The organism is Roseomonas sp. TS2 (assembly GCF_058833935.1).
Genome location: NZ_JCACVY010000019.1, coordinates 1 through 40,594, shown reverse-complemented (window position 1 = coordinate 40,594; position 40,594 = coordinate 1). Strand labels below are relative to the sequence as shown.

The window sequence follows — 40,594 nt, the reverse complement described above, 5'->3', positions numbered from 1 at the left end:
CGCCACGCGTCCCCCAGCGAGCGAGCCCGAAGCCCTGGCGGAGTACGAGCAGACCAACGACCCGCTCGAGCCCTTCAACCGCACCATGTACACGGTGCATAACGGGATCGACACGGTGCTGCTGCGCCCGGCGGCGGAGGTCTACCGCTTCGTGCTGCCGCAGCCGGTCCGCACCGGCGTGGGCAACGTGCTGGCCAATCTGCGCAGCCCCGTCATCCTGCTGAACGATGGCCTGCAGGGCGAGACGCAGCGCTTCGGCACCACCCTCGGCCGGTTCCTGCTGAACACCACCCTGGGCGTCGGCGGCATCTTCGACGTGGCGAAGAATTTCGGCCTGCCCGGACACACCGAGGATTTCGGCCAGACCCTGGCGGTCTGGGGCCTGGGCGAAGGCCCGTTCCTGTTCATTCCGGTGCTGGGCCCGAGCAACCCGCGTGACCTGACGGGGTTTGGATTGGATATCGTCTCCAACCCGGTGACCTGGGTGGTCGCCAATGGCGACAACACGATAGAGAACATCGGCTATGGCATCACCGGCCTGACCGTGCTCGACACCCGCGAAAGGCTGATCGAGACGATTGATTCGGTGAAGGAAACCAGCCTCGACCCGTATGCCACGTTCCGCAGCGCCTATCGCCAGCGCCGCCAGTCGGAGATCCGCAACAGCGGTGCCAATCCGTCTTCCGGCAATGCCTGGGGCACGGGGCTCGGGACTGCGGGCAACCCGCCCGGCCGCAACTGAGCGGGCTTGAACACAAGATGAGACAGAACAGGATGCACCGCCGTTCCCTGCTGGCCGCCGCATGGGCTGCCCCCTTCTCCATGGTCGCGCTCGGAAGCTCCCCGGCGCGGGCGGAGATGGACATCAACCGCGCCGCCAACTTCATCGAGGCCACCGGCCAGGAGCTGGTGGGCGCCCTCAACTCCCGCGCGCCCGTGGCCGAGCGCCGGCAACGTGTGGCCGCGATCCTGCGCCGCGCCGTGGATGTGGAGGGGGTGGGCCGCTTCATCCTCGGCCGCTGGTGGCGCACCGCCTCCCCGGCGGAGCAGCAGGAGTACATGAAGCTGTTCGAGGAGACGCTGATCCGCAATCTCTCCGCCCGCTTCGGCGAGTATGAGGGCGTGCGCTTCAGCCTGGGCCGTAGCCAGCAGCGCACCGAGGACGACGCGCTGGTGAACACCGTCATCGAGCGCCCCAACACCGCCCCGTTCAGCCTCGACTGGCGGGTGGGCGAGGTGGGCGGCCAGCCGCGCGTGGTGGACGTGATCGCGGAAGGCACCTCCCTGCGGCTCACCCAGCGCAGCGAGTACTCCGCCGTGATCAGCCGCAATGGCGGCCAGGTTTCCGCCCTGCTGGATGCCATGCGGCGCCAGGTGGCGGCGCTGGCGGCGCGCGAGAACCCCTGAGGACCTTCCGGCGGCCATCCGCCAGGGCGGCGCTGCCCCCTGGCGGATGGCCGCCGCTTCCGGGCGTTGTTCCGCCCGTTCAGCGCCGCTCGACCATGGCGTAGAGCCGCCGCCCCTCGACGCCTCCGCCGATGCCCTGGAATACCCGAGGCCGCCGCGCCTCCGCCGGCGGCACAGCGGCCAGCAGGGCCTCCATCTCCTCCAGGCTGCGCCAGCAGGGCCGCAGACCCAGGAACACCTCCATCCAGGCTGCCTCCGGCGGGGCGGGGCCGGCGCTGCCCAGAAGCAGCAGGCCGCCCGGCTTGAGCGCCGCAAAGGCGGAATCCACCAGCTCCTTCGGCCAGCTGCCGGTGCCGCAGCCCGGCAGGTCCGGCAGCAGGATCAGGTCGAAGCAGCCGCGCAGATAAGGCTTCCGGACGAAGGAGGAGAGGTTGCAGCGCAGGCTGCGCAGCGGCAGCCCGGGCGGCAGCCCCCTGCGCAGCGTGGCGATGACGCCGCGGTCCGTCTCCTGCGCCACCCAGCGCCCGAGCTTGCCGGGCTGGGCCAGCATGGCGGCCTCCCGCAGGTGCCCTGCCCCCAGGCTCAGCACCTCGGCTCCCGGGCGGCGCTCCAGCACCGCCTCGATCACCCGCGCGAGGAAGGCGGGCTGCCCCTGCAAGGCGCTGAAATAGCCGAGTGCGGCGGTTGCCTCGAACAGGTCGCGCCCGGCGCGCGAGGCCTGGCTGAGCCGGTCCCGCACCGTCTCATGCCGCAGCAGCAGGTCCTGCAGCAGCGGCAGCAGGCCGGGGCGGCCCGCCAGATCCTGTGCCGCGCGGATGAGAGGGTCCTCCAGCATCAACCGGTGCAGCGGGTGGACCAGCATCTCGGCGCAGGCCATCTGCCAGACCGCCGGCTCCAGGCTGCGCTTCAGATCATCGCACAGCCGCACCAGCCGGCTCAGCGCCGCGGGGCTCCAGCCCGGCTCCCAGGCCATGTCAACCAGATCGTCGAGAACCGGCTTCAGTCCTACGACGTCTGACAAGCCTATGTTCAGGTTAAAGCCCGGGGGCCTCGCGTCCGCCATCGCTTGCTCTCCTGCCGCCATTCGACATGGTCTCCCGACAGCGCGCATCATCAAGATGGTGGATGAATGTAAGGTCTGTTCGGCCTTGTGAACAACTTGAGCAGGCTGCGGGCAGGGCGGCCCCATCTGCCCAAAATCAAGGCATAAAACCTCTCGTTTTCGTGTGCTTCCGGCCCTTACGGTCTCAATTTCCGCGGGGGCGACGCCTGCGCGCGCAGTGATCCGGCTCCTGGCGCATCCCTTGCATACCCTCCGCGCCGACACGAACCGGAATGGGATCGGGCGATTGCGACCGGATGTGGAACTGATCGGCGTCACCAAGCGGTACGGCCATGGCCCGGCGGCGGTGGACGGGATTTCGCTCTCGATCCCGGCCGCCAGCTATTGCTGCCTGCTCGGCCCGTCGGGCTGCGGCAAGACCAGCACGCTGCGCATGATCGCCGGGCATGAGACGGTGAGCGAAGGCGACATCCTGCTCTCCGGCCGCAATGTGACGCTGCTGCCGCCGGCGGCGCGCGGCACGGCCATGATGTTCCAGTCCTATGCCCTGTTCCCGCACCTGACGGCGCTGGAGAACATCGCCTTCGGGCTGCGCATGCGCGGCGTGGGCAAGGCGGAGCGGCTGGCCCAGGCGGCCGGGTTCCTGAAGCTGGTGCAGCTGGAGAAGATGGCGGACCGGCTGCCGGCGCAGCTCTCGGGCGGCCAGCAGCAGCGCGTGGCGCTGGCCCGCGCGCTGATCACCCGCCCCAAGGTGCTGCTGCTGGACGAGCCGCTCTCCGCCCTCGACCCCTTCCTGCGCACCCAGATGCGCGAGGAGCTGAAGCGGCTGCAGCGCGAGCTCGGCATCACCTTCATCCATGTCACCCATGGGCAGGAGGAGGCGATGGCCCTCTCCGACATCGCCGTGGTGATGGACCATGGGCGGATCGCCCAGGCGGCGCATCCGCGCGAGATCTTCGAGAAGCCGGCCAGCGCCTTCGTCGCCCGCTTCATCGGCGGCCACAACGTGCTGGACCTGCCGGGCGGGCGCTTCGCCGTGCGCACGGACCGCACCCGGCTGACGCCGGTGCCGGAAGGCGGCGCCAGTGACGGCGCCAGCCTGGCCGGCCAGGTGACCACCGTCGAGTACCAGGGCGCCGCGGTGCGCGTGGTGGTGCGGGCCGGCGACGGCCAGACCGCCGAGGCGCTGCTGCCGGACGGCCTGTTCCACGCCGCGCCCGTGGCCCCGGGCGAGGCCGCCACGCTGGGCTGGGCGGCGCAGGACGCCCACCCCCTCAGCCAGACCGCCTGACCAGGAGAGCGTACAAGATGACCGAGCAGAAGAAGACTCAGCCCTCCCTCACCCGCCGCGGCGCGCTGGCGCTGGCTGGCGCGGCCCTGGGCAGCGGCGCCGTCACCGGCTTCCCCACGCTGTGGGCGCAGAACATCCGCAACGTCACGCTGCGGCAGATCGGCACCGGCGTCTCGGGCCTCAACCCGATCGCCGAGCAGGTGAAGAAGGACCTCGGCTTCACCCTGCAGCTGACGGTGACCGACACCGACGCCGTGGCGCAGCGCGCCGCCACCCAGGCGCGCAGCTTCGACATCGCGGACATCGAATATTTCAGCATCAAGAAGGTGTACCCGACCGGCGCGCTGCAGCCGATCGACACCAAGCGGATCAGGCTGGCCGACAAGATCGTGCCGATCTTCACCACCGGCCGCCTGACGCCGGAGAGCGCGCCGGGCCAGGGCACCTCGCCCTTCTCGGTGGGCTTCGTCGAAAGCAAGGATGCGAAGACCTTCGCCGGCAAGCGCACCGAGTTGATGACGCTGATGCCGACCGTGTACAACGCCGACACGCTGGGCATCCGCCCCGACCTGGTGGGCCGCCCCATCACCCACTGGAAGGACCTGCTGGACCCCGCCTTCAAGGGTAAGGCGAGCATCCTGAACATCCCCGGCATCGGCATCATGGACGCGGCGATGGTGGCGGAGAGCGCCGGCATCGTGAAGTACGGCGACAAGGGCAACATGACCCGCGCCGAGATCGACAAGACCATCGCCTTCCTGATCGAGGCCAAGCGCGCCGGCCAGTTCCGCGCCTTCTGGAAGAGCTTCGACGAAAGCGTGAACCTGATGGCCTCAGGCGAGGTCGTCATCCAGTCCATGTGGTCGCCGGCCGTCACCGCCGTGCGCTCGCGCGGCATTCCCTGCGTGTACCAGCCGCTGGCCGAGGGCTACCGCGCCTGGGGCTCGGGCCTCGGCCTGATGCGCCACCTCTCCGGCCTCGAGCTGGACGCGGCCTATGAGTACATGAACTGGTATCTCTCCGGCTGGTGCGGCGCCTTCCTCAACCGCCAGGGCTACTACTCGGCGGTGCTGGAGACGGCGAAGGCCAACATGAGCGAGAATGAGTGGGGCTACTGGATGGAGGGCAAGCCCGCCACCGCCGACATCGTCGCCCCCGATGGCAAGGTGATGGAGAAGGCCGGCGCGGTGCGCGATGGCGGCTCCTTCACGGACCGCATGGGCAAGGTCGTCTGCTGGAACTCGGTGATGAACGAGGACCGCTACATGATCCAGAAGTGGAACGAGTTCATCGCGGCCTGATTTTGTTTGCGTGTGCGATTTACGCTTCCGGCGTTGCCGCCTGCAGCGATCGCACACGATGGCGGGGTCCGGGGTGACACGGTCACCCCGGCGGGGGTCCAGGGGGCGGCGCCCCCTGGAAGGCTCGGAGTTGGAGCGCGCGCATGTCCCGATGGTTCCCCTGGCTGCAGGCCGCCCCTCTGGCGCTGGTCCTGGCCACCTTCCTGCTGCTGCCGATCGCGCTGATCGTCGTCGTCAGCTTCTACGACTATGACAGCTTCAGCCTGATCCCCGATTTCGTGCTGACCAATTACCAGGAGGTCTTCGCCTCTCCGGTGACGTGGCAGACCTATCTCAAGACGCTGTGGTTCGCCGGCCTCACCTGGCTGGTGACCTTCGCGCTCGGTTTCTGGCTGGCCTACTATTTGGCCTTTGTGGTGCAGGACGCGACTTGGCGCACGGTGCTCTTCATCCTCTGCACCGTGCCCTTCTGGACCAGCAACCTGATCCGCATGATCGCCTGGGTGCCCTTCCTCGGCCGCAACGGCATCATGAACAATGCGCTGATGGGCGCGGGCCTGATCGAGCAGCCGCTGGAATTCCTGCTCTTCTCGGATTTCTCGGTGATCCTGGCCTTCGTCCACCTCTACACGCTGTTCATGGTGGTGCCGATCTTCAACACCATGATGCGCATCGACCGCCGGCTGCTGGAGGCGGCACGCGATGCCGGCGCCGGCTTCTGGCAGACGCTGTGGTGCGTCATCCTGCCGCTGTGCAAGCCGGGCATCGGCATCGGCAGCATCTTCGTCGTCGTGCTGGTGATGGGCGACTTCGCCACGGTGCGGCTGATGAGCGGCGGGCAGAGCGCCTCGGTCGGGCTGATGATCAGCAACCAGATCGGGCTGATGCAGTATCCCGCGGCGGCCGCCAACGCGGTGGTGCTGCTGGCCATGGTGCTGCTGCTGGTGGCGGCGATGTTGCGCGCCATCGACATCCGCAAGGAGCTCTGAGCCCATGCCCGGACGCGCGGCGCGCATCCTGCTCGGCACGCTGTTCGTGCTGTTCCTGCTGTTCCTTTACGGGCCGACGCTCACCATCACCATCCTCTCCTTCCAGGGGCCGGATGGCGGGCTGACCTTCCCGATGAACGGCGTCTCGCTGCACTGGTTCGGCCGGCTGTTCCAGCCGCAGGCGGTGGGCGACCTCGGCGCCTCGATGACGCGCACGCTGCTGCTGGCGGCGATGGTGACGGCGAGCACGGTGGTCATCTCGCTGGCCGCCGGCATGGCCTTCCGCCGCCGCTTCCCCGGCAGCGGCGTGCTGTTCACCCTGACGCTCACCAGCCTGATCGTCCCCTCCATCCTGGTCAGCCTCGGCGTCGGCCTGCTGTTCAACCGGATGGAGTGGGAGCCTGCCTGGTACTCCTCCGCCTTCGGCGCGCAGCTCACCTGGACGCTGCCCTTCGGCCTGCTGATCATGTTCGCCGTGTTCAACCGCTTCGACCGCAGCTGGGAGGAGGCGGCGCGCGACATGGGCGCCACCCCCTGGCAGAGCTTCTGGCACGTGGTGCTGCCGATCATCGCGCCGAGCGTGGTAGGCATCGCGCTGTTCGGCTTCACCCTCTCCTTCGACGAGTTCGCCCGCACCCTGCTCACCGCCGGCAGCGGCAACACCCTGCCGCTGGAAATCCTCGGCATGACGACGACGGTGACGACGCCGGTGCTCTACGCCCTCGGCACCGTCTCCACCGCCCTCTCCTTCCTGGTGATCGGCGGCGCCATGCTGGGGGTGAAGCTGCTGGCGCGGCGGCGCGGGGCCTAGGAGCCTCGGCCGCCCCGCCGCAGGATGTCCGTGGCGCGGTGGCCCTCCGCCACGCCGTCGATCAGGAACACCGCGCCCCGGGCATGGCGCAGCCGGTGCGGCAGCAGGGCCTGGTAGGCCGCCGATCCGTACCAGGCCCGGGCCGCCGCCCGGTCGGGGAAGGCGATGACGATCAGGTCGCGGTCGCAGGCGCCTTCCAGTATCTCCGGCACCCCGCCATGGATGCGGTAGCGCCCGCCGAAAGGCGCCAGCGTGGCATCGATCCCCTCCAGATAGGCCAGGATGCCCGGCCCCATCTCCACATCGTGCAGCAGGCCGATGGCGTAGCAGGTCATGGCGCGCCGCCTCAGGCCAGGGCCGGCCGGGCACGGGCGGCGACGCCCTCCAGCCAGGCCAGGGCGGCGACGAAGCCGGCCTGGCCGAGCAGGAAGGCCCATCCCAGCGCGTTCGGCGCCACCAGCCCGAGCAGCGGCAGCATCAGGCTGGCCACCACCCACAGCGCGTTGCCGCCCAGCACCACCGCCAGCCCCCAGCGCGGCACGGCGCCGCCGCGTGCCAGCAGCGCCATGAAGGCCGCCACCGGCAGCAGGGCCAGCCCCGCCCCGGAGAGCAGCGCCGGCGGCAGGCCGGTCCAGCCGCCCAGGGCCTGCGGCGCCGCCAGCAGGGCGGCCCCCATTAGCGCGCAGCTCGCCGCATCGGCTGCCAGCAGGCGCCGCAGGGAAAGGTGTTCGGTCCACGCCATCATGATCGGTTCCTCGCATCGCTCCGGCGCCGCGGGCTGCGGTGCCGCCGGGGCCGATCCTCTCCCCGCCGCCGGCGGCGGGTCGATGACCTCGGAGGTCATTGTCCGGCGGCGGATGCGGTGGCTAGGCTCGGCGCATGATGGGCACGGAACCACTCCTGGCCGGCACGCTGCTGCGCCAGTGGCGGCAGCGGCGGCGGATGAGCCAGATGGCGCTGGCGCTGGAGGCCGAGATCTCCCAGCGGCACCTGAGCTGCCTGGAATCCGGCCGCGCCATGCCAAGCCGCGCCATGGTGCTGCGGCTGGCGGAGCCGCTCGGCCTGCCGCTGCGCGAGCGCAACGCCCTGCTGGCGGCGGCGGGCTTCGCGCCGGTCTACCGGGAGCGGCCCTGGCAGGCGCCCGACCTGACCTCGGCGCGGCAGGCGATGGAGCGCATCCTGCACGGCCACATGCCCCACCCCGCCCTGGCGGTGGACCGGCACTGGACGCTGCTGGCGGCCAATGCCGCCATCGGCGTGCTGATCGGGGCGGTGGCGCCGCCGCTGCTGCGGCCGCCGGTGAATGTGCTGCGCCTCAGCCTGCACCCGGAAGGGCTGGCGGACCGCATCCTGAACTACGCCGAATGGCGCGCCCATCTGCTGGCGCGGCTGAGGCATGAGGCACGAAGCTCGGCCGACCCCGTGCTGATGCGGCTGCTGAAGGAGCTGAAGGCGTATCCGCCGCCACCCCAGGCGCGCGGGGCGCGGCCCGTGCCGGTGGAGGAGGCGGGCATCGCCGTACCGCTGCGGCTGGCGAGCGCGGCGGGGCCGCTCAGCTTCCTCAGCACCACCACCGTATTCGGCACGGCGGTGGATGTGACGCTGGCGGAGGTGACGATCGAGGCCTTCTTCCCGGCCGAGGAGGCCACCGCCTCGGCCATGGCGCGCCTCGCCGCCACGGGCTGAGGCGGCTCAGAACACCAGGCGCAGCCGGGCCAGCCCCAGCATGGCGCGCGCCTCGTCGGGCGCCGGGTTGGCGGCGGCGGCGAACTGCCCATCCAGTGAGAGCCGTGCCTGGCCAAGCCGCCCCAGCCCCACCCCGCCCCCCAGCACATAGAGCGGGCGGGATTCGAAGACCGGCCTGGCGAGGGCGGCCAGCGGCAGGCTGGTGGCGAGCGCCACCTTGCCGGCCTTGGGCCCGCCCAGCGTGGCGACCAGGAAGGAGTCCTTCTGCGCGTAAGGCACCCCGCCCCCGCCGATGGCGGCGCGCAGGGTGAAATCCTGCGCCTGCGCGGCCGGCGCGACGAGGTTGGCGCCCAGGAGGAGGCCCAACAGGGCGAGACGGCGAAGAGACATCATCCGGCAGAACCTTCAAGCCCGCGCTTCCTTCCCTGTCCGGCTGGATAGAGCAGGTTCGCCACATTTTAAACACAATCATGGCAGCTTTGCCTTGTTTGAGGGGCGAAGGCCGCAGGGGCTTCTTCCGGTTCATTAGTTAACAGGGGATTACTGCCAGGGCGCAGGGCGGGCCGCCGCCTCAAATGTGGCAGAACTGCCACAATAGGGCGGAGCACATGAAAAAGGCCGGGTCGGGGCATCGCCCCCACCCGGCCTGTCGATCAGCCTTCGCCCTGCTGCGCGGGCGGTGCCGGCGGCCGCAGGCTCTCATAGACCAGCATGCGGTGCCCATCGCGCGGAAACTCGCCCGCACAGCGCAGGCCGAGATCCTCCAGCACACCGCGCGAGGCGCGGTTGTCCTCCCGCGCCACGGCGATGATGCGGGGCAGGCCGGCCTGCCGGTGGCCGAATTCGACCGCCGCGCGGGCGGCCTCCCGCGCATAGCCCTTGCCGCGGGTGTGCGGCCAGAGCGCGAAGCGCAGCGCCACCCCTCGCCCATCCGGCCGCTCCGACAGCGCCACGATGCCGAGAAAGGCCTCGCTCTCCGCCAGATGCACGGCCCAGGTGCCGTAGCCGCGCACGGCCCAGAAGGCCATGTCGTCCTCCAGGTCCTGCCGCGCCTGGGCCGGGCTGCGGGTGCCATGGAGCATCAGGCCGAAGGCGGCCTCGTCGCCCTTCAGGGCGACGAGGTCGGCCAGATGCCCAGGCCCGACGGGGCGCAGCACCAGACGGGGCGTGCGCACCGCATGCGGGGATTCCACCCGCGCCAGGCCATCCACCGGCTTACCGGGTGAGCGGCCGGTACTTGATCCGGTGCGGCTGATCGGCCGCCGCGCCAAGGCGTCGACGTCGATCCGCCTCGTAGGCCTGATAGTTGCCCTCGAACCATTCGACGTGGCTGTCGCCCTCGAAGGACATGATGTGCGTCGCCAGCCGGTCGAGGAACCAGCGGTCATGGCTGATGATCACGGCGCAGCCGGCGAAGTCCACCAGCGCCTCTTCCAGGGCGCGGAGGGTGTCCACGTCGAGGTCGTTGGTCGGCTCGTCGAGCAGGATGACGTTGTGCGGCTTGCGCAGCATCTTGGCCAGGTGCACGCGGTTGCGCTCGCCGCCCGAGAGGACGCCCACGGGCTTCTGCTGGTCGCCGCCCTTGAAGTTGAAGGCGGCGGCATAGGCGCGGCTCGGCACGGCGCGCTTGCCCATCATGATCAGGTCCTCGCCGTCCGAGATCTCCTGCCAGACGGTGCGCTTGTCATCCAGCGTGTCACGGCTCTGGTCGACATAGCCGAGGGAGACGGTCTCGCCGATCTTGAGCGAGCCGCCATCCGGCGTCTCCTTGCCGGTGATCATCTTGAACAGCGTGGACTTGCCGGCGCCGTTCGGCCCGATGACGCCGACGATGCCGCCCGGCGGCAGCTTGAAGGAGAGGCCGTCGATCAGCAGGTTGTTGCCGAAGCCCTTGCGCAGATCCTCCGCCTCGATGACGAGGTTGCCGAGGCGCGGCGCCGGCGGGATCTGGATCTCGGTGGGGTCCGGCGCGCGGTCCAGGCTCTTGGCCAGCAGCTCCTCATAGGCCTGGATGCGCGCCTTGCTCTTGGCCTGGCGGGCGGCGGGGCTGCGGCCGATCCACTCCTGCTCCTCGGCCAGCTGCCGCTGGCGGGTGCTCTCCTCCTTCTCCTCCTGCTGCAGGCGCTTGCGCTTGGCGGTCAGGTAGGCGGAGTAGTTGCCCTCGTAGGGGATGCCGCGGCCGCGGTCGACCTCGAGGATCCAGTTGGTGACGTTGTCGAGGAAGTAGCGGTCGTGGGTGACGATCAGCACGGCGCCCTGGTAGTCGCGCAGCGTCTTCTCCAGCCAGGACACGCTCTCGGCGTCGAGGTGGTTGGTCGGCTCGTCGAGCAGCAGCAGGTCGGGCTTCTCGAGCAGCAGCTTGCACAGCGCCACGCGCCGGCGCTCGCCGCCCGAGAGGCTGGTCACGCCGCTCTCGGCCGGCGGGCAGCGCAGCGCGTCGAGCGCGATGTCGATGGTGCGGTCCAGATCCCATCCATTGGCGGCGTCGATCCGCTCCTGCAGCTCGGCCTGCTCGGCGAGGAGGGTGTTCATCTCGTCCTCGCTCATCTCCTCGGCGAACTTCATCGAGATCTCGTTGAAGCGCTCAAGGTCGGCCGCCAGCGTGCCGAAGGCGTCGCGGACGTTCTCGCCCACGGTCTTGCTGGCATCGAGCTGCGGCTCCTGCGAGAGGTAGCCGATCTTGACGCCGTCGGCCGCCCAGGCCTCGCCGCCGAACTCCTTGTCCATGCCCGCCATGATCCGCATCAGCGTCGACTTGCCGGCGCCGTTCGGACCCAGCACGCCGATCTTGGCGGTGGGCAGGAAGGAGAGGGTGATGCCTTTGAAGATCTCACGCCCGCCCGGGTAGGACTTGGTGAGATCCTTCATGACGAAAACGTACTGAGCGGCCATGGTCACACTATTCCGGGCAGAGGTTCAGCCCCGGTTCTAGCCAGACCGGGCCTGCGCGCCAAGCGTGAGGGTTCGGCCCCTGCCCTTCAAACCGCCTCCTGTGCCTGGTCGCGGCCGCCGCGCTTGGCCGCGTAGAGGGCGGCATCGGCCCGCCGCAGCAGGTCCTCCAGGTTCTGGTCCTGCGGCCCGGCCGAGGCGATGCCGAGGCTGGCCGAGAGGCGCGCCCGCCCCACCGCCGGCGGCAGCGGCACGGTGGAAAGCACCGCGCGCAGCCGCTCCGCCACGCGCGCTCCCTCCGCCAGATCGGTGCCCGGCAGGGCCACGGCGAACTCCTCGCCGCCGATCCGCCCCGGCAGGTCCTGCGCGCGGAGCTGGGCCACCAGGCGCTCGGCGGCGGCGCGCAGCACGGCATCGCCCGCGGCGTGGCCGGCGCTGTCGTTGATCGCCTTGAAATAGTCGAGGTCGAGGGCGAGCAGGCAGAAGGGCTGCCCCAGCGCGCGGTCCCGCCGCAGCATCGCCTCGGCCCGGTGGAAGAAGCTGCGGCGGTTGGCCAGGCCAGTGAGCGAATCGGTTTCCGCCTCTCGTCGCAATTCCTCCGTGCGGGCGGCGACGCGCCATTCCAGCGTGCGGTTGGCTTCGGCCAGCGCCGCCTCCGCCTCCCGCCGCTCGCTGACCAGGGCGATCAGCGTCAGGATGTTCATGGCGCACAATACGATCAGCAGGCCGACAGACTGCATCGGGTTGGCCACGGCTCCCGACTGGAAGGGGCCGTAGCCCATCACCGTGCCGGCCGAGGCGATGACGCAGATCAGGGTCAGCAGCGTGTAGGCGGCGCGCAGCGAGATGCGCAGGGCGATCCAGGACAGCGGCACCGCCAGCAGGAAGACCATCTGCGCCGTGGGCAGCCCCTCCGGCAGGCGGAAGGAGAAGACCAGCGCCGCCAGGCCCGCCGTGGCCAGCCACACGGCGCCATCCAGCACCAGCCAGCTTCGGCCGCGCTGGGGGGGCGTGCGCTCCAGCCCCAGCCACATGGCCAGGGAGGGGGTGAAGTAGAAGGTGCCGCCGGCATCGCAGAGCAGCCAGCCGCTCCACAGCCCGGGCAGTTCCTCAGGCCGCGCCGCGCCCAGCCACCACAGCGCCAGCGTGCCGGTGCTGGCGGTGATGAGGGCGTGCAGCAGCACGAGGCCGGCGAGGAAGGCCACCACCCCCCCGAAGCGGGTGAACAGGCCGGGCGCCGGGCGGAAGCGGCGCGACAGCGCCGCGCCGGCCAACGGCCCCAGCGCATTGCCGAGCGACACCACCGCCGCCAGCCCCCAGTCGCTGCCGAGGACCGACCCGTTCACCACCAGGGAGCCAAGGAAGATACCGGGTGCGAGTCGCCATCCTCCCAGCATGGCCGCCGCCGCGGCCAGGCCGGCGGGCAGCCAGATGGGCGAGGGAAACAGCCCATAGGCCGCGAAGAAGCGGCCCACCGCCCAGCCCAGCACCAGATAGCCGAGCAGCACCGCGCCATTGGCGCCCAGCCAGAAGAGCGGGCTCCTGCCCTGGCACCAGGCCGGCGACCAGGGATGCGGCCTTCGCCCCCGGGAGCCGGGGGCCAGGGAGGCGGGAGCCCAGCCGGCGGGAAGCACCGCAGCGGGGTTGAAGGGCGGGGCGGTCGCGGACACGCGTTCCTCCGGCGGGGGAATGGCGCACTGTCCATGGCGCCGGGCGCGATATCTCGCGCAATTTTGTTCCGCTCCGCAAGGGCAGCTTGGTGCGGCGCGCGCCGTTTCTCGCAATCACGCCGTCCCTCTGCGCCCGGCAGGACTTGAACCCGCAACCAAGCCGTTATGAGCGGCCCGCTCTGACCATTGAGCTACGGGCGCATGAGAGGATGGGGCGATTCGCCGCTGTCACCTCTGCTAGACCGACTGGGCCTCAGCGGGCAAGGAACTCCCGGATCTGCGCCTCGGCCTGGGCGATGCCGACCACCCCTTCCAGATGACCCTGGGTGCCGGTCAGCAGCGCCTGGCTGACGGGCCGGCCGGCGCGGCGCAGCGCCGCCACCAGCTCCTCGCTGTATTCGATGGGGAAGACGCGGTCTCCCCGGCTAGGCACCACCAGCCAGCGGCCGCCGGCCTTGGCCAGGGCGGCCTCCAGCCCTGCATACTCGTTCAGGAAGAGCTGGTTGGCCCGGACGAGGTAGAGGAAGGAGTTGGCGTCCGAGACCTTGGCGCGGGCCGCGGCGGCGGCATCCAGCGCGGCCTCGATGGCGAAGCGGTCCTGCACCCGGCGGGCGGGGTCCTGCCCCTCGGCCGGGCGGCGGCCGAACTGGCCGGCCCAGCCGCGGTCGCGCGAATGCAGCGTGACGAGCTTCAGCGCCTCGGCCAGGCCGCGCAGCGGCGCCTCGCGGCCCTGGCCGTAATAGTCGCCATTGCGCCAGGCCGGGTCCATGCGGATGGGCGCCGCCCAGAGATCCAGCCAGCCCAGCATCCAGGCATCCATCTCGCCGGTGCCGATCACCGGCATGACGCGCTCGACCATCTCCGGATAGGCCGCCGCCCATTCAATGGCCTGCAGCGAGCCCATGCTGGGCCCGGCGACCAGCGCCAGCTTCTTCACGCCCAGATGGTCCAGCAGCCGCTTCTGCACCTCGACGAAATCGCGGATGGAGACGGCGGGGAAGCTCATCCCCCAGGGCCGGCCGGTCGAGGGGTTCACCGAGGCGGGGCCGGTGGTGATGGTATGCCGGTCCGGCGCGTTGAGGTTCACCAGGGTGTCCGACGCGACGACGAAGTAGCGCTCGGTGTCGATCGGCCGGCCGGGGCCGATGATGGAATCCCACCACCCCGCCGGGCCTTCCGCCTGGAGCCGGCCGAAGGCATGCCCGTTGCCGCTGAAGAAATGCGTCACCAGCACCGCGTTGTCGCCGGCGGCGTTCAGCGTGCCGGCGGTCTGGTAGCCGGTGCGGATGGCGGGAATGCTGGCGCCGCCGCGCGTGGTGTAGCCCTGGAAGCTGAATTCCCGCCGTTCCACCAGGGCCGGCGCGGCCGGTGCCTGCGCAATCGGTGCCTGCGCGGCCGGTGCCTGCGCCAGGGCGGCGCGGGCCAGGATGCCCGGCGCGGCGGCGGCCAACGGCACCGCCCAGGCGGCCGCCAACAGGGAACGACGGGTGGTCATGGCGCTGCTCTCTCCCTAGCCCCGGGCCGGCGGGCCTTCTTCCGCGGCGCATGGGGCCGCCCATGGTGCGCGAGCGGCCACGGCGCCCGCAAGCCCCGCCGCGCGGCCGAATTGCCGCCGCCGCCCCCTCCTGCTAACCAACCTCCGCATTGCCACGAAACGGATGCCCCCCATGGATGTGACCAAGCTTTCCACCGGCAAGAACCCGCCGCACGACATCAACGTCGTCATCGAGATCCCCCAGGGCAGCTCGGTGAAGTACGAGGTGGACAAGGACAGCGGCGCGGTGGTGGTGGACCGCTTCCTGTTCACGCCGATGGCCTATCCGGCCGCCTACGGCTTCGTCCCCGGCACGCTGGCCGACGATGGCGACCCGTCGGACGCGCTGGTGCTGGTGCCGGCCCCCGTGGTGCCCGGCGCCGCGATCCGCGCCCGGCCCATCGGCGTGCTGTTCATGGAGGATGAGAGCGGCCAGGACGAGAAGCTCGTCTGCGTGCCGCACGACAAGATCTCCCTCGCCTACACCGACGTGAAGGAGCTGGAGGATCTGCCGAAGATCACCCGCGACCAGATCGAGCACTTCTTCACCCGCTACAAGGACCTGGAGCCGGGCAAGTGGGTGAAGGTGAAGGGCTGGGGCAACGCCGCCCAGGCCGCCGAGATCCTGCAGAAGCAGATCGCCGCCGCCCAGTAATCTCCCCTCCGGGGGTGTGAGACGCAGGGCCCGGGGGGAAGGCTTTCCTCCGGGCCTTTTGCGTGCCGGGGGCGGCCGTCAGGTCGGGGCGCCGCCATGCAGCCGCGCCACCAGTCCGTCGACCGCCTGCCGCAGGGCCTGCCCCTGCTGCCCCAGCGCCCCGCCCGCCTGGCGCACGCGGGCCAGGGCCGCGTCGTTCAGGCCCATGCCCTCGCCCAGCTGCGCCATGCGGCGGCCCATCGTCCTGGAGCCGGTGGTGGCCTCCGCCACATGAGCCGCGATCTGCCGGGTGGCCGCCCCCTGCTCGGCCACGGCGCTGGCAATGGCCGTGGCCACCGTGCCGGAATGCTCGATGGCGCCGCCCATGCCGCGGATCGCCGCCACCACCTGCTCCGTCACCCGCTGCATGGCGTTGATCTGCGTGGCGATCTCCTCCGTGGCACGGGCGGTCTGGCTGGCCAGGGCCTTCACCTCGTTGGCGACGACGGCGAAGCCCTTGCCAGCCTCCCCCGCCCGGGCCGATTCGATGGTGGCGTTCAGCGCCAGCAGGTTGGTCTGCCCGGCGATGTCGTTGATCAGCCGCACCACGTCTCCAATGCGGCGCGCCGTGTCGGCCAGGCTGCCCACCGTCTCGTCCGCCTGGCGGGCCTCGGTGGAGGCGCGGCGCGCGGCGCCGGCGCTCTCCTCGACCTGCCGGGTGATGGCCTCGACCGAACGCGCCAGCTCTTCCGCCGCGGCCGCCACGGCGCGGACATTCTCGCCCGTCGCCGCCGCGTCGGCCTGGGCGGCGGCGAGGCCGGCGGCCATGGCATCGCGCGTGGCGCCCATGGCCTGGGTTGCGGCGTCCAGCGTGCCGGCGGAGTGCTCGAGATGGCCGGAGACCTTGCCGAGGGATTGCTCCACCTCGGCGGCCAGGGCGCGCTGGGCGTCGTGCCGCGCGCCTTCCGCCTGCTGCCGCGCCACCTCCCGCTCCTGCCGCAGCCGGTCGGCCTCCAGCATGGCCTCGCGGAACACGGCCACGGCGCCGGCCATGGCGCCGATCTCGTCGCCACGGCCAATCCCTGGCACGGGCGCCGCCGTGCCGCCCGCCGCCAGGCTGCGCATGCGCCCCTCCAGGGCCTTGAGCGGCCTGGTCACGCCGCGGCCGACCAGCAGGCCGGAGAGCGCCAGCAGCAGCCCGACACCGCCCGCCACGCCGAGTTCCCGCAGCAGCGCCGCGTGCTGGGCGGCGCGCAGGTCATCGACATAGACGCCGGTGCCGATCACCCAGCCCCAGGGCGCGAAGCCCTGCACGTAGCTCAGCTTCTCCACCGGCTTCTCGGCGCCGGGGCGCGGCCAGAGATAGGGCACCAGCCCACCCCCCGCGCGCCGCACCGTCTCGACGAAGGCGAGGAAGAGGGGGAAGCCGCTGGGGTCGCGGCTGGCGGCGAGCGCCTGCCCCTCCAGCGCCGGCCGGATGGGGTGCATCACCATCCGCGGCTCCATGTCGGTGATGAAGACGTACTCGTCGCCCCGGTAGCGCATGGCGCGGATGGCGCGCAGCGCCGCCGCCTGGGCCGTGGCGCGGTCCGCGCGCCCCGCCTGCTCCTCCGCCGCGTGGTGCGCCGCGATGGCGATGACCGTCTCCACCACGGCGCGCAGCATGTCGATGCGCCCCTCCTCCATGACCTGCCGCCGCTCGGACAGGCCATGCACCGTCAGCCCCGCCAGCGCCACAAGCGCGAGCAGGGCCAGGGTTGCAAGGCGCAGGGCAATGGGCAGGCGGCCCTGGCGAGGGGATGAGGCTGTGGCCATGCGGAACCTCCGAAGGGCTCGGGCTTCACGCCCGGCGCCATTGTCGGAGGCGGAGGTAAAGGAAGGCTAAGCCGTGGGGCGCTTCAGGCCAGCAGGTGGGACGGGACCGCCAGGCCCAGCCGCACCGGCACCGGCCAGATCTCGCGCACCGTGCGCAGCCGGGTGAAGCCGGCGTCCAGGTAGTTGGGCAGGGCGCGGGGATGGTCGGCGGTGCAGGTGTTCACCGTCAGCAGGGCGCAGCCCTCGGCCCAGGCCATGTCTATGGCATGGCGCAGGAAGGCGCGCCCCGCCCCCGTGCCCACCGCATGCGGCAGCAGGCCGAAATAGGCGATGTTCACGGTGCCGGCCTGGGCCGTCGTGGCCGGGCGCCGCTCCAGCTCGAAGAAGCCGGCCGGCGCACCGCCCTGGTAGAGCACATGGATGGAGACGGCCGGGTCGCCCAGGATGGCGGCGATCTCGGCATCGCCGGCGGCGCGGCGCAGCCACCAGACGTAATCCTGCCCCACCGTGTTGTAGAGGTAGCGGTAGAAGGGCACGGAGCAGCGCGCCACGCGCTCCACCCGGCTGCCCTCCGGCAGGGCCGGCGCCGGCCCCTCGGGCGGCGCCGCCATGCGCAGGAAGGTGACGTCCACCGCCACGCGGAGCGCCGGCTCCACCAGGGAGAGCGCCATCCTCAATTGTCTAGGAAGGAGCGCAGCTTGCGGCTGCGGCTCGGGTGCTTGAGCTTGCGCAGCGCCTTGGCCTCGATCTGGCGGATGCGCTCGCGCGTCACGTTGAACTGCTGGCCGACCTCCTCCAGCGTGTGGTCGGTGTTCATGCCGATGCCGAAGCGCATGCGCAGCACCCGCTCCTCGCGCGGGGTGAGCGAGGAGAGCACGCGGGTGGTGGCCTCGCGCAGGTTGGTCTGGATGGCGGCGTCGAGCGGGATGATCGCCGCCTTGTCCTCGATGAAGTCGCCGAGGTGGCTGTCCTCCTCGTCGCCGATCGGCGTCTCGAGGCTGATCGGCTCCTTGGCGATCTTCAGCACCTTGCGCACCTTCTCGAGCGGCATACCGAGCTTCTCGGCCAGCTCCTCGGGCTGCGGCTCGCGGCCGATCTCGTGCAGCATCTGGCGGCTGGTGCGCACCAGCTTGTTGATCGTCTCGATCATGTGCACGGGGATGCGGATGGTCCGCGCCTGGTCGGCGATCGAGCGGGTGATGGCCTGGCGGATCCACCAGGTGGCGTAGGTGCTGAACTTGTAGCCGCGGCGGTACTCGAACTTATCGACCGCCTTCATCAGGCCGATATTGCCCTCCTGGATCAGGTCCAGGAACTGCAGGCCGCGGTTGGTGTATTTCTTGGCGATGGAGATGACGAGGCGGAGATTGGCCTCGATCATCTCCTTCTTCGCCTGGGTCATGTCGCGCTCGCCGCGCGAGACGGTGGAATAGACCCGCTTGAACTCGCCCACCGGCAGGCCGGTGACGGCAGCGGTGTTGCCGATCTGGTTGCGGATCTGCTCCACCTCGTCGCGCGAGCGCTCGGCGAAGGTCTTCCACGCCTTGCCCGGCAGGGTGGCCACGCGGTCGAACCAGGCCGGGTCGATCTCGGCGCCGCGCCACTGGGTCAGGAAGTCGTCGCGCTTCACCTTGCTGGCCTCGGCGAGGCGCAGGATCTGCCCCTCATAGCCGGTGATGCGGCGGTTCAGCCCCTTGAGCTGGTCGACCAGCTCCTCGATGCGGTTGTTGTGGAGCTGCACCTTCTCGACCAGCGTCACCAGCTCCTGGCGCAGCTTCTCATAGGTCGCCTCGGTGCGGGTGGCGAACTCCTCGCCCGCCGTGTAGGCCTCCATGCGCTTGTTCTGCAGCTTCTGCAGGCGGCCATACATCTCCTCGATCTGCTCGAAGGTGGCCAGCGCCTCGGGCTTCAGCTTCTCCTCGAGCGCCGAGAGGGAGAGGCCCATCCCCTCGCCCTCCTCGCCATCCTCGAACTCCTCCTCGGCGGCGGGGGGGACGTCGGGGCTGTCGGCGGCGGCGGTCGCCTCGAGGTCGATCACGTCGCGCAGCAGCATGCGGCCTTCCTTGACCGCGTCGTGCCAGGTGAGGATGGCCTGGAAGGTCAGCGGGCTCTCGCAGAGCCCGCCGATCATCATGTCCCGCCCCGCCTCGATGCGCTTGGCGATGGCGATCTCGCCCTCGCGCGAGAGCAGCTCGACGCTGCCCATCTCGCGCAGGTACATGCGGACGGGGTCGTCGGTGCGGCCGAGGCTCTCCTCGTCGACGTTGCCGCCGCTCTCCTCCTCCTCCTCCTCCTCGGCCCCCTCGGCCTTGGCGGCGGGCTTGGCGGCGCCCTCGGTGTCCTCGGTCTCCTCGGCCTCGACCACGTTGACGCCGAGCTCGCTCAGCATCGCCATGGTGTCCTCGATCAGTTCCGAGGACACCTGGCTGTCGGGCAAGGCCTGGTTCAGCTCGTCATAGGTGACGTAGCCCCGTTCCTTGCCCCGCGCGACCAGCTTCTTGACCGCTGCCGACAGGGTGTCGAGCAGCGCGCCCTCCACCGCCTCGTCGCGGTTCTCGACCGTGTCGGTGCCGTTCGCGACCTTGCTCGCCATGCCGATCCGCTCCGTCTGACTCAGCCCGGCCCGCAGTGTAGGCCGGGAAGCCTCGCTTTGGTCCTAACGGCCCCGCCCCGGGTGAACGGAGAGAGGGGGCCAACGCCGCGCCCGCATGAACGCCACGAAACGGGGCCATAACGCCCCGTGACAGGGCAACACAAGAGCGGGTCGCGGAATGGCGCCCGGCGGGCGCGCCACTCACCCGCCCTCATTCTCCTCCTCCATCTCGCCGCGGCGCTGGGCGGCGAGCAATTCGTTGAGCCGGATCAGCCGCGTCTGCGCGGCCGCGCTGCCGGTGGCGGCAAGGTCCCGCACCGCCGCCTCGCGCTCCAGCAGCAGCGCCGCCTCGCCACGGAAGCGGCCGAAGAAGTACCACCATTGCTGCGTCACCAGCTGCGGCAGGGCCGCCTCCTTCGCCGCCGCGGGCAGCATGCGCGGCGACTGGCGCAGCCAGGCCAGGCCGTCAGGGTCCATTTTTTCGAGGTGGTCGGCGAGCGCCGCCGCTTCAAGGCGCTCCGTCCCGCCGTGCCAGCCCAGCATGGCCTGCTGCAACCGGCGCGCCATGCCCTCGGGCAGCTCCAGGCTGGCCAGCGCCTCCTCCACCTCGCCGAGCAGCCAGGGATGGGCCAGGGTGATGGCCAGCAGGCAGCGCGCCTGCTCCTGCCGCACCTGCGCGGGGTCGATGCCGGGGCGCGGCAGGTTCAGGGCGGGGGCCGGGGGCCGGGCACCGCGCCCGCCCGCCCCGCCGCGCGGCGACCAGGGCTGGCGCGGCGCCGGGGCGGGGCGGCGGTTGCCGGCGAAGAAGCTGTCGAGCAGGGCGCGGCGGTATTCGCCGGCCAGGAACTTGTCGGGGATCTTGCCGGCCGCGTCCTCGAGGTCGTGGCGCAGCGCGGCGCGCGCCTCGGGCGTGCCGCCGGGGTGCTTCTCGGCCAGCATGCCATACAGCACCGCCGAGAGCGGGCGGGCCGCCTCCAGCAGGGTGCGGAAGGCGCCGGAGCCGCCCTTGGCCACCAGCGTGTCCGGGTCCTCGCCCGCCGGCAGGGTGACGAAGCCCAGGCTGCGCTCGGGCGAGAGCAGCGGCAGCGCCAGCTCGGCGGCGCGGGCGGCGGCGCGCAGGCCGGCCTTGTCGCCGTCGAAGCAGAGCAGCGGCTGCGGCGCCATGCGCCACAGCTCGGCCAGCTGCTCCTCCGTCAGCGCCGTGCCGAGCGGGGCCACGGCGCCGCCGAACCCCGCCTGGTGCAGGGCGATGACGTCCATGTAGCCCTCCACCACCACCACGGGCGCGCCCTTGAAGGCGGCCTCGCGCGCCAGGTCGGCGCCGTAGAGGTTGCGGCGCTTGGAGAACAGCTCGGTCTCCGGGCCGTTGACGTATTTGGGCTGCGCATCCCCCAGCACCCGGCCGCCGAAGGAGACGATGCGGCCGCGCCGGTCGCGGATCGGGAACATCACCCGGTTGAAATAGAGGTCGGCCGGGGGCGCGTCCCCCTCCCCCGCCCGCATCAGCCCGGCCTCGACGAGCTGCGGCGGCTCGATGCCGAGCGGCTTCAGGTCGGCCGCCAGCGTGCCGCGCCCGCCGCCGGACCAGCCGAGGCCGAACTTGCGGATGGTCTCCTCCGAGAGGCCGCGGCGCAGCAGGTAGTCCAGCCCCGCCCGGCCCTCCGGCAGCCGCAGCCGGCGCTGGAAGGCCTCGGCGGCGGCCTGCATCACGCCGTGCAGGTCGCGCCGCTTCTCCTCACGCCGGGCCTGCTGCGGGGTGGCCTTGGGCACCTCCAGCCCCGCCTCGCCGGCCAGCCGCTCCACCGCCTCGGGGAAGCTCGCCCCCTGGCTCTGCATGACATAGGCGATGGCATCGCCATGCGCGCCACAGCCGAAGCAGTGGTAGTGGTCGTCATAGACGTAGAAGGAGGGCGACTTCTCGCCGTGGAAGGGGCAGCAGCCGCGCCATTGCCGCCCGGCGCGCGTCAGCTTTACGCTGCGGCCGATCAGCGGCGCCAGCGGCGTGCGCAGGCGCAGCTCCTCCAGGAAGTTGGGCGGCAGGGACATGCCGCCCTACCTAAGCCATGCCGCGGCGCCGCGCCACGGCGGGCGCGGCCTCAGCCGTTCAGCGCCGCCTTCACCATCGGGCCGGCCTTGGCCATGTCCAGCGTCGCGGCGTGCTTCGCCTTCAGCACCGCCATCACCTTGCCCATGTCCTTCACCGAGCTGGCGCCGCTCTCGGCCACCGCCTCGGCCACGGCGGCCTGCATGGCGGCCTCGTCCATCTGTTGCGGCAGGAAGGATTCGATCACGGCGATCTCGGCGCCTTCCTTCTCCGCCAGCTCCGGCCGGTTGCCCTGGGTGTACATCTCGACGCTCTCGCGGCGGGACTTCACCATCGAGCGCAGCATGGCCACGATCTGCTCCTCCGGCACCTGATCGACGCCCGAGGGGCGGGCGGCGATGTCGGTGTCCTTCAGCTTGGCCATGATCATGCGGATGGTGGAGGTGCGGGCCGCGTCCTTGGCCAGCATGGCCACCTTCAATTCCTGGGTGAAGCGTTCGCGCAGGCTCATCGGTCACTCTCCTCTGGGATCGGGCGGGGTATAAAGCCGCTCGGCGCGGCCGGAGCCAGGGGGTAGCCAGGCTGGGAAATTTTTTCCCACTCGCCCGGATTTGGTTGCACTGGGAAATTTCTTCCCACATAAGCCTCCCATGCGGTCTGTGGATGACATCATCGCCCTGATGGGCGGCAGCGAAGCCGTGGCCGAGCGCTGCGGCGTCGGCACCGAGGCGGTGCGGAAGTGGCGCCAGGCGCGCGCCATTCCCGCCAAGCACTGGCCGGCGATCCTCGCCGCCACCGGCCTCTCCCTGGCGGAGCTGGCCGCCGCCCCCACCCCGCAGACCGAACCGAGCCCGGAGACGCGCATGCCCGCTGCCGCCACCCCGACCGACGATCAGCAGCCCCCCGCCGGCGCCACCGCCGCCCTGGTGCTGGCCGATGGCACGGTCTTCTGGGGCGTGGGCTTCGGCGCCCACACCGCCAGCGTCGGCGAGATCTGCTTCAACACCGGCATGACGGGCTATCAGGAGACCCTGACCGACCCCTCCTATGCCGGGCAGATCATCACCTTCACCTTCCCGCATATCGGCAATGTGGGCGCCAATGCCGAGGATGTGGAGAGCATCACCCCCGCCGCGCGCGGCCTGGTGGTGAAGCTCGACCTGACCGAGCCGGCCAACTACCGCGCCACCCGGCACCTCGACGACTGGCTGAAGAGCCACGGCATCCCCGGCATCGCCGGCATCGACACCCGCGCGCTCACCGCCCGCATCCGCGACGGCGGCGCGCCGAACGGCGTGCTGGCCCACCCGCAGGATGGCCGCTTCGACATCCCCGCGCTGCGCGCCCAGGCCGCCGGATGGCCGGGGCTGGAGGGCATGGATCTGGCCAAGGAGGTCTCCTGCCGCCAGTCCTATGCCTGGACCGAGGGGCTGTGGTCCTGGGGCGAGGGCTACAACGTGGCGCCGGCGCGCAAGCACAAGGTGGTCGCGGTCGATTACGGCGCCAAGCGCAACATCCTGCGCTGCCTGGCCGATGCCGGCTGCGAGGTGACCGTGCTGCCCGCCACCGCCACCGCCGAGGACATCCTCTCGCACAAGCCGGATGGCGTGTTCCTCTCGAATGGCCCCGGCGACCCGGCGGCGACGGGCGCCTACGCGGTGCCCGCCATCCGCGGCGTGCTGGATGCCGGCACGCCGGTGTTCGGCATCTGCCTCGGCCACCAGCTGCTGGCGCTGGCGCTGGGCGGCCGCACCTTCAAGCTGGACCGCGGCCATCGCGGCGCCAACCAGCCGGTGAAGGACCTGGCCACCGGCCGCGTCGAGATCACCAGCCAGAACCACGGCTTCGCGGTGGACGACAAGTCGCTGCCGGAGACGGTGAAGATCACCCATGTCTCGCTGTTCGACGGCTCGAACGAGGGCATCGCCGCCACCGACCGCCCGGCCTTCTCGGTGCAGTACCACCCGGAGGCCAGCCCCGGCCCGTCGGACAGCCACTATCTCTTCCACCGCTTTGTCGAGATGATCGAGAAGCACAAGGCGGCCTGAGCCGCCGGCCAGAACAGGGGAGACAGGGCATGGCTGGAATGTTCGACCTGACGGGGCGCGTGGCGCTGGTCACCGGCGGCAATGGCGGCATCGGCCTCGGCATGGCGCGCGGCCTGGCCGCCTGCGGCGCGCGCATCGTCATCGCCGGCCGCAGCGCGGAGAAGAACGCCGCCGCCGCCGCCGAGCTGCGCCGCGACACCATGACCATCCAGGCCGACCTGACGGACCCCGCCGTGCCGGAGTCGCTGGTAGCGGCCGTGCTGACCCGGCATGATCGGCTCGACATCCTGGTGAACAACGCCGGCACCAACATCCGCAAGGCTCCGCACATGGTGACGGACGAGGAGTGGATGACGGTGCTGGACACCAACCTGACCGGCGTGATGCGCCTGACCCGCGCCGCCTACCCGGCGCTGAAGGCGAGCGGCCATGGCCGCGTCATCAACATCGGCTCCATGCTCTCCATCTTCGGCGTCTCCTTCTCCCCGGCCTATGGGGCGAGCAAGGGCGCGGTGGTGCAGTACACCAAGTCCCTCGCCGCCGCCTGGAGCGCCGATGGCATCACCGCCAACGCCGTCCTGCCCGGCTGGATCGACACCGACCTGACCCGCAAGGCGCGGCAGGACGTGCCGACCCTGAACGACGCCGTCATCGCCCGCAGCCCCAGCAAGCGCTGGGGCGACCCGAAGGATTTCGGCGGCATCGCCGCCTTCCTCGCCAGCGACGAGGCCGCCTTCATCACCGGCACCGCCATCCCGGTCGATGGCGGCTTCTCGATCCAGGGCTGAGGCCATGGGCGCGGCGCCGGTTCCTGCCGCGGGGATGGGCTGATGCCCTCGCTCGCGGCGCTCCTGGCCTTCGCCGCGCTCTCCGTGGGGCTGGCGGTTACGCCGGGGCCGAACATGCTCTACCTCGCCTCCCGCACCCTGGCGCAGGGGCGGCAGGCGGGTCTGGTCTCGCTGGCCGGCTGCCAGGCGGGCATGGCGCTGATCATGCTGGCCGCCGCGGCCGGCGTCACCGCGGCCCTGCTGGCGGTGCCCTATGCCTATGACGTGCTGCGCCTGGGCGGCGCCGCCTATCTCGGCTGGATGGCCTGGCAGACGCTGCGCCCCGGCGGCGCCTCGGTGTTCGAGCCGCGCGCCCTGCCGCCGGAGCCGCCGGCCCGGCTGTTCGCCGTGGGCGCCGCCACGGCGCTGCTGAACCCGAAGGTGGCGCTGTTCTACGTGGCGGTGCTGCCGCCCTTCATCGACCCCGCCCGCGGCAGCGTGCTGGCGCAGGGCGTCATCCTGGGCAGCGTGCAGGTGCTGATCGGCGCGCTGTTCGACATCCTCCTGGTGCTGGGCGCCGGGGGCATCTCCACCTTCCTGGCCAGGCGTCCCCTCTGGCTGGCCGCGCAGCGCTATGTGCTGGGCGGCGCGCTGGGGCTGATCGCCGTCAAACTCGCCACCGACTCCCGCCGATAAGGGCCCTCCCGATGCCGAAGCGTACAGACATCAAGTCCATCCTGATCATCGGGGCCGGCCCCATCGTCATCGGCCAGGCCTGCGAGTTCGACTATTCGGGCGCGCAGGCCTGCAAGGCGCTGCGGGCGGAGGGCTACCGGGTGATCCTGGTGAACTCCAACCCCGCGACCATCATGACCGACCCGGGCCTGGCGGACGCCACCTATATCGAGCCGATCACGGTCGAGATGGTGGAGAAGATCATCGCCAAGGAGCGCCCGGACGCGCTGCTGCCGACCATGGGCGGCCAGACGGCGCTGAACACCTCCCTCAAGCTGGCCGAGGCCGGCGTGCTGGAGAAGTATGGCTGCGAGCTGATCGGCGCCAAGGCCGAGGTGATCGACAAGGCCGAGGACCGGCTGAAGTTCCGCGACGCGATGACCAAGATCGGCATCGAGAGCCCGCGCAGCCACATCGCCCACACGATGGAGGAGGCGCGCGCCGGGCTGGAGCTGGTGAAGCTCCCCTGCGTCATCCGCCCCTCCTTCACGCTGGGCGGGACGGGCGGCGGCATCGCCTACAACCGCGAGGAGTTCGAGCAGATCGTCTCCGCCGGCCTCTCCGCCTCGATGACCAACGAGGTGCTGATCGAGGAGAGCGTGCTGGGCTGGAAGGAGTACGAGATGGAGGTGGTCCGCGACACCGCGGACAACTGCATCATCGTCTGCTCCATCGAGAACCTGGACCCGATGGGCGTGCACACCGGTGACTCGGTCACGGTGGCGCCGGCGCTGACGCTGACCGACAAAGAGTACCAGCGCATGCGCGATGCCTCCATCGCCTGCCTGCGCGAGATCGGCGTCGATACCGGCGGCTCCAACGTGCAGTTCGGCATCAACCCGGTGGATGGCCGCATGGTCGTCATCGAGATGAACCCGCGCGTCTCCCGCTCCTCGGCGCTGGCCTCGAAGGCGACGGGCTTCCCGATCGCCAAGATCGCCGCCAAGCTCGCCGTCGGCTACACGCTGGACGAGCTGAAGAACGACATCACCATGGTGACGCCGGCCAGCTTCGAGCCGACCATCGACTACGTCGTCATCAAGATTCCCCGCTTCACGTTTGAGAAGTTCCCCGGCACGCCGGCGACGCTGACCACCTCGATGAAGTCGGTGGGCGAGGCGATGGCGATCGGCCGCTCCTTCAACGAGGCGCTGCAGAAGGGCCTGCGCAGCCTGGAGACCGGCCTGTCGGGCCTCGACGATATCGCCATGGCCGACAACAGCCGCGAGGCGCATATCGCCTCGCTCGCCACGCCGAAGCCGGACCGCGTGCTGAACGTGGCGCAGGCGCTGCGCGCCGGCCTGACGGTGGAGGAGATCCACGAGGCCTGCCGCTTCGAGCCGTGGTTCATCCGCGAGATCGAGAAGATCGTCCGCGCCGAGGAGGGCGTCCGCGCCGAGGGGCTGCCGCAGGACGCGCACGGGCTGCGCCGGCTGAAGGCGATGGGCTTCTCCGACAAGCGCCTCGGCGTGCTGAGCGGCCAGAGCGAGGCGGCGGTGATGCAGCACCGCCTCGGCCTCGGCGTGCTGCCGGTGTTCAAGCGCATCGACACCTGCGCCGCCGAGTTCGCCTCCGACACGCCCTACATGTACTCGACCTACGAGGGCGGCTTCGGCACCCCCGCCTGCGAGAGCCGGCCGACGGACCGCAAGAAGATCGTCATCCTCGGCGGCGGGCCGAACCGCATCGGCCAGGGCATCGAGTTCGACTATTGCTGCGTCCATGCCTGCTACGCGCTGCGCGAAGCCGGCTTCGAGACCATCATGGTCAACTGCAACCCCGAGACCGTCTCCACCGACTACGACACCTCGGACCGCCTCTACTTCGAGCCGCTGACGGCCGAGGACGTGATCTCCCTGATCCGCAAGGAGCAGGAGAAGGGCGAGGTGCTGGGCTGCATCGTGCAGTATGGCGGGCAGACGCCGCTGAAGCTCTCCCAGGCGCTGCACAAGGCGGGCATCCCGATCCTCGGCACCTCCGCCGAGGCCATCGACATCGCCGAGGACCGCGAGCGCTTCCAGCAGCTTCTCAAGGGCCTCGGCCTGCAGCAGCCGCAGAACGGCATCGTCCGCACGCTGGACGAAGCGGTGGTCGAGGCCGAGCGCATCGGCTACCCCGTGGTGGTGCGCCCCTCCTACGTGCTGGGCGGCCGCGCCATGGAGATCGCCTACAACCGCGAGCAGCTGCTGCGCTTCGGCCAGGAGGCGGTGATCGTCTCCGGCGAGAACCCGATCCTGATCGACCAGTACCTGCAGGACGCCATCGAGGTGGATGTGGACTGCATCGCCGACGAGGACGGGCAGGTCTATGTCGCCGGCGTCATGGAGCACATCGAGGAGGCGGGCATCCATTCGGGCGACAGCGCCTGCTCGCTGCCGCCCTACTCCCTCCCCCCCTCGGTGGTGACCGAGCTGAAGGCGGAGACGGAGGCGATGGCCAAGGCCCTGAAGGTGAAGGGCCTGATGAACGTGCAGTACGCGGTGAAGGACGGCGAGATCTTCGTCCTCGAGGTCAACCCGCGCGCCTCGCGCACGGCGCCCTTCGTGGCCAAGGCCACCGGCGTGCCGATCGCCAAGATCGGCGCCCGCGTCATGGCCGGCGCGAAGCTCTCCGAGTTCAAGCTCGACGACGAGGCGGTGAACCGGCACGTCGCGGTGAAGGAGGCGGTGTTCCCCTTCAACCGCTTCCCCAATGTCGATGTCATCCTCGGGCCGGAGATGAAGTCCACCGGCGAGGTGATGGGGCTCGACGCCTCCTTCGAGCGCGCCTTCGCCAAGGCGCAGCTCGGCGCCGGCGTGAAGCTGCCGCTGGAGGGCGCCGCCTTCGTCTCGGTGAAGGACACCGACAAGAAGGGGGCCATCTCCTTCGTCCGCCGCCTGTCCGACATGGGCTTCCGCATCCTGGCCACGCGCGGCACCGCCGCGGCGCTGCGCGAGGCGGGGCTCGCCGTGACGGTGGTGAACAAGGTGATGGAAGGCCGCCCGCATTGCGTGGACGCCATCCGCAATGGCGAGATCCAGCTCGTCATCAACACCACCGGCACCGGCCAGGCGGTGGCGGACAGCTTCGACATCCGCCGCGGCGCGCTGACCCATGGGGTGCCGCACTACACCACCATGGCCGGCGCCCGCGCCGCGGTGCACGCCATCGCCGCGCTGAAGGCCGGAACTCTTGAAGTGGCGCCCCTACAGGCTTACTTTCCTCCTTCGTTCTGAAGGGCGGGGCGGGGCAGGCTGCAAGGCCCGTCCCGCCCGATCCATGTTTCCCGCCAATGGCATCCGCAGGGGCAACCGCCCTGGGGTGCCGGAAGGCCGCCGGGTCCTGCCCGGCGGCCGTTGCCGCGTATGAAGGAAAGATCTGCCGTGCAGAAATTCCCGATGACCGCCGAAGGTCTCGCCCGACTTGAGGAGGAATTGCGGCATCTGAAATCGGAGGAGCGTCCCGCGGTGATCCGCGCGATCGCCGAGGCCCGCGAGCATGGCGACCTGTCCGAGAACGCCGAGTACCATGCCGCGCGCGAGCGCCAGTCCTTCGTCGAGGGCCGCATCGCCGAGCTGGAGAGCATCGTCCCCTCCGCCGAGGTGATCGACGTCTCGAAATTCTCCGGTGACCAGGTGCGCTTCGGCGCCACCGTCACGGTCATCGACGAGGAGAGCGAGGAGGAGAAGACCTACCGGATCGTCGGCCAGTACGAGGCGGACACCAAGCAGGGCTCCATCTCCATCTCTTCGCCGCTGGCCAAGGCGCTGCTCGGCAAGAAGCTCGGCGACTCCGTCGAGGTGCCGGCCCCCGGTGGCGCGCGCGCCTACGAGATCGCCAAGGTCCGCTTCGTCTGACCATGCCGAGCCGCAGCCTGCCGGGCATGACGCTCGACCTGCCCGCGCCCGGCCTTGTCACCCTGGCCGATGTGCGGGAGGCCGCCACCCGCATCCAGGGCGCGGTGCTGCGCACGCCCATGGTGCCGGCCCCCGTCATCGGCCGCGCCGCGGGCTGCGAGGTGTGGCTGAAGCTGGACAACCTCCAGGCCACCGGCGCCTTCAAGGAGCGCGGTGCCGCCAACCGGCTGGCGCTGCTGACGGCGCGGGAGAAGGCCACCGGCGTCATCGCCATGTCGGCCGGCAACCACGCCCAGGCGGTGGCCCGCCATGCCAGCCTGCTCGGCATACGCGCCACCATCGTCATGCCGCGCTTCACGCCCGCCACCAAGGTGGTGCGGACCGAGAGCTGGGGCGCCACCGTGGTGCTGCATGGCGAGACCCTGGCCGAGGCTGCGGCGCACGCCCATGCGCTGGCGCTGCGCGAGGGGCTGACCTTCATCCATCCCTATGACGACCCGGGCGTGATGGCCGGCCAGGGCACCATGGCGATCGAGATGATCGAGGACGCGCCGGGGCTGGACACGCTGGTCTTTCCCGTCGGCGGCGGCGGGCTGCTGGCCGGCTGCGCCGCCGCGGCGCTGGAGCTGAACCCCGGCCTCACCGTCTATGGCGTCGAGGTGGAAGGCTACCCGGCCATGGCGCAGCGCCTGGCCGGGCAGCCCGTGGCGGTCGGCGGGCCCACCATCGCCGAGGGCATCGCCGTGCGCGATGTGGGCGAGGCCCCCTATGCGCTGCTCAGGAGTCTCGGCATCGAGGTGCTGGTGGTGCCGGAGCGGGCGGTGGAACAGGGCGTGGCCCTGCTGGCCGAGGGCGCCAAGGTGGTGGCCGAGGGCGCCGGCGCGGCCGGCGTCGCGGCGCTGCTGGCGCATCCGGGGCGCTTCGCCGGCCGCAAGGTCGGCACCCCGGTCTGCGGCGGCAACATCGATGCCCGGGCGCTCTCCAACGTGCTGCTGCGGCAGTTGCTGCGGGATGGCCGCATCCTGCGCCTGCATTTCGACATCCCCGACCGCCCCGGCGTGCTGGCTGACATCTCGAAGCGCATCTCGGATGCGGGCGGCAACGTCATCGAGGTGAAGCACCAGCAGCTCTTCGGCGCGCCCACGGTGCAGTCCACCGAACTGGAGCTGATGATCGAGGTGCGCGACGCCGCACAGGGCAATGCCATCATCGCCGCGATGGAAGCCGCCAACTACGTGGTGCGGCGGGGTTGAGGGCGCGCGGGGGAGGCAGGCCCTCCCCCGCCTCGCCATACGCTTCCTTATTTCACGTCCAGCGGCACGCCGGGCACTTCCTTGGCGGTGTGGATGGTCTGCAGCGTCGTCACCCGCCCCACATTCGGCGCGGCGGTCAGGCGGTTGGTCAGGGCGTTCTCATGCGCCGTGTCGCGCGCCACCAGCCGCAGCAGGAAATCGCCTCCGCCACGGATCATGTGGCATTCCCGCACCTCCGGCCAGGTGGTCACCTCCGCCTCGAAGGCGGAGAGGATGGCGTGCTTCTGGCTCTCCAGCCCCACCACCGCGAAGAAGGTGATCTGCCAGCCCAGCGCCACGGGGTCGATGTCGGCGTGGTAGCCGCGGATGATGCCGCCCTCCTCCAGCCGGCGCACCCGGCGCAGGCAGGGCGGCGCGGAGAGCTCCACCCGCCGGGCCAGCTCCACATTGGTCATCCGGCCATCGGCCTGAAGTTCCGCGAGGATCTGGCGGTCTACCGCATCCAGGTTGTCGATCGTTTCAGGCTTCATCGGAACCGTTTCGTTGCTCGAGCGGCGTTTCAGGCGCAATATCCTTGCACGAGCCCTTCTATTCAAGGCATCGGGTTGCGGGGAAACGGGTTCTTTCCGATATCCTGCGACAACAGAGCGATTCCGGGACCAAGCCCTTGTCTGAACTGCACCGCACCCGCCTTCTGATCCTCGGGGCCGGCCCCGCCGGCTACACGGCGGCCATCTACGCCGCCCGCGCCGGGCTGGAGCCGCTGATCGTGGCCGGCATGCAGCCGGGCGGGCAGCTCACCATCACCACCGAGGTCGAGAACTATCCCGGATTCGCCGCCCCCATCCAGGGCCCCTGGCTGATGGAGCAGATGCGCGAGCAGGCCGAGCATGTCGGCGCCCGCATCCACCACGACCTGATCACCGCCGTCGACTTCGCCGCCGGCCCGCCCTTCCGCTGCACCGGCGATTCGGGCGACAGCTACGAGGCCGAGGCCGTGGTCATCGCCACCGGCGCCCAGGCCAAGTGGCTGGGCATCCCGGGCGAGAAGGAGCTTTCCGGCTTCGGCGTCTCGGCCTGCGCCACCTGCGACGGCTTCTTCTACCGCAACAAGGACGTCGCGGTGATCGGCGGCGGCAACTCCGCGGTGGAGGAAGCGCTTTACCTCTCCAACCTGGCGCGGCACGTGACGCTGATTCACCGCCGCGACACGCTACGGGCGGAGCGGATCCTGCAGAAGCGGCTGATGGCCAAGAGCAACGTGACGATCCTCTGGAACACGCTGACCGAGCAGGTCCTGGCGGAGACCGGGGGGCGCACGCCCGTGGCACGCGGCCTCGCCCTGCGCGACCGCGACACCGGCCAGGCGCGGGAACTGGCGGTGGATGGCGTCTTCGTCGCCATCGGCCACGCCCCGGCCACGAGCCTGTTCAAGGGACAGCTGGACATGGATGCGGAAGGATATCTGGTGACGGCCCCTGATTCGACGCGGACCAGCCGGGCAGGCATCTTCGCCGCCGGCGATGTGCAGGATCGTGTCTACCGCCAGGCGGTGACGGCCGCCGGCACCGGCTGCATGGCGGCGCTGGAGGCGGAGAAGTTCCTCGCCGAGCGCGAGGACGCCGCCGCCACCGCCGAAGCCGCCTGACCCGCCATGCCGCTCGATTGGGACAAGCTCCGGGTCTTCCACGCCGTCGCCGAGGCGGGCAGCTTCACCCATGCGGGTGAGTCGCTGAACCTCAGCCAGTCGGCCGTCTCGCGCCAGATCCAGGCGCTGGAGGAGGCGCTGCAGGTGCCCCTCTTCCACCGCCATGCGCGCGGCCTGATCCTGACGGAGCAGGGCGAGACGCTGAACCGCACCGTGCGGGAGGTCTTCGCCAAGCTGGCGATGACCGAGGCGCTGCTGACCGAGAGCCGGGAACGCGCCGCAGGCCGGCTGAAGGTGACCACCACCACCGGCTTCGGCACCACCTGGCTGGCACCGCGCCTGCGCCGCTTCATGGGCCTGCACAGCGACGTGACGGTGACGCTGCTGCTGGACGACGCCGATCTCGACCTCGCCATGCGCGAGGCGGATGTCGCCATCCGCATGCACCCGCCGAAGCAGCCGGACCTGATCCAGCGGCATGTCGCCACCTTCGGCTGGAAGGTGGTGGGCTCGCCGGAATACCTGAAGCAGGCCGGCATCCCGCAGAGGGCCGAGGATCTCGATGCCCACCGGCTGATCGTCTATGGCGATTACCGGCCACCGGTGGAGAGCATCAACTGGCTGCTGGAAGCCGGGCGCCGCCCCGGAAGCCCGCGCCGCGCGGCGGTGGAGGTGAACAGCCTGCCCGCCATGCTGCACGCCGTGCGCTCCGGCCTCGGCCTCGCCGCCCTGCCAGACTACATGGGCGACGACCTGCGCGACCTCATTCCGGTGCTGGGCGACCTCAAGGCGCCGCGCATCGACGCCTATTTCGTCTATCCGGAAGAGATGCGGCATTCCAAGCGTGTCGGCGTGTTCCGCGACTTCCTGGTGTCCGAACTGGCCAGCCTCAACGGCTGAGGGAGGACGCGAAAACTTCATCATGCGCGGAACGCATGGCGGAGTGGCGATATTCGACCTACGCGCATGCTGCGACGCACATTAGGGTCTCTTCATCCGGCGACTAGGTCGGAAAGGGTCTCTGACCCTTCGTCTCCCAGACGTGAAGCCTCCCTGTATGACTGGCCTGGAAAACTCTGTTTTCCGGGCCTCTTTTTTTGGCTTCCCGCTTTCGGTGACGTTGGCCTTTCCCCATGCGGCCAGGAAGGGTATCGACCCTGGCTTGGCAGAGAGGGGAAAGCCGGCATGGGCCGCAAGCGTTCCAAGAGCATCCCGAACACCCGCGCTCCTCGTCTGGCCGGCCCGTCCTCGGCGCCACCTCAGGGAGCGGCCGCACAGGGTGAGGTCGAGCGTCTGCGGCAGGAGCTGGAGGAGGCCCGCGCCCTGCTGCGCGAGATCAGCCAGGGGCCGGAGGGCGAGAGGAGCCGGGTGGCGCGCCGCCTCGCCACGCTGGAGGAGGAACGGCAGATCGCCCGCGGCCACGCGGTGGAGGCCGCCCTCGCCCGTTCCCGCGCGGAGGCCGAGCTGAAGGCGTTGCGCGACGCCATCCACAAGGCACCGGGCCTGCAGGGCTGGCTGCTGCGGCGCGCCAGCCGCCACCTGCTGAAAGGCTGAGGCACGCGGTCTTTCCCGAGTCTGTCTTCGTTACCGGCTTGCCCGGCGGCTGTCCTGCGGCAGAGTGGGGCGGCAACGAACGACAGACAGGGGAAACGTCCATGCCCAGCAGCTTCACACCCGGCCTCCCGCGCCGCCAGGCGCTCACGCTAGGCGCGGCGGGCCTCGCCGCTCTGGCGCCCGGTGGCGGGGCCCGGGCCGAGGCCTGGCCGGCCCGGCCCATCCGCATCGTCGTGCCCTATGCGCCGGGCGGCACCACCGACATCGCCGCCCGCCTGGTCGGCGAGCAGCTTTCCCGCCGCCTCGGCCAGCCGGTCGTCATCGAGAACCGCCCCGGCGCCAACAGCATCCTGGGCGCCGGGGTCGTCGCCAGCAGCCCGCCCGATGGCTATTCCTTCGTCATGGTGATCGGCGCACACGCCGCCAACGCCACGCTGTTCAAGGGCCGCCTGCCCTTCGACCCCGTGGCGGATTTCGCCCCCGTCTCGCATGTCGTCTCGGCGCCGCTGATCCTGGCCGGCAGCGGGAAGATGCGGCCCCGCACCCTGCCCGAGCTCCTGGCCGAGGCGAAGGCCAAGCCGGGAGCGCTGAACTTCGGCTCCAGCGGCATCGGCGCGGCGGCGCACCTGACGATGGAGGATCTGCAGGCGCGCACTGGCACCCGGCTGGTGCATGTGCCCTATCGCGGCACCCAGCCGGCGCTGCAGGACCTGATCGCCGGCAACATCAGCGCCATGTTCGACACCTACTCGACCCTGCGGCCGCAATTCGAGGCCGGCAACGCCCGCCCGCTCGCCATCGCCAGCGCCGCCCGCCCGCCCTTCGCGCCGGACATCCCGACCTTCGCCGAAGCCGGCGTGCCGGATTTCGTCTCCTCCACCTGGTGCCTGCTGCTGGCGCCGGCCCGCACGCCGCCCGAGATCGTGCGCCGCGTCTCGACCGAGATCGCCGCCATCGTGCGGGAGCCGGCCACCGTGCGGAACCTGGAAGGCATGGGCTTCGAGACGGTGGGTGGCACGCCGGAGGAGGCGGGCCGCTTCCTGGAGGCCGAGATCGCGCGCTGGGCGGCGGTGATCCGCGCCGCCAATGTGCAGGTGGAGTAGCGCGGGGCCGGCGGCGGGGCCAATTGCCCCGCCGCCGCGGAAATTGGATGCGAACGCTTCTCATCCGCGCTATGCAGGGGCGCATGACGCCTTTCCCCTTCCTCACCGGCCCCCTGACCCGCGCCGGCGCAGGGCTGGTGCCGCTGGGCACGCCGGGCCCTTCGCTGCCGCTGGCCACGCTGATGGCGCCCGGCGGCGTGGAGGCGATCCTGGCGCCGCTGCTGCGCCGCCAGCCGGGGCAGGACCGGCGTGCCCTGCTCTCGCTGTGGAGCCGGCACTATTTCTACACCCTGATCCCGCCGGTGGTGCTGACGCTGCTGCTGGCGCATCGCAGCCTGCCGCTGGGGCCGCAGGGCGGGGCGGTGATGTTGACCGAGCAGGGCATGCCCGCCGCCATCGCCCTGCCCGATGCCGGGCGCGAGGCGCCGCCCCCGGCCGACGCCTTCGCCCGCTTCGCGCCGCTGGTGCAGGAGCATCTGGCGCCGCTGATCGCGCATTGGGCGGCCGAGGCGCGGCTGGCGCCCCGGGTGCTCTGGGCCAACGCCGCCAGCTACTTCGCCTGGATCGTGCGGGAGGCCGCCACCGCCGAGGGCGCGCCGCCCGGCAGCGCGGCGCCAGGCCAGGCCGTCATCGAGGCCACGCACTGGCCAGATGGCTCGGCCAACCCGCTGCACGAGCCGATGCGCCTGCTGGAAGGGCCGGAGGGGCCGCAGCACTGGCGCAAGGTCTGCTGCCTGCTCTACCGCCTGCCGGAACGCCAGGAATGCCCCTACTGCCCGCTGCTGCTGCGCGGCGGCGACAGGAAATCCTGCGGCGGCGCAGGCTGAGCTCAGGCAGGCCCATCTTTGCGGCTTGGCAAGGGGCGCCGGCTTGGCTACCCGGCTGAGGCATGGACACCTTCATTCCCGCGCTGCTGCTGCTCTCGGGCGGTGCCTTCATCCACACCCGCTCCAACGTGCCGGAGCTGCGCCCGGCCTCCGACGCGGCCGACACGATCTGGAAGCTCCTGGCCAGGCTGGCCTTCTTCCTGTGGATCGGCCTGCTGGTGTGGGGCATCTACATGCGGCCGCTGACCACCGCCGCGGTGGGCTTCGGGCTGTCGCTGGTCTTCAACCTGCTGCTGGCCAGCCGTGGCCCCCGCAGCATCTGGCCGGGCCTGTCCATGGGCTTCTGCGCGGCGGGGCTGGCGCTCGGCGTCTATACCGTGCTGGGCTGAGCCCTCCGGAGAGGAGGAAACGGCATGATCTTCGAGGGATTCGTCCTGGAGGAACGCGACGTCGCGGGCCAGACGCTGCGCCTGCGCCGGGGGGGCGAGGGCCCGCCCCTGCTGCTGCTGCACGGCAACCCGCAGACCCATGCCATGTGGCACCGTGTCGCGCCCCTTCTGGCCGAGCGCCACACGGTGATCTGCCCGGACCTGCGCGGCTACGGCTTCTCCGGCAAGCCGGGACCGACCCCCGACCATGCGCCCTACGCCAAGCGCGCCATGGCAGCCGACATGCTGGGGCTGATGCGCGGCCTCGGCCATGAGCGCTTCCGCGTGCTGGCGCATGACCGCGGCGCCCGCGTGGCGCACCGGCTGGCGCTGGACGCGCCAGAGGCGGTGGAGCGCCTCGCCCTGCTCGACATCGTGCCGACGATCGAGCATTTCGAGCGCACCGACATGGCCTTCGCGCTCGGCTACTACCACTGGTTCTTCCTGGCGCAGAAGCACGACCTGCCGGAGCGCATGATCCTGCGCGATGTCGAGGACTGGTTCGACCTGCAGACCTCGCGCGAGCCGAAGGACAAGGGCTTCTTCCACCCCGAGGCGCGTGCCGACTACCTCGCCGCGCTGCGCCGGCCCGGCACCGTCACCGCCATCTGCGAGGATTACCGCGCCGCCGCCACCATCGACCTGGAGCATGACCGCGCCAGCCGCGCGGCGGGGGAGAAGATCCGCTGCCCGCTGATGGTGCTGTGGGGCGAGAAGGGGAAGATCGGCCAGTGGTACCAGCCGTTGGAGCTGTGGCAGGGCTATGCCGCCGGGCCGGTCAGCGGCGGGCCGGTGCGGAGCGGCCACTACCTCGCCGAGGAGGCGCCGGAGGCGGTGCTCGCGGCGGTCGGGCCGTTCCTGCGCTGAGGACGTGAAAAGGGCCGGGGGATGCCTCCCCCGGCCCGGTCTCGCACAGGCCGTTCAGGCGGCGCGGCGGGGGCCGTGGTCGCCCTCGCGCACCTCCTCGATGATCTTCGCGACGAAGGCATCGAGATCCTCGGGCGAGCGGCTGGTGACGATGCCCTGGTCGGTCACCACCTCCTGGTCCAGCCAGTTGGCGCCGGCATTCTGCACATCGGTCTTGATCGAGGCGAAGGAGGTCATCTTGCGGCCCTTCGCCAGCCCGGCCTCCACCAGGATCCACGGGCCATGGCAGATCGAGGCCACCACCTTGCCCTTGGCGGCGAAGTCCCGCACCAGGCTGATGACGGCGGGGTTCACGCGCAGCTGGTCCGGGTTCAGCACGCCGCCGGGCAGCACGATGGCGTCGTAGTCATCGGCGGCGGCCTCCTCCAGCTTGCGGTCCACCGGCACCTTGCGGCCCCAGTCCTCCGGCTGCTTCTGGCCGTCCCAGGCGACGATGCTGCCGGGCTCGCGGGTCTTGCCGGGCGCGGCCACATGCACGGTGGCGCCGGCGGCGCGCAGCTTCTCCAGCGGCACGAACAGCTCGGATTCCTCGAAGCCGTCCGTGGCGAGAATCAGGATCTTGCTCTGCTGAATGTCAGGCATGTCGTGGTCTCCCTTGCGTGTCGCGGGGAGAACACGGAAGGCGCGGGGGAGTTTTCGCCCCCCCCTGCCCGCTTTGCGCGGGTCAGGGCAGCACGAGGAACAGGTCGGTATCCCCGGTCCGGGCACCCTCGGCCGTCAGCAGGGCGTGGGCCTGGCCGCGATGGTGTGTCTGGTGGTTGAAGAAATGCACCACCAGCAGGGCCATGGGCCGGGTCACCTCGCGGCCGGCGGCGCCGCTGTACCAGGTGAGGTCGCCCGCCAGCCGCGCCGCGTCCAGCCCCGCCGCCCAGGCCTCGATGCGTGCGTCGAGCGCCACGCGGGCGGCGGCCAGCGCGGCGAAGTCACGAATCATGCCGGCGCTCTCGGGCAGCTTCACCGGCGGCGGCGGCCCGCCATCGAAGCGGCTCATCCACTGCATGTCGCCCCAGACCAGATGGCAGAGCGTGCCATGCAGCGAGCCGAAGAAGGCGCCGCGCGGGCGTGTCCGCGCCGCCTCGTCCAGCCCGGAGGCGGCGGCGTAGAAGCGGCGGTTCATCTCGCTGTTGTAGGCCGCCATGGCGCGGCAGTATTCGGGCGTGATCATTCCGCGAGCGTAGGACAAGGGCGGGCGGGCCGGAAGGGGTGCGCCCCCTTCCGGCCCGGCCCTCAGAGCGTGCGGTAGAGCAGCAGCTGGTCGGTCAGTGCGCCCGTGGCATCGCGCGAGAAGCCCGGGATGCGCCCCGCCGCCACCCAGCCCCGGCTGCGGCACAGCGCCTCGGCCGCCGCGCCGGCGCGGATGTCGAGCGTCAGCAGCGAGCGGCCGATGCCGCGCGCCGCCTGCTCCACCCGCTGCATCAGCGCCCGGCCGATGCCGCGCCGGCGGAAATCCGGATGCACCAGGAGCTGCTCCACCACGGCGCGGTGCGCCTGGTCCTGCGGCATGGCGAGGTTGAGCTGCACCGTGCCGGCCACCCGCCCCTCCTGCCAGGCCACCAGCAGCAGCTTGTTGCCCAGCGCCGCCTCGCCCGAGACGCGCCGCCAGAAGGCGCGCGCCGTCTCGAGGGAGAGCGGCGGCAGGTGGCCGGTGGCGGCGCCATCGGCCACGCAGGCCACCAGCATCTCGGCCAGGCTGCGCTCGGCGCTGGCGGCGGCGGCGGCGTCCAGCGCCTCCACCGCCAGCCCCACCAGCGGCTTGGCGTAGCGGAATTCCAGCGATTTCGAGATGTCGTCGAGGATGCGGATGGAGCCGGAGCGGACATAGCCGCGCTTCTCGTAGAAGCGGTGCGCCGCCTCGAAGCGGGTGTCCGTCCAGAGCACGATCCGCTGCGCGCCCTGGGCGCGGGCATGCTCCTCCGCGCCGCCGAGCAGGGCATGGGCGAGGCCGGTGCCGCGCTGCGCCTTCTCGACATACATCTTGCAGATCTCCCAGGCGCGGTCGGAGCCGAGCGGCCGCGTGGCCACCATGCCCACCACGCGCCCCGCCGCCTCCGCCGCCCAGAGCGCGCCGCCGGCCGCCGCGAAGTAGCTGGCGAGCGCCCGCAGCTCGGGCACCTCGCCATCCACGTCGAGGATGCAGTTCGGGTACTCGCCCCAGGCATCGCCGACGAGGCGGATGAAATCCGCCGCGTCCGCGTCCCGCCCGGCGCGCAGCGTGAAGCCGGCGCCGCTCACGCCAGCTCCCGGCAGAACTCCTGGATGCGCGCGCAGGCCTCGCGCAGGCTTTCCGTGTCGGTGGCGTAGGAGATGCGCAGATAGGGGCTCATGCCGTAGGCCGTGCCCTGCACCGTGGCCACCAGCTTCTCCTCCAGCAGGGCCAGGGCGAAGTCGGTGTCGTTCTCCAGCCTGCGGCCGCCCTTGCTGGTCTTGCCGATGCAGCCGGCGATGTCGGGGTAGACGTAGAAGGCGCCCTCGGGCTTGTGGCAGACCATGCCGGGGGCCTGGTTCAGCATCTCCACCACCAGATCGCGCCGCTCGCGGTAGATGGCGGCACGCTCGGCGACCAGATCCTGCGGCCCTTCCAGCGCGGCCACGGCGGCGGCCTGGCTGATGGTGCTGATGCCGCTGGTGAGCTGGCCCTGCATGTTGGTCATCGCCTTGATCAGCGGCTTCGGGCCGCCGGCGAAGCCGACGCGCCAGCCGGTCATGGCATAGGTCTTGGAGGTGCCGTTGACCGTCAGCACCCGGTCCTTCAGCCGCGGCTCGACATCGGCGATGGTGCAGAAGCCGCCCTCATAGACGAGGTGCTCGTACATGTCGTCGGTCAGGATCCAGACATGCGGGTGCTTCAGCATCACCGCCGCGATCGCCTGCATCTCCGCGCGGGAGCAGGCGGCGCCGGTCGGGTTGTTCGGGAAGTTCAGGAACAGCCACTTGGTCTTCGGCGTGATGGCCGCGTCCAGATCCTCCGGGCGCAGCTTGAAGCCGTTGTTCTGCGGGCAGTTGACGAAGGTGGGCGTGGCCGTCGCCAGCTTCGCCATGTCGGCGTAGCTGACCCAGTAGGGGGCGGGGATCAGCACCTCGTCGCCCTGGTCGCAGGTGGCGAGCAGCGCGTCCATGATGATCTGCTTGCCGCCATTGGCGACGATGATCTCGTCCAGCGCGTAGTCGAGGTTGTTGTCGCGCTTGAACTTCTTCTGCACCGCCTTCTTCAGCGCCGGCGTGCCGTCGGTCGGCGGGTACTTGGTGTCGCCGGAGAGCGCCGCCTGGTGCGCCGCCTCGATGGCATGGGCGGGGGTGGCGAAGTCGGGCTCGCCGGCGGCGAGGCTGATCACCTTCTTGCCTTCGGCGGCCAGCGCCCGGGCACGGGTGCCCATGACAACGGAGGCGGAGACGGCAATGTCGTTCAGACGACCGGCGAGGGCGGGCATGGCTGGGATGATCTCCGACATGTCAGGCGAACAAGGGGGCGCAGCCTAGGCCCGGCCGCGCCGCGCGCCAAGGTGGCGCGCGCTTGATGCAGCGCAAGGCGCCCTGCCGCCCCGCCCCCTAGCGTGCCGCGCGCAGCAGAAGGATTGGCAGATGGCCAGGATGATGCGGGCCGCCGTGGCGCGGCAATTCGGCGCCCCCCTGACGATCGAGGAGGTGCCGGTGCCCGAGCCCGGGCCCGGCGAGGTGCTGGTCCGCCTCGCCGCCACCGGCGTCTGCCACACGGACCTGCACGCGGTGAAGGGGGATTGGCCG

At 71.0% G+C, this 40,594-nt stretch carries 40 protein-coding genes and 1 tRNA gene; 22 read left to right on the top strand and 19 right to left on the bottom strand.

Features of this window, described 5'->3' with window-relative positions:
- Positions 1-742 (top strand): MlaA family lipoprotein (locus tag ACZJYS_RS05945; protein WP_493176451.1); only part of this gene is annotated, 742 nt, incomplete at its 5' end.
- A 32-nt stretch (positions 743-774) separates the two neighbouring features.
- On the top strand, positions 775-1,407 hold the full coding sequence (locus tag ACZJYS_RS05940; RefSeq protein ID WP_245906172.1) for an MlaC/ttg2D family ABC transporter substrate-binding protein: 633 nt from the start codon (positions 775-777) through the stop codon (positions 1,405-1,407).
- 79 nt (positions 1,408-1,486) lie between these two features.
- Here the strand turns inward: ACZJYS_RS05940 and ACZJYS_RS05935 are convergent, their stop codons facing one another.
- On the bottom strand, positions 1,487-2,380 hold the full coding sequence (locus ACZJYS_RS05935) for a hypothetical protein (protein WP_109516098.1): 894 nt from the start codon (positions 2,378-2,380) through the stop codon (positions 1,487-1,489).
- Positions 2,381-2,756: 376 nt separating this feature from the next.
- Here ACZJYS_RS05935 and ACZJYS_RS05930 point away from each other — a divergent pair, with 376 nt between their 5' ends.
- From ACZJYS_RS05930 to ACZJYS_RS05915, 4 genes are all read left to right on the top strand, one after another.
- On the top strand, positions 2,757-3,761 hold the full coding sequence (locus tag ACZJYS_RS05930) for an ABC transporter ATP-binding protein (protein ID WP_109516099.1): 1,005 nt from the start codon (positions 2,757-2,759) through the stop codon (positions 3,759-3,761).
- 17 nt (positions 3,762-3,778) lie between these two features.
- A complete protein-coding gene (locus ACZJYS_RS05925; protein WP_493176447.1) occupies positions 3,779-5,062 on the top strand; it encodes an ABC transporter substrate-binding protein in 1,284 nt (427 codons plus the stop codon).
- Positions 5,063-5,205: 143 nt separating this feature from the next.
- Positions 5,206-6,051 carry an ABC transporter permease gene (locus ACZJYS_RS05920; RefSeq protein WP_379649233.1) on the top strand — a complete coding sequence of 282 codons (846 nt, stop codon included), beginning with the start codon at positions 5,206-5,208 and terminating at the stop codon, positions 6,049-6,051.
- A gap of 4 nt (positions 6,052-6,055) precedes the next feature.
- Positions 6,056-6,862: an ABC transporter permease gene (locus ACZJYS_RS05915; protein ID WP_493176444.1), complete on the top strand. Its 807-nt coding sequence runs from the start codon at positions 6,056-6,058 to the stop codon at positions 6,860-6,862.
- On the opposite strand, the gene ACZJYS_RS05910 is transcribed toward ACZJYS_RS05915, so the two are convergent.
- Together ACZJYS_RS05910 and ACZJYS_RS05905 are read right to left on the bottom strand one after the other, a co-directional pair.
- The gene (locus tag ACZJYS_RS05910; protein ID WP_493176442.1) at positions 6,859-7,197 is read right to left on the bottom strand and encodes a DUF1330 domain-containing protein; all 339 of its coding nucleotides are present in this window, start codon (positions 7,195-7,197) and stop codon (positions 6,859-6,861) included. The two genes, ACZJYS_RS05915 and ACZJYS_RS05910, sit on opposite strands and share 4 nt — an antisense overlap.
- 11 nt (positions 7,198-7,208) lie before the next feature.
- Positions 7,209-7,604 (bottom strand): hypothetical protein, encoded by a 396-nt coding sequence (locus tag ACZJYS_RS05905; protein ID WP_493176440.1) that lies wholly within the window; start codon positions 7,602-7,604, stop codon positions 7,209-7,211.
- 137 nt (positions 7,605-7,741) lie between these two features.
- Here ACZJYS_RS05905 and ACZJYS_RS05900 point away from each other — a divergent pair, with 137 nt between their 5' ends.
- Complete coding sequence (locus ACZJYS_RS05900; RefSeq protein WP_493176438.1) at positions 7,742-8,548, top strand: helix-turn-helix domain-containing protein; 807 nt, start codon at positions 7,742-7,744, stop codon at positions 8,546-8,548.
- 6 nt (positions 8,549-8,554) lie between these two features.
- Here ACZJYS_RS05900 and ACZJYS_RS05895 read toward each other — a convergent pair whose 3' ends face one another.
- From ACZJYS_RS05895 to ACZJYS_RS05870, 6 genes are all read right to left on the bottom strand, one after another.
- On the bottom strand, positions 8,555-8,941 hold the full coding sequence (locus tag ACZJYS_RS05895; RefSeq protein WP_181378020.1) for a hypothetical protein: 387 nt from the start codon (positions 8,939-8,941) through the stop codon (positions 8,555-8,557).
- Between the two features lie 260 nt (positions 8,942-9,201).
- The gene (locus ACZJYS_RS05890) at positions 9,202-9,723 is read right to left on the bottom strand and encodes a GNAT family N-acetyltransferase (RefSeq protein WP_245906173.1); all 522 of its coding nucleotides are present in this window, start codon (positions 9,721-9,723) and stop codon (positions 9,202-9,204) included.
- Positions 9,724-9,763: 40 nt separating this feature from the next.
- Positions 9,764-11,440, bottom strand: a complete 1,677-nt coding sequence (gene ettA / locus ACZJYS_RS05885) for an energy-dependent translational throttle protein EttA (RefSeq protein ID WP_493176435.1) — start codon at positions 11,438-11,440, stop codon at positions 9,764-9,766.
- Between the two features lie 86 nt (positions 11,441-11,526).
- Positions 11,527-13,107 carry a GGDEF domain-containing protein gene (locus ACZJYS_RS05880; RefSeq protein ID WP_493176433.1) on the bottom strand — a complete coding sequence of 527 codons (1,581 nt, stop codon included), beginning with the start codon at positions 13,105-13,107 and terminating at the stop codon, positions 11,527-11,529.
- 128 nt (positions 13,108-13,235) lie between these two features.
- Positions 13,236-13,308 (bottom strand) — tRNA-Ile (locus tag ACZJYS_RS05875).
- Between the two features lie 52 nt (positions 13,309-13,360).
- Positions 13,361-14,602 carry an E22 family MetX-like putative esterase gene (locus ACZJYS_RS05870; RefSeq protein ID WP_493176432.1) on the bottom strand — a complete coding sequence of 414 codons (1,242 nt, stop codon included), beginning with the start codon at positions 14,600-14,602 and terminating at the stop codon, positions 13,361-13,363.
- 172 nt (positions 14,603-14,774) lie between these two features.
- On the opposite strand from ACZJYS_RS05870, the gene ppa reads away from it, so the two are divergent.
- A complete protein-coding gene (gene ppa / locus ACZJYS_RS05865; protein WP_109516110.1) occupies positions 14,775-15,296 on the top strand; it encodes an inorganic diphosphatase in 522 nt (173 codons plus the stop codon).
- A gap of 78 nt (positions 15,297-15,374) precedes the next feature.
- Here the strand turns inward: ppa and ACZJYS_RS05860 are convergent, their stop codons facing one another.
- The 5 genes from ACZJYS_RS05860 to ACZJYS_RS05840 form a co-directional block, all read right to left on the bottom strand.
- Entirely contained in the window at positions 15,375-17,090 is a 1,716-nt protein-coding gene (locus ACZJYS_RS05860; RefSeq protein ID WP_493176431.1) for a methyl-accepting chemotaxis protein, read from the bottom strand.
- Positions 17,091-17,173: 83 nt separating this feature from the next.
- Positions 17,174-17,761 (bottom strand): GNAT family N-acetyltransferase, encoded by a 588-nt coding sequence (locus ACZJYS_RS05855; protein WP_493176429.1) that lies wholly within the window; start codon positions 17,759-17,761, stop codon positions 17,174-17,176.
- 2 nt (positions 17,762-17,763) lie between these two features.
- Positions 17,764-19,683: an RNA polymerase sigma factor RpoD gene (rpoD, locus tag ACZJYS_RS05850; RefSeq protein WP_379649246.1), complete on the bottom strand. Its 1,920-nt coding sequence runs from the start codon at positions 19,681-19,683 to the stop codon at positions 17,764-17,766.
- 201 nt (positions 19,684-19,884) lie between these two features.
- Positions 19,885-21,729: a DNA primase gene (dnaG, locus tag ACZJYS_RS05845; RefSeq protein WP_493176426.1), complete on the bottom strand. Its 1,845-nt coding sequence runs from the start codon at positions 21,727-21,729 to the stop codon at positions 19,885-19,887.
- Between the two features lie 50 nt (positions 21,730-21,779).
- On the bottom strand, positions 21,780-22,238 hold the full coding sequence (locus tag ACZJYS_RS05840; protein ID WP_493176425.1) for a GatB/YqeY domain-containing protein: 459 nt from the start codon (positions 22,236-22,238) through the stop codon (positions 21,780-21,782).
- Between the two features lie 139 nt (positions 22,239-22,377).
- Here ACZJYS_RS05840 and carA point away from each other — a divergent pair, with 139 nt between their 5' ends.
- From carA to ACZJYS_RS05810, 6 genes are all read left to right on the top strand, one after another.
- Positions 22,378-23,775, top strand: coding sequence for a glutamine-hydrolyzing carbamoyl-phosphate synthase small subunit (gene carA, locus ACZJYS_RS05835; protein ID WP_493176424.1), 1,398 nt, complete (start codon positions 22,378-22,380; stop codon positions 23,773-23,775).
- Between the two features lie 29 nt (positions 23,776-23,804).
- Positions 23,805-24,563 (top strand): SDR family NAD(P)-dependent oxidoreductase, encoded by a 759-nt coding sequence (locus ACZJYS_RS05830; protein ID WP_493176423.1) that lies wholly within the window; start codon positions 23,805-23,807, stop codon positions 24,561-24,563.
- Positions 24,564-24,605: 42 nt separating this feature from the next.
- A complete protein-coding gene (locus ACZJYS_RS05825; RefSeq protein WP_109516118.1) occupies positions 24,606-25,238 on the top strand; it encodes a LysE family translocator in 633 nt (210 codons plus the stop codon).
- A gap of 11 nt (positions 25,239-25,249) precedes the next feature.
- Positions 25,250-28,492 carry a carbamoyl-phosphate synthase large subunit gene (gene carB / locus ACZJYS_RS05820; protein WP_109516119.1) on the top strand — a complete coding sequence of 1,081 codons (3,243 nt, stop codon included), beginning with the start codon at positions 25,250-25,252 and terminating at the stop codon, positions 28,490-28,492.
- A gap of 147 nt (positions 28,493-28,639) precedes the next feature.
- Positions 28,640-29,113 carry a transcription elongation factor GreA gene (gene greA, locus ACZJYS_RS05815; protein ID WP_109516120.1) on the top strand — a complete coding sequence of 158 codons (474 nt, stop codon included), beginning with the start codon at positions 28,640-28,642 and terminating at the stop codon, positions 29,111-29,113.
- A 2-nt stretch (positions 29,114-29,115) separates the two neighbouring features.
- Positions 29,116-30,366 (top strand): threonine ammonia-lyase, encoded by a 1,251-nt coding sequence (locus ACZJYS_RS05810; RefSeq protein ID WP_245906174.1) that lies wholly within the window; start codon positions 29,116-29,118, stop codon positions 30,364-30,366.
- A 47-nt stretch (positions 30,367-30,413) separates the two neighbouring features.
- Here the strand turns inward: ACZJYS_RS05810 and ACZJYS_RS05805 are convergent, their stop codons facing one another.
- Positions 30,414-30,896: an Lrp/AsnC family transcriptional regulator gene (locus tag ACZJYS_RS05805; protein WP_109516121.1), complete on the bottom strand. Its 483-nt coding sequence runs from the start codon at positions 30,894-30,896 to the stop codon at positions 30,414-30,416.
- A 137-nt stretch (positions 30,897-31,033) separates the two neighbouring features.
- Between ACZJYS_RS05805 and trxB the strand changes: the two genes are divergently transcribed.
- The 7 genes from trxB (at position 31,034) to ACZJYS_RS05770 (ending at position 36,793) form a co-directional block, all read left to right on the top strand.
- Positions 31,034-32,014, top strand: a complete 981-nt coding sequence (gene trxB, locus ACZJYS_RS05800) for a thioredoxin-disulfide reductase (protein ID WP_109516122.1) — start codon at positions 31,034-31,036, stop codon at positions 32,012-32,014.
- A gap of 6 nt (positions 32,015-32,020) precedes the next feature.
- Positions 32,021-32,914: a LysR family transcriptional regulator gene (locus ACZJYS_RS05795; protein ID WP_379649259.1), complete on the top strand. Its 894-nt coding sequence runs from the start codon at positions 32,021-32,023 to the stop codon at positions 32,912-32,914.
- Positions 32,915-33,199: 285 nt separating this feature from the next.
- On the top strand, positions 33,200-33,568 hold the full coding sequence (locus tag ACZJYS_RS05790; RefSeq protein WP_109516124.1) for a hypothetical protein: 369 nt from the start codon (positions 33,200-33,202) through the stop codon (positions 33,566-33,568).
- A gap of 101 nt (positions 33,569-33,669) precedes the next feature.
- Complete coding sequence (locus ACZJYS_RS05785) at positions 33,670-34,671, top strand: tripartite tricarboxylate transporter substrate binding protein (protein ID WP_109516125.1); 1,002 nt, start codon at positions 33,670-33,672, stop codon at positions 34,669-34,671.
- Positions 34,672-34,718: 47 nt separating this feature from the next.
- On the top strand, positions 34,719-35,498 hold the full coding sequence (gene fhuF, locus ACZJYS_RS05780) for a siderophore-iron reductase FhuF (RefSeq protein WP_493176420.1): 780 nt from the start codon (positions 34,719-34,721) through the stop codon (positions 35,496-35,498).
- A gap of 62 nt (positions 35,499-35,560) precedes the next feature.
- Complete coding sequence (locus tag ACZJYS_RS05775; RefSeq protein WP_109516127.1) at positions 35,561-35,887, top strand: multidrug DMT transporter permease; 327 nt, start codon at positions 35,561-35,563, stop codon at positions 35,885-35,887.
- Between the two features lie 24 nt (positions 35,888-35,911).
- Entirely contained in the window at positions 35,912-36,793 is an 882-nt protein-coding gene (locus ACZJYS_RS05770) for an alpha/beta fold hydrolase (RefSeq protein WP_493176419.1), read from the top strand.
- Positions 36,794-36,847: 54 nt separating this feature from the next.
- Here the strand turns inward: ACZJYS_RS05770 and ACZJYS_RS05765 are convergent, their stop codons facing one another.
- The 4 genes from ACZJYS_RS05765 to ACZJYS_RS05750 form a co-directional block, all read right to left on the bottom strand.
- Positions 36,848-37,435, bottom strand: coding sequence for a type 1 glutamine amidotransferase domain-containing protein (locus ACZJYS_RS05765; protein WP_379633372.1), 588 nt, complete (start codon positions 37,433-37,435; stop codon positions 36,848-36,850).
- Positions 37,436-37,517: 82 nt separating this feature from the next.
- The gene (locus ACZJYS_RS05760) at positions 37,518-38,018 is read right to left on the bottom strand and encodes a DinB family protein (RefSeq protein WP_493176417.1); all 501 of its coding nucleotides are present in this window, start codon (positions 38,016-38,018) and stop codon (positions 37,518-37,520) included.
- A 62-nt stretch (positions 38,019-38,080) separates the two neighbouring features.
- The gene (locus ACZJYS_RS05755) at positions 38,081-39,085 is read right to left on the bottom strand and encodes a GNAT family N-acetyltransferase (protein ID WP_245906177.1); all 1,005 of its coding nucleotides are present in this window, start codon (positions 39,083-39,085) and stop codon (positions 38,081-38,083) included.
- Complete coding sequence (locus tag ACZJYS_RS05750) at positions 39,082-40,281, bottom strand: pyridoxal phosphate-dependent aminotransferase (RefSeq protein WP_493176415.1); 1,200 nt, start codon at positions 40,279-40,281, stop codon at positions 39,082-39,084. Before ACZJYS_RS05750 ends, ACZJYS_RS05755 begins: the two co-directional genes overlap by 4 nt.
- 151 nt (positions 40,282-40,432) lie before the next feature.
- On the opposite strand from ACZJYS_RS05750, the gene ACZJYS_RS05745 reads away from it, so the two are divergent.
- A partial coding sequence (locus ACZJYS_RS05745; RefSeq protein WP_493176454.1) for an alcohol dehydrogenase catalytic domain-containing protein occupies positions 40,433-40,594 on the top strand: 162 nt, incomplete at its 3' end.

What these genes read in the sequence shown, in the direction of transcription:
- ACZJYS_RS05940 (WP_245906172.1), top strand. Translation starts at nt 775, where the DNA reads ATGCACCGCCGTTCCCTGCTGGCCGCCGCATGGGCTGCCCCCTTCTCC.
- ACZJYS_RS05935 (WP_109516098.1), bottom strand. Translation starts at nt 2,380, where the DNA reads ATGGCCTGGGAGCCGGGCTGGAGCCCCGCGGCGCTGAGCCGGCTGGTG.
- ACZJYS_RS05925 (WP_493176447.1), top strand. Translation starts at nt 3,779, where the DNA reads ATGACCGAGCAGAAGAAGACTCAGCCCTCCCTCACCCGCCGCGGCGCG.
- ACZJYS_RS05920 (WP_379649233.1), top strand. Translation starts at nt 5,206, where the DNA reads ATGTCCCGATGGTTCCCCTGGCTGCAGGCCGCCCCTCTGGCGCTGGTC.
- ACZJYS_RS05915 (WP_493176444.1), top strand. Translation starts at nt 6,056, where the DNA reads ATGCCCGGACGCGCGGCGCGCATCCTGCTCGGCACGCTGTTCGTGCTG.
- ACZJYS_RS05910 (WP_493176442.1), bottom strand. Translation starts at nt 7,197, where the DNA reads ATGACCTGCTACGCCATCGGCCTGCTGCACGATGTGGAGATGGGGCCG.
- ACZJYS_RS05905 (WP_493176440.1), bottom strand. Translation starts at nt 7,604, where the DNA reads ATGGCGTGGACCGAACACCTTTCCCTGCGGCGCCTGCTGGCAGCCGAT.
- ACZJYS_RS05900 (WP_493176438.1), top strand. Translation starts at nt 7,742, where the DNA reads ATGATGGGCACGGAACCACTCCTGGCCGGCACGCTGCTGCGCCAGTGG.
- ACZJYS_RS05895 (WP_181378020.1), bottom strand. Translation starts at nt 8,941, where the DNA reads ATGATGTCTCTTCGCCGTCTCGCCCTGTTGGGCCTCCTCCTGGGCGCC.
- ettA (WP_493176435.1), bottom strand. Translation starts at nt 11,440, where the DNA reads ATGGCCGCTCAGTACGTTTTCGTCATGAAGGATCTCACCAAGTCCTAC.
- ACZJYS_RS05870 (WP_493176432.1), bottom strand. Translation starts at nt 14,602, where the DNA reads ATGACCACCCGTCGTTCCCTGTTGGCGGCCGCCTGGGCGGTGCCGTTG.
- ppa (WP_109516110.1), top strand. Translation starts at nt 14,775, where the DNA reads ATGGATGTGACCAAGCTTTCCACCGGCAAGAACCCGCCGCACGACATC.
- ACZJYS_RS05860 (WP_493176431.1), bottom strand. Translation starts at nt 17,090, where the DNA reads ATGGCCACAGCCTCATCCCCTCGCCAGGGCCGCCTGCCCATTGCCCTG.
- ACZJYS_RS05855 (WP_493176429.1), bottom strand. Translation starts at nt 17,761, where the DNA reads ATGGCGCTCTCCCTGGTGGAGCCGGCGCTCCGCGTGGCGGTGGACGTC.
- rpoD (WP_379649246.1), bottom strand. Translation starts at nt 19,683, where the DNA reads ATGGCGAGCAAGGTCGCGAACGGCACCGACACGGTCGAGAACCGCGAC.
- dnaG (WP_493176426.1), bottom strand. Translation starts at nt 21,729, where the DNA reads ATGTCCCTGCCGCCCAACTTCCTGGAGGAGCTGCGCCTGCGCACGCCG.
- ACZJYS_RS05840 (WP_493176425.1), bottom strand. Translation starts at nt 22,238, where the DNA reads ATGAGCCTGCGCGAACGCTTCACCCAGGAATTGAAGGTGGCCATGCTG.
- carA (WP_493176424.1), top strand. Translation starts at nt 22,378, where the DNA reads ATGCGGTCTGTGGATGACATCATCGCCCTGATGGGCGGCAGCGAAGCC.
- ACZJYS_RS05830 (WP_493176423.1), top strand. Translation starts at nt 23,805, where the DNA reads ATGGCTGGAATGTTCGACCTGACGGGGCGCGTGGCGCTGGTCACCGGC.
- ACZJYS_RS05825 (WP_109516118.1), top strand. Translation starts at nt 24,606, where the DNA reads ATGCCCTCGCTCGCGGCGCTCCTGGCCTTCGCCGCGCTCTCCGTGGGG.
- carB (WP_109516119.1), top strand. Translation starts at nt 25,250, where the DNA reads ATGCCGAAGCGTACAGACATCAAGTCCATCCTGATCATCGGGGCCGGC.
- ACZJYS_RS05810 (WP_245906174.1), top strand. Translation starts at nt 29,116, where the DNA reads ATGCCGAGCCGCAGCCTGCCGGGCATGACGCTCGACCTGCCCGCGCCC.
- ACZJYS_RS05805 (WP_109516121.1), bottom strand. Translation starts at nt 30,896, where the DNA reads ATGAAGCCTGAAACGATCGACAACCTGGATGCGGTAGACCGCCAGATC.
- ACZJYS_RS05795 (WP_379649259.1), top strand. Translation starts at nt 32,021, where the DNA reads ATGCCGCTCGATTGGGACAAGCTCCGGGTCTTCCACGCCGTCGCCGAG.
- ACZJYS_RS05790 (WP_109516124.1), top strand. Translation starts at nt 33,200, where the DNA reads ATGGGCCGCAAGCGTTCCAAGAGCATCCCGAACACCCGCGCTCCTCGT.
- ACZJYS_RS05785 (WP_109516125.1), top strand. Translation starts at nt 33,670, where the DNA reads ATGCCCAGCAGCTTCACACCCGGCCTCCCGCGCCGCCAGGCGCTCACG.
- fhuF (WP_493176420.1), top strand. Translation starts at nt 34,719, where the DNA reads ATGCGAACGCTTCTCATCCGCGCTATGCAGGGGCGCATGACGCCTTTC.
- ACZJYS_RS05775 (WP_109516127.1), top strand. Translation starts at nt 35,561, where the DNA reads ATGGACACCTTCATTCCCGCGCTGCTGCTGCTCTCGGGCGGTGCCTTC.
- ACZJYS_RS05770 (WP_493176419.1), top strand. Translation starts at nt 35,912, where the DNA reads ATGATCTTCGAGGGATTCGTCCTGGAGGAACGCGACGTCGCGGGCCAG.
- ACZJYS_RS05765 (WP_379633372.1), bottom strand. Translation starts at nt 37,435, where the DNA reads ATGCCTGACATTCAGCAGAGCAAGATCCTGATTCTCGCCACGGACGGC.
- ACZJYS_RS05760 (WP_493176417.1), bottom strand. Translation starts at nt 38,018, where the DNA reads ATGATCACGCCCGAATACTGCCGCGCCATGGCGGCCTACAACAGCGAG.
- ACZJYS_RS05750 (WP_493176415.1), bottom strand. Translation starts at nt 40,281, where the DNA reads ATGCCCGCCCTCGCCGGTCGTCTGAACGACATTGCCGTCTCCGCCTCC.